Raw genomic sequence first — 56,575 nt, 5'->3', positions numbered from 1 at the left:
CAGGAAAATCCAAGCAAAAATGATCTGGCCATCCTGGATAAAGATGTTCATGCGAGCGTTTATGAAGGCTGCCTGAGCACTAACAAAAAAAGTTTCATGCATAATAACATGGAACACTTGGAAATCGCACTTAAAAACGCGCAACATAAATACCGGACGCGATTCGTGATCATTGATGGCGTTTATAGCCAGGATGGCGACATTGCCAAACTTGATGAAATCATAGACCTGACACACCGGTATGGTGCCTACCTGGTGGTCGATGATGCCCATGGTATTGGCGTGGTTGGTGATACTGGCCGGGGAGTTATTGAAATGTTCGATGCATTTGATAAAGTTGATATTATCACCGGCACCTTTAGTAAAGCCCTCGGTAATATCGGCGGTTACGTAATCGCAAGCCCTGAAATTATTAACTACCTCAAATTTCAATCGCGGCAGCACCTTTTTTCAACTACGGCAACACCGGCAGTCATGGGGATTATGAAGGCCATAGACTTGATTGATGAAGAACCTGTCTGGAGGCACAAATTATGGGAAAATATCAAATACCTTAAAAGGGGACTGGTTGAATCCGGCTTTGATGTTGGCACAACAGCTTCAGCTGTTATCCCGGTCAAAGTAGGCAACATACATAAAACGTTAGAAGCTGGGCGGCTGCTACTTAAAGCAGGTATATATACCAATCCGATCATGTATCCGGCTGTTGCCGAAAAAAATGCCAGGATAAGGATGAATGTTATGGCAACACATACCAAAGTTCATTTGGATAAGGTGTTAAAAGCATTTCATGAAGTAGACCAGGTATTAAAAATATCAAATAAACACTCCCAATAACTATTTACTAAATCTTTGATATGGTTAAGGCAACTTTAGCAGACCGGGATCTCTGTGTAGAAATATTATGTGGCTCATTTGAGAATAACCAAAGCGTTAATTTTATAGTAAAGCAGGATGATGATAAAATTAAACGGATCAAGGCACTCATGGAATATTCATTTAACATGTGCCTCGAATTTGGTGTGATATTGTTGTCTGATGACCACAAGGCATGTGCATTGTATTTATACCCACACCTGAAAAAAACCACTTTTTATGCGCTTTGGCTGGATGTAAAATTGATTTTTACGGCAATTGGTATCAGTAGAATATGTAAAGCGATAAATCGGGAGGGTCAGATTAAAAACGTCCAGCCAAAGCAACCGATGGCCTATCTTTGGTTCATCGGCGTAGATCCGCATTTTCAATACTCCGGTTTAGGCAGTACCCTTTTGCAGGAAACTATAGAACTTGCTGATATCAAGCACTTGCCTGTTTACCTGGAAACATCTACACTTAAAAATCTTCCCTGGTATGAAAGCTTCGGCTTTTCAATATATCATCAGTTAGACCTCGGTTATACCCTTTACTTTCTCAAACGAAAATCGGATAAAGACTAATCATGCTCGTCTTCGGTACGCAAATCCACATTGTAACCTTTATTTTTATTTTGCTGGAAACGGGCATGTTTATTTTCCAGTTTTTCTATTACCTTTTTCGTCCCCAAGATTTGCAGCGCAAATGGTACCTGATCCTGCTTGGGCTGATGCTTTTTTATAATATTACCGGTGGTCTTTTTCCTGATCCGAAAATTAAGATCCCGCTGGATATTCAGGAAATGGTTGCTTATGGCAGCGGTTTTTTGATGGCTTCCTATTTTCCTTATTATTTTTATAGAGCGTTCGATCTCAAAAAGCTGCGATGGCACGCGCTTTTTGGCGTCCCCTTATTTTTATTTCTCCCCTACGTGATCTTTTTTGTGCTGGACTATGCCATCAATGGGAACCTAAGCCTTGACATCCGTTACGGTATGATCGTACCGTTTATTTATGCATTCGTCCTTTTATGGGTAATGTTTAAAGCTATTCGCGAAAAACATGAAACGGAAAGGAATCACAATCAATATCTGGAAGAAATCGTCATGTATGCCGCGGTCACACCCTGGGCCTCCCTGGCATTTTTCGGTATGGTCGAAAGCAGCCAGTTGGTTGAAGTATTATGCACTAATACCGGTATCATCGGGATTACGGTACTATTTATTTGGAAATCTATTACGGGTGCCCGTGTTGAATATTCCAGATTATTGGAATTAGCCAGGCAAGGTTCAGGTACCGAGGTGTTTGAAGAAATGTGCCGGTATTACAAATTGACTAACCGGGAAATTGAAATAGTACTGTTAGTTAAACAGGGCCTAACCTACAAGGAAATTTCAGATCGATTATTTATTGCCGGCAAAACAGTCGAGAACCACATTCAACACATTTACGAGAAAACCAGCGTGCGAAACAAGGTATCGTTAATTAAAAAATTATTCCCAACATAAACTAAAAAACGGCATGTAGTGGTTTTCCCCTATAATGAGAAATGAGTATAAAGGCTCATTGTCAGTGGGATATTACCTCGTGAAATTTGCTTCACAATTAATCTATCAAAAGCAAATTATCGTCTATGACCAACGAATTGATACAACTGTTTGACCTTTGGGAAAACGTCAAATATTCCAGTGAGCAAATTATGGAAAAAAGCAATTACATAGAAGCGTGGGACCAACTTTGTTGGCGAATACAGTTTGAGTTGAATTTTGAAAAAGATAACAAAGCCTCCATCCTGAATGCTGTCGTTGTATTAAGCGACCGGATTTATGAACGTTATAAAAGGAACAGGAGGCAGACTTTTTTACGCGTTTTACTGGACAAATTGAGTGCGCTATTAGCTGATCATGTAAGACCTGAAAAGTACCGCCGAACCGTTTTGAAAATAGCCCTGATCGAATCAGCAGGTGCTGTCGCCCTCGAATTAGACAAGCTGGAGGTGGCATCGGAACTATCAAGTAGGCTTAAATCCGCATTAAAAGACATATCCGGTAATTTCGGGCCGTCGTTGATCAGTATGAAATATCTCGATTCATTAGCCAATTGGCTAAGAAGTCATACACCGAAAACGACTGAAGACCTGGTTGATCACCTGATCGCAACAGATTTCAATCACCCTGCTTTCTTAGACTATTTGTTCAACATGTATGAATTGCAAAATATAGAGGCTATGGAAGATGGGCATTTGCATCCGCTCAAAAAACGTTTAAAAGCGAAACAACTCAGATTGGAGATCATTATTTTAAGACCCGTGGAACCACTTATTAAAGGCAGTGAATCCGTAGCGAGTAAGCTCCAGGCGTTGCTCACGACAGAAATCCGATGGATAGATGCACAATTAAATCATTTACGCTGCTTGAATCTAAAACAGCTCAAATTGAGTGAGCAACAGGTTAGTAACGGATCTAAACCTGTACTCAATAAAAGATTAACCAAGTGGCCTTCGGAAAAATCAGATCTTGTTGAACTCGCTTATGGACTTTATGTTTATATGCGCTCACGGGGAAGCCTCATCACGATAGCTGCGCTGGTTAAATGGTTTGAGGACGCGTTCGGCGTTGACCTGGCCAGATATTCACACCGGTTTGCAGAGATCAAAATGCGTAAGTCCACCCGCCCATCTAAATTTTTAGATGCCATGGTCAATGAGTTTTTGGTTTATGTGGAAGAAGGTAATGCTTTTGAACCTCCTATAAATTTGAAAAAATAATATTGTGGTAGTTCAAGTTTGGAGAAATACCCAATACAAAGCCGGGAGGGTTAATTAAAAAATGGCATGATATGAAAACATTTATTTATCTGATTATAACCGCGTTCATTTCGGTAGGCGCGTTTATGGCGGCCTTTAACCAAAAGGCATCAACTATGCCTTATTTGATCGCCTTTGGTATCTGGATTTTGTTTTTCTGGCGCTGGTACAAAAGATCAAGAAAAAGCTGAAGATAGCTCATGGGCATATAAACCCTATATCCTTTGCGCGAATAATAGCCTACAAGAAAAGATAGGAGTTATTAAATAAAGCTGCTATTTCTCAGGCTTTTCGATTAGCGTATTCAATATATGCTTTTAATTTCTGCAACCGCTGAACCTGTTTGGGGCTGGTATGGCTGTTATTCAGGTTTTCCTCAATTTCCGCAAGGCAAAGGGGTTCCTGAGCCGCGGCGACTTCGCCACTGGAGGCAAAGGCATATAATGCGGTCCACTGGCCGCTATGCCAGTCGGCAGCAATAATTTTAGCTGTATTTAATTTTATCGTTTTCATGATGTCATTTTTTTTTACGTTAATAACTATGATTCGAGCGTACCATTTCGTTATGGTGTTCCTCAAGTACTTGATGAGTCATGCCGGGTTTGTTGGCCAATGCCACGAAATCTTTTACCACGCCCTCGCGTATCTGCCACGGGAAACTGTAAACAACTGCTTCCTGCTGTAAATTAACCAGGAGCGGCACGGGCAGGCGCAAGCTATGCGCATGTTGCAGGATGGCGATACGGTTACAAGTGTTGTTATACGCTTTATCATTCAGTTGCCCGTATCTTAGCAGGTGCGCCAGTTTTTCCAACTGGCAACGGCGGAGGTCGGTAATGGGCTTATGCTTCTTTCGCTTATCGGCTTTTCTCTTGATGTGCAGGTCTGCGCAAAGCATATCGGTAGTGTAATCAGGATATTTTATAAGTATCTCTTCCAAAGCGAACAGCTTGTTTTTTGCATATACCCGCCTTACAAAATTGCGGCGGGCACGCTGCTGTTGTAATTCGACTTTGCGTCTGATGCTTTGTTCGGTTAGTTCATTTTGATGATCTTCTTGCTTGCCGAAGTTTTGGTAAAGCTGGCGCAGGGCGATCAGTACCGCAGGCCGTTGCTGCGTTTTTAATTCGTCGTCAAGCAACTTACCGACCTCTGCGGCATTCAGGGCATTCCCGCTGTCAATCAGTTCCCGTAAATAAACCGTTTCCCCATCCGCCTGTAATTCGGGCGGGTCGGGCGGGAGTTCCCCCAAGTTCGCTTTCAGCGGGATTTTTGAGCGAAAGGATTTTAACCGCTTTAAGAAGTCAGTTCCTGCCCCCTCATTTTCCAAATCCAAATCTTCGGCTTCCTTTTCCTCGGCATAGATGAGCCTCTCCCAATCTTCGTACTGGTGATAACATAACCGCCAGTCGAAATGATGGTATTCAATTTCCCCTTTTGTCATCGGTCTGCTCAGGAAAGGGAATGCTGTGTGCAGTCCCATCGGCCTGCGGTTGCGGTCACGCCACAGGTCAGCATCCATAAAAACGTAGATGCGTGGCGGGTATTTGGTCTGCGGTTTGAAATAATAGTCTACCCGCCCCGAACCCTTGCGGGGCAGGGCATTTTGCCGTTCGTATTCTTCACGTTCCCTTTGGGACATTACATATCCCTCCTTTATCTTTACCATAGCGGTTAGGTTTTACTTTCGGTTAGATAGGCGGTCACGGTACATTTCCCGTCTTTCAGCTGCTTTTCTGCTTCGGCGGTCGGAGCCCCATAGAAACCATGTCCACATCAGAAATGCGAATGCTATCCCGTAGATATAATGCTGGCTGTTCAACGAAGCGAAGTAGGCACCCGTTGAAATCAAACAAGTGCAGATTAAATAAATGAAGGTTCTCATGATTGTTCAGTTTTAAGTTTCAATAGTTTTTGGTAAACATCCTCCCAATAGGCATAGCGGTCTAAGTCGCTTTCGGTGGGTATCGTCACACGGTAATGGCGGTAATCATCCGCCTGTAGCAAGGCAAGGTCGAGATTTTCCACTTTGATGATCTTGCCGTCTAAATCTATGATCTTCATATCAGGCTGCTTTTAGCGATTTGGTGTTTGAACTTTTCCGTTTCGGCAATTCAATAGTGTTATCGGCATTCGGCGTCACTTTGATCGGTGTCGCCCTGAAGTCTTTGAGGTTCAGGAAAAAGCCCCTGTTGAATAACATGCCCTCTCTGAATAACTGCCATAGCAGGGATGCCCCTAAATTTGCCAATGCGGAATTAATGAATAAATCCTGATGGGTAAGGGCTTCCGCTAAGGAACAGCTTGGCGTGTTATCGCCCTTTTCGGCACTTTCCAGTAACTCCTTAAACTCATGGGTGACTAAGGGCAACCTGCTTACCACCTCAAATTTTTTGGATGCGGGTTGCTGTATCTCGGCAATGGTAGAAAGAACGACCTGCCCTGTGTCCCTGCTGTTGCCGAAGTCCATCCAATAGAGTGGATGGTGATAGGCATGTTTCCTGCTCGCATATATTTTAGATAATAGGTCGGCAATTTCAAACCTTGCAGACACGGTATCTACGCAGGATATGGTTAGTTCCGCCATACCCAAGTCGGGTTCTTCTTTAAGGATTTTCGTGTTGTATTTTTCGGGTATGGCTTTCCAGTTTGTGCCGAAAAACAGGTTGATGCGGTTTACCAGTGCAACGGCTTTGTGCAGGCCGAGTTCTGCCGTTGAAAAAAGTTGCCTCCCTAAATTGGCTTCTTCCACTTTATCATCGTCGAACACCCGCACCATCAGTCCGGGATGGTTCAGGGCGATGAGCGCATGGTTAATTCTTGCGAGTGCAGTCAGAAACTGGCTTCCTGTCCCGCCTGCACCGATCAGGTTAACAATCAGTGGGTTATAAGGGTTCAGCAGGGACTTTTCTACGATATGTACTGCGGATTTTACCGCTTTCAGTTTTTGAGTTTTCATACGAACAGGTTTTTAAGGGTGTAGCGGGTGGGTTTCAAAAGCTGGCAGGGAAACACACGGTCGGTGGCGACCTGCTGCTGCCATAACTGCACAATGTTCTCGGTTACGGGGTTGAACTCCCCCATGAGGTGGCTGAAATAGCTGTTCCAAAAATATTTTTCCCATAGTGCCGTAAATTCTTCCAGTCGGGTTTCCTGTCCGATATTGATGCGCACCGTACCCATGCAAACCTTACCATCGGTGGCAACATTGAAAAATGGCGCATGATGAAGGACGGTATTAGCTACGGGTTTGCGATGCCCTTTCAGGGCGTACACGCATAATTCCTCCCTGCCTGCTTTCCACACCATTGCGGGAACTTTGCCCTTTCCCGATTTGATGCCTAAAGCATTCGCAAAATACAAGGGCACTTCCTGTGGCGGGGTGTACCAAACGGCGTAGCCTGCCTGTTCGGGATTGACATACAACACCTTGTTCGGCATCACTCCCCTGCACCTCAAAAAATTAGTCTTAAACTCCTGTGCAGATTGAAAAATGGCGCTCAGGCCTAACATTTCCTTAACGGTCAATGGGTGGGCGTTTATCGGGTTGCCAAGTTTACCAATGTCGTAACTCTCGACATAAACACTGGTCGTATCTTCTTCGGTATGTTTGGTATAGATCAGCAGTGTTTTTACAGGCTGATAGAGGTGGCTGAAATTATCGGTTAGGTTCTTCATTGTCGAGTTCATTTAGGATGCCTGTCAATTCGTTCAACAGGGAAAAAAGTCGGGTTTCAAAATCAAAGTCATGGCGGGGTTTATCCTGCGGAGTGTCAAACCATTGTACGGCAATCGGTTCTTCCTGATAGCCTGCTTCCTGAAACTCGTTGTTCACCATTTCATAAAGCATATTTTCAAGGCTGTCCCTGCCACTCCAGTAAAAGGAAATATAGTTCTCCCAATAGATATCGTAGTCATCTTCCCCTCTTTCATGTATTTCATAGTGCATACTATCCTTTATAGCACGGGTCGGGTAATCCTTAACCAGTTTAAAAAATTCATATACCACCTCCCGCAGGTCTTTGCCGTACTTATCGGATGCTGAAAACCCGTTAAGCTGTTTTTCCCATGATGCTAAATCAAGGGGCTTTTTAATGTCAGGCAATAACAGGTCACCTGCCTGTTTCATAAGTTCAAATTCGGCAAACTGGCGTTTTCTAAAAATTTCTTCCTCCTCATCTTCGTTGCCGTCATCGTCAATCTCATTGATCCAGTTCTCCAAACTGTCATAAGTGTTGTCCAAATAGCCCGGCTCACGGAAATAAGGCACACCTGCGATTTGATACAGGTAGGCGAAAAGCGTCTGTGTCAATTCAAAACAGGCTTGCCTGCACGGTTCATTTTTCATCCGCCAAAATGGGCGAACGGGAATATAATACAGGCAGTAATTAGTGTTGTAGGTTTTGACGGTCGCCAGTCTGGCGGGGCATCCTTTGTCCTGCAAAAGCATAACCGATGCGCCGTCAAACCGCTGCGCCGACAGTTTTTCCAATACTGCCGAAACGTTCTGCGGGAATGGCAAGGCCGAAACATCGGGGGCTTGCCATTGGTACAATTGGCAGAGGTTTTCCAATGACTGGAAAAACTCCCGTTCGCCCTGCCCGTGATGGGCAAAGGGCAGGCTGAGAAACGGGCGGAACGAATGCGTTAAAAAACCATTACGGTGCGTTCCTTTGGTGCGCTTCTTAGCGGGTTTTGCTGTACTTCCCTTGCATCGGGCAAGCGGTCTAACTTTTGAATAAACGCTCCGAATAGCTGGTGCAGTTTCCATTGTGTGTTCTCCTCTATAATTGTTACTTTTCTTTTAATTTTGTTGGTTTCCATGATGTTGCAGTTTAACCTTTTGTACCCATTGTGCTTTCAAAGCGGTACTGTATGAAATCATCCTTTATTTCAGGCCCGACAATTCGGGCGTTGGTCAGGATGGGGTAGGTACCTGTGTAAAAGTTTAGTACCATATCGGGGTTCATGGTGTCGTTGGGGTCGGTCAAACGGACTTCCTGCCCGTTGTCCTTATGGATAAATATTCTTTCGAGTTGTGTGGTCTGTAACATGATGCGGTATTTTTAAGCCTCATTAAATAATGTTAATGCCTGTGCGTACTGTACTTTTTTGCGTTCCAAATCCGTGCGCCTTTTCTCCAGTTCTTCTTTTTTCTCGGGGTAGTCGGCTACCAATGGCAGGATGTTGAGGGCATCCTCATATTTGCAGGCATCGTTCAGTTCCACCACTTTTCGGATAGCATCGGTATACGCTCGTTTCTTGTCTTCGGCAGATACTTTGGGTTCGCCCACTTCAATTTCGTTCGCTTCCTCATTGGTTTTTGCCTTTACGGGTTGGGGTTTGCTTCCCTGTCCTAATTTTTTCTTTGCAGTATCTACGCTTGCGGTCAAAGCTTTGATATTGCTGTACAGCCCTTTTAGGGCTTCCACCTGCGTTACGGTTGCGTCAAAAAAACCTTCGTCCATATCGGTAACCGTACCCCTGTGAATGAGGGGGGCAATCATTTTCGTGGCGGGTTCGTTGGATTTAAAGGGGGCGTATAAGGCAGATACGGTAAAGTTGCCGTTTTCATCATTTTGGATGCCTATTGTCCAAATGCCGGGGGCGTTCAGGTTGGCGATATTTTCAAAGAAGTTCGTTTTCATAAATTTTCGTGTTAGTGTGATCTCTTATTTTTTCTATTCTCGTACCAATTAAGCAGGGGTGTTTTGTCGGGGTTATGTACCTCAAATTGAAAGTCCCCGTAAATTCTAAGGTCTATCATTCGGATACGTGACAAGCCAACATGATCCGGTATGATCTTTCCCGCTTAAATGGCCTTGTAAACTGCCTGCGGATATACCTTTTTATGCTCGGCGTAGTCCACAATGGTGATGTGAGATTTTAACAGGTGCTTACTCATAATTTTCTTTTGAGGTCTTAATTTCCTGATGCAGTGCTTGGTTCTTTTTCTGTGGATAGCCTGTCTATCCTTGTCGCTATTTTGCCGTCTGAGGTAAACCAATACTTATTTGCGGTCAGGCTCTCGGCAATGGCTCCATCACTTGTTAATTCGTCGTACACCTTGTCAAGTAACCGCAGGTAAGCAATGCTCATAGCTTTGAGATAATCGTCCTCGATGCTGTCAAGGGCGGTGTCCAGTTCTTCCGCATTTTCTAACTCGCCATGCACATCCCTTGTCCAAGTATTAACGGTATGGTCACGGCGTTCCCAAAAAGCCACGGTCACCTGCATGGTTTCAGTTTTTTCACCATGATTAAGGCGTACTTGTGTGGCGGTGTAAATGGCATCATGGATAAATTCGGCATTGCAATAACAAGCCCTGTCAAGGTCGAAACCTGTTATTTTTAATCCCGCCTCTTCCGCATCTGCGTAAAGCCAGTCCCACCAACTGTGGCTCACATTGAAGTCCTGATGGTCGGCCAGTGCTTTTTTCTGCGCCCTCTCGCTGAGTTCGCTGAAATGGTATAAATTCAGTTGTATCGTTTTCATGTGGATGGGGATTACTTTGAAGTATTGATTTCGTTAAGCAACTCGCCCAACGCCTGATGGCTTTCGATATAGGTCTGGTAACGGTCGGTCAGGTCATCGCCTAAACGGAACTTGTCTTTTTTGTAGTCGTAGGTTTCCTCGAAAAAATGAACGGTTTTACTGGTCAGGCTGATGATATAGCGATAGGTAGCATTCGCCCGTTTTTCGTTCATGGCGCAATACGCGGTGAGCATGGCCAGTTCTTTTTCGGCATCGTTCAGGGAAAGCAAGGGCAATAACAGGTTTTCGACAATCCATCCCTGTTCGGGTGCGCTGCTGCTATCGGCAACACAGTCTAAGACCTTGCCGTTAGTAAGTTTGATATGAATATTAGAGCGTGTCATGTTAAGCGTGATTAGGTGTTGATTGAACTGGCACATCTGAAAACCATACCTGATCCATTCGGAATGGCTCGCTTGTTCCCCGGTGGTAATAGTCTGTCGAAACACCGATGTCATTGTGCTTATAAACCACTTTGAGGTTTTGGGAATAAAGGACAACGGTATCATCCTGCTTGGTTGATGCCGTTAACAGGCTTTTTATTTTGGTGAGAATTTTCATGGCGGTAGATGATTAAGATTTGATATTGATTTGGGTAGGGTCGTTGAATACGGACTGGAAGATTTCGCCAACCTGTTTTTGGCTCAGCTTGCTGACGTAGGGTTGCTGGCGGTATAATTCCACGAAGTCGATACTGCCGTCCGAGCGGAAAGCCGAGGCGATAGCCACACCGCCTACGCCCGTATCTACCCACAGGCTTAGCCAAACATTGTCTTTGTAAACGGCACCGATGATTAAGGTATCGTGACCTGTTAACCCGCCGTCCTCCCGGCATTGGTTGATGCGTTCGTCCGCAAGCCATAAACGGGCAAGGCGGTTATACTTGAAACCGACCTGTGCAGCCATTTCTTTTGCAAATAATGCTGGCGACCTTGGCCCTGAAATACTACCCTCTTTTTCTTCAAGCAGGGGCTGAATGCTGTACGTTAGTTCTTTTTCCATTTTGTTACTTTTTTGGTTTTTGCTTTTTTTTCCTTTAACTTTTTTTCAAAGGCGTCTTTGGCAGTCCTTAGCTTTTGGCCTCTGATAGAGGCAAATCACTTGCGCGTGGGGTGAGCGGGTCAAGGCTGCCGCCATACAAAAAATTTTACCCCGTCCAGGGGAAAATATTTTGACGGCATTCACATGGCCTTGCCCGCTGAAGAGGGGTAAATTTGCCTCAAGCAGAGGTCAAAAGCGGAAAACCCTAAATGGGTCCTAAACCTCAAAGGAATCAGCAACAGGAAAAAAGAGGTACCCGGGCAGAAACGTTGGCGGGGCATGCCCTGCCGGTGGTTGCTCCGGCCGAGGCTGCCCCGCCGACGTCTGCCTAAATATTCTCAGCGAAGTCATCCGTTAGCGATCGGAAGCATTATCCTGCCGTCCCCGGCAGATAGAGCGGAGAGCGCGGCCGCAGCTTCCGGCGGAACGGCAATTATTTTAAACAATGTGGAAATAGAGAATTTGACCTGGCGTTAGTCCCGTATTCAGATTGAATATTATGAGGCTCCTGAAAAACTAACTATAAATGAATTGGGAGGTAATGTGCTTATTGACAATGTGCTACAATATTGCTTAACTTTAGGTTATAGTATTCATTAACTTAAACTCAAGGCGATGGGATTACTTAATTTCTTTTAAAAGCTTTCAAGCTTAAACCCGGTTTTAACGGCACACCTGAAATGTTCTTGGCGGTGGTAATGGAGATGCAATCAAGAAATAATAAAGTGTATTCTGTATGCGAAGTGCTGCAGTGGGGAGAAGTAATGCAAAAGGTTATCAAAGTAAACCTATCACCTTACCAAGATTTTGCCGACTTGCTGCAAAACGGCAAGCCTGATTTTTCGATGGTCGATGGTACTTCGATCAATTCGCTTCAGGATATTTCGCCAAAATTTCAAACCCGCGTGCATAACTCCGCACATCTGGCTCGTGGTAAATTTCGTGGATGGTCAATAAATGATCAATGGTCTTTTCGTGCAGCATGTTTATTCACTGCATGGATCGTACCAAACATTAAACAATAAGCCTACCACCTTGTTGGTTAAGAAAAAGTAGAGATATGCCCTGGCACAACGGAGATTACCCACCCTCTTATAAAAATCAACCTAAAAAGATTAGGGACAAAGCGACTGAGATCGCCAACGAAGTATTGAAGACCACTGGTAACGAAGGCGAAGCCATTGCCACCGGGCTGAAACAGGCGCGGGCGCATTTTGCAAATCTCGAAAAAGAAAAAGCGAAAGATGAGTAGCGATAACCTGAAACTTTTTTTAGATGCCCAGCAAAGGGACTATGCTACCGCTTTATCGGAAATTAAGGCCGGGCGTGAACGCAGCCACTGGATATGGTATATTTTTCCGCAAATTGGCGGTTTGGGTTTTAGTGAGATGTCTAAGCGGTATGCGATCAGTGATTTGCCGGGAGCGGTCGCTTATTTGGAACACCCGGTTTTGGGTAAGCGCCTGAAAGAGATTGCCGGTGCCTTGCTGGAACTTAAATCGAATAATGCTAATCAGGTTATGGGCAGTCCCGATGATTTAAAGCTGCGATCATCGATGACGCTTTTTGCCCAGGTTCCCGGCTCAGATCCGGTTTTTGCAGCTGTCATTGGTAAATATTTTCAGGGAGAAACGGATAAGGCTACCTTGCAACAGTTATAAGGGTAATACTCTCAAACTATGACGATCAGCAACCAGATGGTGCATGGGACATACAAGTTTGCCCTCCGTTTCCAGCATCTCCACTCCGAAGTGCGGGCAGCGACGACCTTTACATATTTTGCCAACGTAGCTTTCATACCAGTGCTGATAAAGCGCTGCATTTTCGCCGGATTCCGGAAGTTGTAACCCGGTAGATGTACCAGTACATTTGACCGGTCTTTTAAAAATTCTGATCAATTCATAGAGCCCGCATTCTTTGACGATTACGGCCGAAGTTCGGCCATCTGCTACGCGTAATTGATGGTGCATACGTGGTTCCATTTCAAAACGGCCATCAATATGGTAATGTTCATCAGGGAATCCGAACTGGGGATCGGCATGATAATGATCAATGACCGGTATAACGTAGATGCGTCCGTCATCCCAGCGCAGTTCCGCACAGGCCACCTCGTAAACTTTTCCGATGATGAAATCCATTCCCTAAGTTAGTTAAACCTTTTTGTCAGTTGGCTTGATTTCATTTATCCCTTGGCGATAGTCTAAGTGTGGAAAGTCCGATCTTATCGCGTATTTAAATGAACACAAAACCGGTCATCGTGAACACTCTTGCTTCTCTTCTTGCACCTGACTTACTACATAATGATACGACCTTGAAGTATCTGATATCGATTGTGGTATCGTTGACCGTATTTATGCTATGCTTGCTTGGGAACTGGTTGAGGGGGAATTCTGAGGGTCGCCGGGAAACACGACACCTTAAAGCGGTATATGACCTGTTACCGCACCTGAAGCGCTGGCTTGTATTCCAACATTTCTTTGGGCAGGCCCTTGCTTTGACCTGCCTGAGAAAAAAAACATAATTGCTTCATCACTTTCCTTCAGGCTTTTTAATAATTCTTCCATTTCTTTTTCATGACCCGTGATCGTGCAGGCCACTTCTTCCGCTTCGTAAACACGCAGTTGTTCTCCATCGTAGATCCATTGATCGGCATCGTTCATCAGAATGCGGCCCATTTCTTTTTCATTAATGGGATCATAGAGCAAATAACCTCCTCCTTTATTTGGCAGGATATACAGCCATTTCCCGGTGCTGATTCTCACCGTTTTGGGCAAATCGTGGAACAACTTATTTTTCATCAAACAAATGTGAATAAAAAATTGTAAAAAAGATAAAGTTATGCTAAAAATATTAGCATAACTTTATAGTCCCAAATTTGATGAGTATGGTGCCGTTTTTTCTTGAACTCGAATTAGACAATAAGCCGCTCATCATCGCGGTAGAGCAGCTGCAAAACTTTGCGGACGTTGACGGGTATTGTCGTTATGATATCACCGCTGCTGAGCGAAGGGCCGTTGTGTATGTCAACTTGGAATATGAAGATCTGCAACTACCGGTAAGCCCGCAGGATTTGGAAACTTATTACGAGGCCATTCATTATCCCGAACAGGCGCAGGCCTTTATCACTGACGACGATGAGCTCTTCAGCACTAAAGAATTTAATGTAATCGCTGCGGCGATTCGCCAGTATAACCGGGAGGCCGGCATGAGCTTCCCGGAATTCAATTTTGATCTTTAAAATGTAAAGGATATGACAGCGACAAAAAAAGAGATCATTACTAAGCTTCGGGAGGACCTCCTCGGGTGGGAAGGCTTTCGCCCGATTGCACCGGAGGAACGGCAGGCTTTCGCATTAGGGCCGATTGAAAGCGCCTTCCCGAACCAAATGTTCCCAACCGGTGCCCTGCATGAATTTATCAGCACACGCCCGGAATTTACGGCGGCTATCGGCGGCTTTATCGCCGGTATTATGCAGACGCTGCTCGAAAAAGGCGGCGTATGTGTATGGGTGAGCTATACCCGTCGGATCTATCCGCCGGCGCTTAAACGCTTCGGGGTCAATCCCGACCGGATCATATTTGTCGACGTAGCCCGCGAAAAGGATGTGTTGTGGGTGACTGAGGAAGCGCTGAAGTGTAATGGCATCGCAGCAGTGATCTGCGAAACGCGGCTGCTCAGCTTTATGGAATCCCGGCGGCTACAACTGGCCATTGAGCAAAGCCAGGTCACCGGCTTTATCCTGCGCAAGGACGTCAAGCACCTAAACACGACCGCCTGCATAGCGCGCTGGACGGTCAGGCCACTGCGCAGCCAGCTCAGGCCCGGCATGCCAGGCGTTGGACATCCGCGCTGGCAAGTTGAACTGCTGAAAGTAAAGAATGGTAATCCAGGCAGCTGGAATGTAGAATGGAAGGACAAGCAGTTTATGCCAGTTATCGAAACACCACAAAAAGAAAAAACCAAGCGCTATGCCTAAGCGCTTGGTATCCATATGGTTCAAATATTTACTGACCGACCGGGAGGCGATCCGCCTGAAGTCGCTCCGGGAGTTGCCCATGGCTTTTACCGAGCCGGATCACGGCAGGATGCTCGTTACTGCTATAAACAAAGCTGCTGAAGCTTGCGGGATCAAATCTGGAATTACCGCCGCCGATGCCCGAGTGATCGCGCCTGGCATCCAGCTTTTTGAAACGAAACCCGGCCGGAACATTAAATTACTGAAAGGCCTGGCCGAATGGTGCCTGCGCTATACGCCGTTGGTAATGGTCGATCCGCCGGACGGTTTACTATTGGATGTAACCGGCTGTACGCACCTGAAGGGCGGGGAAGCCGAATTTTTGAAAGATATGGTCGGCCGGCTACGCGGCTTGGGTTATACCATTCGTCCGGGCATGGCCGATACTATCGGATGCGCCTGGGCGGTTGCCCGGTGCGCCGAATCAGGCCTGATCGTACCACAGGGTGGCCAGCGTAATGCGCTCATGCCGCTGCCGCCGGCTTCTTTGCGCCTTAGCCTCGAATTGCTCGTCAAACTCAATCAGCTCGGCTTTTACCAAGTGGGCGGCTTTATTCACATGCCGAAATCAGTACTGAAACGACGCTTTGGCGGCAATATGGTACTGCGGCTTTACCAGGCGCTCGGTCAGGAAGCGGAATTCCTGCTGCCGCTGAAAGAACCGGTGCCCTACAGTGACCGGATCGCTTTGCTGGAACCCATAAGCACCCGAGAAATCATAGAGACAACCGTACACGCGCTGATCGATACGTTGTGCAAACGGCTTTATGGCGAAGGCCTTGGCCTGCGCAGCGCAGTATTAACATATTGCCGCATCGACGGCAAATCAGGACAGTTAACCATTGGCACCAACCATCCGAGCCAGCGCACCGACCATATTTTTAAATTGTTTGCCTTGCAATTCGACCAGGTCGCTCCGGGCCTGGGAATCGAGCTGTTTATTTTGGACGCACCTAAAACCGAGCCGGCCAGCGATAAGCAAAGCTTACTTTGGAACGGCAAACCGGCGGCGGACAGCGAACAGGTGGCCGAGTTGCTCGACAATGTAGGCGCCCGTGTTGGCAAAGATCGTATCCACCGCTACCTCCCGCAGGAGCACCACTGGCCGGAACGTGCTGCCGGTAATACAACCGACTTGACGCAAACCCCGGAGAGTGATTGGCCCGAGGATAGAATCCGCCCCGTACAGTTGCTGGAACCACCTGAATCTATCGAAGCGATGGCACTGACACCCGATTATGCGCCCCGGCAATTTGTCTATCGCCACGAGCGGCATATCATTGTGAACGCCGACGGGCCGGAAAGGATCAGCCATGAATGGTGGATCGAGGACGGGGGGTACCGGGACTATTATGTGGCTGAGGATGAAGAGGGCATGCGCTACTGGCTGTTCGGCACCCCTAACGATCTGCCCGGACAGACCCGGCGCTGGTTTATTCACGGTTATTTCCCATGAGTTACGCGGAGCTGCAGGTCACGAGCAATTTCAGCTTCCGGCTCGGCGGCAGCCATCCGGAGGAACTCGTCGATACGGCGGCTGACCTGGGTTACACGGCTATAGCCCTCACCGACCGGAATACTTTTGCGGGTGTTGTCCGCGCCTACGTGGTGGCTAAAGACCGCGGCATCAAATTTATCCCGGCTGTACAGCTTGACCTGCTGGACGGCCCCAGCCTGCTGGCTTATCCGACCGACCAGGCGGCTTACTCACGACTTTCGGGATTACTTACTATAGGGAACCTGCGGGCTGAAAAAGAAAAATGTTTTCTCTATAAGGCCGACGTTTACAAGTACAGTGAAGGCAGCATCTTTGTGATCATTCCGCCGCAAAGCATTACCGCCGAATTCGAGCTGCCCAAAAAGTTCAAAAACGAGGCAGCCGAATACCGGCAAAATCTAAAGAACTTATACCTCGCTGCCAGCCGGACGTTTGCTGACGGCGATGCGAAACGGCTGTTCCTGCTGTCCGAGTTGGATGTCCCACTGGTCGCGACTAATAATGTGCATTATCATGATCCGTCGCGTCGTGAGCTGCAAGACGTGCTAACCTGTGTACGGGCGAAACGTACCATATTTAATGCCGGTTATCTGCTGCACCAGAACGCGGAGCGTTACCTAAAAGAAGCAAAAGAGATGGAACGCTTGTTCCATGCCTATCCTGATGCTATAGTCAACACTCAAAAGATAACGGACGCTTGCAACTTCGATTTAAAGAGTTTACAATACGAATATCCTGATGAGTTGGTGCCTGAAGGGATGACCGCCGATGATTACCTCGCCGAGGTCACTTTTAAAGGCGCACACGAATTCTTTGGCGAAACACTGGCACCTAAATTGGAAAAGCAGCTGAGGTTCGAGCTGGATTTTGTGAAGCGCCGCGGTCATGCCAAATATTTTCTAACCGTACACGATTACGTCGCCTGGGCACGTTCTCAAAAAATCCTGTGCCAGGGCCGTGGCTCGGCGGCGAATTCGGCGATGTGCTATTGCCTGGGCATCACGCCAGTAAACCCGATGAAGTACCGGCTGCTGTTCTCGCGCTTTATGTCTGATGACCGGCCAGAGCCACCGGATATCGATGTGGACTTCGAGCACGAGCGCCGGGAAGAAGTCATGCAATACGTATTCAGACGTTTTGGCCGTGACCGTGCGGCCATCCTGCCGACCGTAACCGTATTGCAAAGCAAGGGCGCGATCCAGGATGTAGGCCGTGCAATGGGATTGCAGGTAGATACGGTTAAAAAATTATCCAAAGCATTCGGGGAACTGGCGGATGAGCATATCGATGAAGAGACGATCATTAAGCTCGGACTGAACCCGAAAGAACGGCACTTACGGAAAGTAATCCAGCTGACGGGTCAGCTCATCGGTTTCCCGCGCCAGCTCGGTCAACATACCGGCGGGTTTGTCATTACACAGGGAAAATTGAGCGACCTGTGCCCGGTCTTCCATGCGCGCATGATCAACCGAACCAATATCGAGTGGAACAAGGACGATATAGATGCGCTGGGTTTCATGAAGGTGGACCTTCTTTCGCTGGGTATGCTGACCGCAATCCGAAAGGCATTTGATCTGGCGAAAAAACATCACGGGCTTGACCTGACGCTGGCCAATATCCCGCAGGATGACCCGAAAGTTTTTGAGATGGTGACCGCCGCTGATACCGCCGGAACCTTCCAGGTGGAAAGCCGCGCGCAGATGGTCATGGCACCTCAGCTAAGGCCTAAAAACTTTTACGACCTGGCTATCCAGGTAGCGCTCGTCCGCCCCGGCCCGATACAGGGCGACATGGTGCATCCCTATATTCGTAGGCGACAGGGCCTGGAGCCGGTCACCTACGAATCGGACGAGATCAAAGCGATACTGGAACGTACGCTGGGCATCCCGCTTTTTCAGGAACAGGCGATGGAACTGGCCATCGTGGCGGCGGGCTTTACCCCGACTGAAGCCGACCTGTTGCGCCGAAGCATGGCTACTTTTAAGTTTAACGGCCTGGTGACCAAGTTTGAGCACAAACTGATCGGCGGCATGATCGCCCGCGGCTATAGTCGCGAATTTGCTGAAAGGATCTTTAAGCAGCTGGAGGGTTTTGGCAGCTACGGTTTCCCGGAAAGCCATGCCATTAGTTTTGCCCACCTGGTCTATGTTTCCTGCTGGATCAAATGCTATTACCCTGATGTATTCGCCGCTGCGATCCTCAACAGCCAGCCAATGGGTTTTTATCAGCCCGCGCAGCTGGTGAGCGATGCTTACAAGCACGGCGTTTCGCTACGTAACATTGACATCAACCATTCCGAATGGGATTATACCTTGAAAGAAACCAAAGGCAAATTCTGCGCGCTACGCCTTGGCTTCCGGCAGGTTAAGGGCTTAAGGGAAGAAGACAGCCATTTTCTGACAGCGGCCCGGACGCAAGCCTTTACCCGCATGGAGCAGCTGGCGGAAGCCGGTGTGTCACAGGCAGGAATTGTCCTGCTGGCTAAAGCCGATGCTTTTCGTTCCATCGGGCTGGACCGCAGGCAGGCACTTTGGGAAGCCGAGGCTCTGAAAGACCGGCCCATCGGCTTATTTGCCGGGCAGGCATCCAACAGCGCCTATGAGCCGCAATTGCAATTGCCCTTGATGCAGTTGTCTGAGCATGTATTGCAGGACTATGCCACGACAGGACTATCAATCAAGGCGCACCCGCTCAGTTTCCTCCGGCCGCAATTACAAAAACTGCGCGCGCTGAACACTAAACAAGTGAAGCAAGCTGCTAACGGGCAGTATGTCCGGCTGGCAGGGATCATGCTTTTCTGCCAGCGCCCGGGCACGGCTAAAGGCGTATGCTTTATCACTTTGGAGGATGAGGAAGACACCTGCAACCTGGTTGTATTTAAGCAGAATTTTAAAAAATTTACAAAGGAGATCCTATATTCTGACGTCCTTTGCGTCGAAGGCCGTGTACAACAGGAAGGCGGTAGCACGCATTTGATCGTAACAAAGTGTTATGACTACTCGCGGCTGCTCGGGCAGTTAACCGATGACAAGGCTGCGGAGGCCCGCCAGCTTAAAAATTCCACCGCAGCTAAAAAGGTCGATCCTTATGCCGATGCTTATTTTGATAACGCGATAAGTGCAGAAGACCTAAAGAAGCCCTTTCCGAAAAGCCGGAATTTTAAATAATATTAATTAAAACAGTGTTAAATTTCCCGGACGTCCAGACAACACCTTTTGTTCGCTTATAACCGCTTCATCCGCCGGTGGTTCAGGTTCAAATGACGCTGCCGGCCAATGGTCGAATTCCAACTCTTCTCGATAGAGGTAAGTGGTATCCAATGCGGCGAGTTCCGAAAAATCCCGCGGTGTCGCCTCCATGGTTTTACGATAATCCGGGTCGATCGTACAATAATCCAGTAAGCGGGATGGAATCTGAGTGCGCGCGATCTGCTGCAGCCTTTCTTCATTAGGTTTTTCCATCAACCATTCCCAGGCTAGGTCCTCCGTTAAGATCGTCGGCATGCGCAGTTTAGTATTGTGAATCTGCTTCATGAGCTCATTGGCCTTAGTAATCCCAATGGCAACAGTATTTACAAACTCAGTAGTTTCCGGGTCAAGCCACTCATTGTACAAGCCCGGCATAAAAAAATACTCCTGTCCTTTTACCTGTACGTTATAAGGATATTTGATCGTTTCTTTGAGTTCCTGTCCCTTTTTGCCAATTTTGGGAACATGCCGTGATTCTACGATACCCGTTGAGAGTACTAGGCAACGACGGTTCTTAGCTGCATCGGCCCACATTGAACGTTTACCATCCTCTTTGACGAACATATTCTCCGACTTAAAGTTAAGCGTGGTGTACTTTGCCCGGAAAATATTGGCTTCCGCCCGCGTTTTTATAAAGCCAGGCACATAACCCCACTCGGCCTGCTCTATCTCGAAATCTTTACCATCCTCGGTTTGCACCAATATCGCACACGGCGCATAATTAAAACCGTTATGCACGCCAACATTTAAGAAATTATAGCGGCTCACCGCTTTTGCGAGCGACTTCAATTTGATGAATTCAGCCCTGGTAACTTTCTGCCCGTTGTAGTAACACATACGCTTAAGTTTTATTTTTCTTGTTCTTAAAATACCGTGCAATTAAAGGGCCAACCTTTTCCGCCTCTACCTGCCGGCCTTCGGGCAGCGATGTCCAAAACCGGCCTTTCGGCCCTTCAGTCACTGTTAAGATCAGTGCCTTGCCGTGCAAGGGAAGATCGACATGGAAGACCCTCTGCTCGGCGATATTATGCTCGCTGACACGAACAGCCTTGCCTTCATATTTTATTTCAAAAAATGGGACGTCTTCAACCATTCCTAAAGTTACAAACTTTGATAATAAATAGTTATCCATTATTATTCGCACTGTCTAATAACACCTTTGTGCCATCAGTCAAATATTGGCAAATTGACGTTTCAAAATATGAGGTTTAAGGGCGACAGATGAGGTGAACCGTTCAGAATATTGTTGATCGAAGCGAAGAAGTTGTTAGAGGTTGTCAATAGGTAGGATGAAAGGGCGCCGGCATTGTCGAATTAATAAAGGACGCGGCTCACTGGTCCGTCAACATAAGAAACGTTCTCTTTAATTGCGCAATAAAGGCAGCCCGGTTCAAATTACTAATACTTGTTTTAAGTTGTTTTCGCCGCTGCGAACGGTTTAACCATGGTAAGTTTTGCTTTGTTTCGTTTTTTAAACGGTGAAAAGTAGCTTTCTTATCTATAGGCTTGTTTTCAAAATGCTGTTCGATGAAACGTTCAAAAATAGCTTTGCAGCTTAAAAAGAAATATTGATTTCGTGTGCCGTTTACTGTTAACTGAGACATGGCTTGGTCCATGTTCTCGGTACTCAACAGTAAATCATAAAAGTCAGTGAAATCCTCTATGAGCGTGGAAACAAGAATTTCTTCTCTAGGCCCGATATAGCCCCAGTATGGTGCCGGTCGCTTTATATCTATCATCTCCCAGATGTTACAGCCGCAACAAGCTGCAAGGGAGATCATCAATTGATTGTGCATTTGTACATTGATCATCCGGCAGTGATCTTGAAAGTTTTTCCACGTGATTTTTTCGCCGTTTTTCATTACCAACCCCATGGGGTTGCCGTGCATTTCAAAATGGATTATTGGAAATAATTCATCATGTACCACATTGGCACAAACCTCGTCCAACGCGTTGAAAAATTCTTGACGGGTCGATGAATTATAGAAATAACTACCCTTACCCGTTAAAGAACAACGACGGGAAATAATAGAGTCAAATAAATCGCGGCCGGTTTGCGGTTCGTTATCCGGCAACGATTGGATAACTACAACACCATTATATTTTAATAAAACTGTACCCATGTGATGCTAAAAACAGATGTAAAGATATAATTATAGCTGGTTTGGATTTGGTGCCAAATTGATATTTGGAGCTATATAGGAGAAAACAGATTTATCGATCGATTGTTCCAGCACGATCAGACTAACAGTTAATTATGGGTTTGTAAGAATGTCGTATCTAAATTACCAAAATGGCTTTAGTATTCCATTGAAAGAATCGATAGAATTTTTATATTAACATTTTAGCGGTTATTTTCACTTTCAAATACTATTGGTAGACATTCTGGCATAAAATTAATTGGGCACAGTTAATGATTAATCCTTTTAAGATCAATTAAAGCATTGGTTAAAAAAGGTTTATGGATGAATATCGACTTATCTTTAATTTTTTTGACGTAGGTGCTGGAGACGCAATTTGGATTAATTTTTTAGGAGATGATGATAAAAGGCACCATATTTTCTTAGATGGTGGCTATGGATATGCCTATAAAATGGGTTTCGGCCCCCTATTAAAGGATATGATTGCTGGTGGACTTTCCGTTGACCTATGGGCTATCACCCACATAGATCTCGATCATATAGGCGCTGTTCTGAGTTTTGTACAAGATAATAAAATTCATGACAAAAGTGCACTCATGAAAAGCTATTGGTTCAATTATACAGGTGTTCCTGTTCCAAAAACTAACGGCAAAATTGGTGTACAACAAGGAATAGATCTTCGGGATTATTTGGCCGGGTTAGGGAATTTGCCAAATGAAAAAATAACTACTGCGAGCGGTGAAGTAAATTTATCAGGTCTTAAATTGACTATCCTATCGCCAACACCTGAGAAACTTTCCAATGTTGAAGGCATTTGGAGTAAAGAAGAATTAAACGGGAAAGTCGGCAGAAGCGAAAGCGACCACAATAAAAAAATAGAAGATTTTGATGGAAAAGCGTTTTCTGAGGATGGTGATCCAGTTAATGCAAGTTCAATAGCTTTCTTGCTTGAATATCAAGGATTGAAAGCTTTATTCCTTGCTGATAGCCATCCATCTGATATAGTAACTTCTTTAATGGCTTTGGGTTATTCTAAAGAAAATCCGTTAAATATCGAATTTGCAAAAATTTCTCATCACGGCAGCAAAGCCAATACCAGCCCTGAATTGCTTGAAATGATTAATACAGCTAATTTTTTGTTTACAGCAAATGGCGTAAGCAATAAGCATCCCGATAAAGAATGTTTGGCACGGATTCTTACCGGCAAAACCCGGCAAAAGCATCTTAACTTTATCTTCAGCAGCAAAACAGATGAAATAAAAAACCTTTTCGCAGTGGATGATGACCCTTATGCTAAATATAATTTCAGTTGTTTATACATTGCAAATGATTCTAATCGATATACCTTAACCTTTTTACCAATTAAGAAAGATGACAGCGAATGAATACATAAGCCAAAATGCAACTGTTAAAATAAAATGTAATGGTGTGACGGGTACTGCACTGTTGTATTTTCCATCAGACGAAGTGGAATATATGTATGTGTTCACTGCCAAACATTGTTTAGCGGGTGAAGATTTTGATAAAACATTTGTGCCGAGTGATATTAAGCTCGAAAAACTATTTAATGCAGCAACATTTGAATTCCATGAGTTTCAGCTTTCAGATACTGACGTAGTTGTTTGTTCGCCGGAAAATGAGTTAGACATTGCTTTATTGGTATTACCAAAAACTAAGATTGTCAATTTAATAGGTAAAAGTTTTTTTTACGAATGTATAGAGTCTGCCGAAAAAAGCGATCAAGGTAGTTTACGAGGTTTTGCAGATTTTAACCAGGGCGACGAAGATCGTCCGTTTGAAGCTAATTTTATTGAGAATATAAAGGACAAACCACTTCTTTTTATTGCAGATGCCGTTGATCCTCTCGATACTTATTTACAAAAGGCGTTAGATAACGTTAGTGGCTTGTCAGGTAGCGGCTATTTTTTGAATATTAATAACGTACAGCTTCTTTACGGCATAATTCACACCTATGAAGAAAAGAATCACTTTATAGGAACAAAGATAGCTGCACTTAACCGATTGATACCTCCAGGTTATATGCCTATCCCAACTGTTCAACCGGAGAAAAATGCGGATGTAATCGCATCATACCAGATTGCTGGCCAATTTAAAGAATCTCTTTACCGGAAAACTAAAGACACGGTTGCTGAAATAACTATTAAACGTGATACCAAACAAGCTTTAGAAAATCTTCAGATTCATAAAATAGCCGTCCTGCATGGATTCCCTGGCGTTGGAAAATCAGCAGCGGCCAAAGCAATAATATCGGAGCTTGAAAAAGATGGCAAAGCAACGGTCTTGGCATTTGCCGCAGACCTATTACAAAGTAACACCTTCAATGAAACGTTGCTCAAAGCGGGCTATAAATCACAGTTAAATGATCTTTTAAACAGTCAACTTGCTGGTAAAAAGGTAATAATATGGATCGAGAGTTTTGAGAAGTTGGTTGAATTGGGTGCCGATGATGCATTTATGGATCTTCTTTTTTTACAAAAGAACAATCCGCAAATACAGATCGTAGTGACAATCAGGGAATATTTATTACAAAAATTCAAGGTCACCTATCACTATGAATTACCGAGGGCTGATATTTACACCAGAGTAAATGAATTTACCGAAGATGAGTTTAATATCATTAAGGAGCGACTTCCTGAAATGACGCCCTTGTTTTCAAATCATAAATTAACCAGGTTATTAAGAACGCCCTATTACTTAGATAAAGCAGTTCGCATCTTTCCTCAACTAAACAATGTAGAAGATATTGACGAAATAACTTTTAAGAAGTTAATGTGGCAATATATTATTGAGGCCGGGGATGTGCGACGGGGACTTGTATTTCAATCAATATCGCTTAAGCGGGCTTTAGAACTAACATTATTTACAGATACATCACAACCCGCTGATCTCGTTGAGGCGCTTGTTAAGGACAATATCCTTCAAGTCGAGGCAGGAGAACTTGCAAATAGATTTGCACCCTCTCATGATATTTTGGAAGACTGGGCCTTAATCAGAGTAATAAAATTACTTCGGCAAAAGTCGGAGTCGCCAATTAAATTTATTGAGTCGCTTGGCAATAGTCCGGCCATACGTAGGGCCTTCCGGTTATGGTTAGAGGAGCTGTATAAATATGAAAGCGATGATGCAAATGAGTTTACCAATACGCTGCTGTCCGATCCTAATGCTCCTACCGCCTGGAAGGATGAACTAATTATTTCAATCCTTAGGTCAAGTTATGCTGGAGCCCTGTTTCAACAAGTCGAAACTCAATTATTGGCAAACGAAGGCGACCTGGTACAACATTATATAAATCTTCTTCAGGCCGCGTGTAAGACGTTAAATAATGCCAATTCAAATTTTGATGACAATTTTCCGGTAGGTTCGGGTTGGGATACAATGATAGTTTTTTTGGCGTCCCATGTTACAGAAATCAAAGACGATCCTGCGTTGATGATGAAGGCAGTGTTTGTTATTCAATCGTGGGGGAAACAACTCCCTGCTTTTGCCCCCAATAAACTTCCACGTTCGGCCGGGAGTGCTTCGTCATTATTGAAAGTATTTCTGGAAAAATACTACGAGTTGCTGGATCACCCAAGACGTAACCACGCAAGTGAATCTTTAGAATTTAAGATCATCCGGTTATTATTTAGTTTGACTAAGGATAATTTAGATGCGACTCGTGAAATCGTAGAAGCAGCCTTAGCGCTGCCCAAAACAGAAACTGGTTTTTGGGTAAACCAATCGTTACTGCGCGACATTCGTTACTACCTTATTGATGGCGTTGTAAGTGACCAAATCTGTCGGTTTTTTCCAGATACCGTATTAGAAATAGCCCAGGAAGAATGGCGGGAAAAGGAGAAAGTCCACCGGCCAGGCAGCCTTATGTCTATGATAAAACCTGAGAAAGGCCCCGATTATTACGGACTTGATGAAAATATAGAATATCATTACGGTATGGCCAGCGGCTATCAGACATTTTTCTACTGGATGTTTCTGCATCATCCTGATAAGGCTATTAAGTTTTTAATACCTTTTTTGAATAAAGCTTTTGCAAAAAATCAGGAAGGTAGATTTCGTACAGATGAAGATCGCCAGCTGATAACTGCTACTATCGATCAGGAAGAAAAAGTCTATTTCGGAAGTTTTCGGTACTGGTCAATGTACGCTGGAAGATATGGGGATAATAGGGTTATTCAATCTTTGTTAATGGCTCTTGAAAATGGACTGTTTGACCTTGCTGCTAAAGGAGTGAATAGCTATGTTCAGTGCAGAAAAATTATAGCTGAATTAATTTCCCAGTCTAATAATGTTGCAGTTTTAGGGGTTGTTTCAAGCATTATTCAAGCCTATCCGAATTTACTTGATGAAGCCTCGGTAAAACTATTCGGCGTTCGGGAATTTTTTGAATGGGATTCGACGCGCCACAACTCCGATCTCTTAAATCTTGATTATTACAATGATGATAAGTTTTTAGTCGAAGAAAGAAAAGTTGCTTCAAAACGGAAGCATCGTACTTCATTTTACAGGGGAATGATCCAATTTGTTGCTGATTATATGTTTTACATTCAGACCTATAACCAGCTTTTGTTTGCAGAGATTGATAAAATGTGGGAGGTGGCCAGACCAGATGATGTTATATGGCGAAAGGCACTGTATGACATGGACAGTCGGAAATATTCCTTTAAACCCGTCGCCCTTCCTGGTTATGAAAATTATGTAGCCTATACTCCGGAATACGACGAGGGTGTAAGTGAAATGGTAGAAGATTATAAGAATAGTGTGGGGCTGTTTCCAATATTTGGCGGTGTTTGGGCTTCGGAAGTTTATAATGGCCCCTTGAAAGAAACGCATACCTATGAGAATTGGAAGTTGGGATTCGACTTTTTACAATTACCTAAAAACGGCAACTCCTTTATGAGTTCGCCAGGCGTATTTGCAGCAATTGGTCTGAAAACGTTCTATGATACCCTATCACAGGAAGAAAAAGAATGGTGTTTTGTTCATGTTAAAGCCGGTGCAGAAAAGACGTTGATCAAACGTGATTTCATGGATATCGATTTAAATATATATGATCAAAACCCGGTGTTATATGCTGTCCCATTTCTTCTGAAAAAACAAATGACAAAAAAAGAGGAGATCGAGATAAAAGCTTTAATTTTTAAGTTACTTATTGCCCGATTTGATGGAACAGCGAAAGCTCATTTCCTTCTGGGAATATCAATTAATTTATGGAAGATAGCTCCATCTTTTGCATTAAGCTGTTGGTATGGTCTGCTGGAGTACATTGAATTAGAAAGGGCAAATAATTCTAAAAGAGCTTTTGGCTATCTCGATGAAGAATGGGATCTTGACAGTCACTTTATACCAGAAGTTAAACCAATTGACAATGAAAGTTGGAAAGAAGAACTTATTTTAACCGTGGCCAAACAAAAAAACAAGCATATTATCCCGGATATTTTCACACTTGAAATTAGTACGCATTGGCAATTTGATTGGTCATTGCAAATGATTTCGCCTAACAATTCTTTGCCTGAAGTGCACAAGTTTATCAGCAACACAAAGAAGATGCATCTTGATTTTATTGCCGACCTTAAATTGAGGGAGAAGGATGATTTTTCAGAGAGCAGAAGTGCGTTTAAACAATTTTATGCAAGGTTTATCCTAAGTCAACCTGATATTACTGCAAAAGCATTATTCAAGGAACTTCTAAACGAAACCCTAATTGAAGACGATACTTTAAACATTAAAGCGAAAAACAATTACGTTCGCGAATTAATTCAGCAGCACATTTCCTCTATTAACAATTGGTATAACGACGACCAACCCATAGAACGTTTTTGGATTCTATGGTCAGAAATGCGAGACTTCATTATTTCAACCCTAAAGCCGTTCTTATTACGCCTGTTTTTGCTTGATATTGACTGGACCGAAGCAAGTTCAGAATGGCACGTACTTAACGGCAAAAAAGGTTTTTACGGTGAATTTATAACGCTATATGGATTTAATGATATTAATTCCTCATTCAAATTTATATCGGGCGTAGGCATGAAAAATTTCATGCCGGATTCGATTGCGTGGACTGCCTCTATGCTAATGTCGGATAAGGCACCCATTGCAAAAACTAAATTATTGGAAAAGTTCATAGAGCGGGCCTTTTATAATTTTGGCAAGCAAATCAAATCGAGCAAAAAAAACCTTGAAGATTTCTTATTTATTCTTGACCTGCTTATCAAAAGGGAATCTACTAAAGCCTATATGATTAAAGAGGAGTTATTGCAATACAGATAATTTATAAATGGCAATGTGATGAAAAATTAAGCGATGGTTATTTTACTAACTTTATCATCCACTTAACCTTATAACAATTGAGCTTTCCATACGACGATACGATAGGACTAAAACACGTTTGCTTCAAGTGCATTGGCGATGAATTTCTAAGCGAGGAAATGTCGCGCATTGGAAAAATGAAGAAATGTGCCTATTGTAAAACTTCCCGAAAAGGATATCCGATCAGCCATGTGGCTCACCGTGTTCACGAGGCTTTTGAATTATTTTACAAACGTACTGCAGATGAAATGGACAGGTTTGAGGAAGTCCTGCACAACGATTCCGAATCGACATTTAATTGGGAGCGCCACGGCGATCCGGTGGAGTATGTGATTGCAGAAGCATTAATGTCAGAAAATGACGTTGCCTATGATATTCAACAGTATCTGGAAGATGAGCACGCCGACAGGGAAGCTGCAGAGATGCAGATGGAGAGCGGCTACCAAAGTGGTAGCTACTACCAACGGATTGATTACAATGATGATAGCTGGCAAAAAGAATGGGACGACTTCGTAGCCAGCTTAAAAACAGAAAGCCGGTATTTTAACCAAGCCGGCGCCAGGCATTTGGCCGATGTGTTTTCGGGCCTTGAAGAAATGGTTGCCTTTGATAAGCGGCCGATTGTGACAACAATCGGCCCCGGAACGGCGATACCTACTCTATTTCGCGCCCGTATATTTCAATCTAATGAAAAATTAAGAGAAGCTTTAGTAAGGCCGGAAATGCAGCTCGGTTCACCACCCTCCTTACTGGCTAATGATGGCAGAATGAATGCACGTGGTATTTCTGTTTTCTACGGTGCAGTGGACGAGGAAACTGCGCTGGCGGAAGTCCGGCCCCCGGTCGGTTCACAGGTAGCTGTCGCCAGTTTTACGTTGCTCAGGAATTTAAAAGTGCTTGACCTGACGGCGCTATTGGACGTAGCCCTTAAAGGGAGCATTTTTGATGCAGTTTACCCAAGGGAGTTATCGCGGTTCATTTTTTTAAGTAACCTTGCTGAACGGGTGACGCAACCCGTCATGCCGGATGATGAGTTATTTGAATACCTGCCGACACAAGCAATTGCGGATTTCCTTGCTACAGATCCCCGTTTTAAATTTGATGGCATTATTTTCAAATCGGCGCAGGTCGAGGGTAACCGACCTAATGTTGTGCTGTTTAATAAAGCCTCCAGGGTAGAAGAAATAAAAGTACCTGAAGGGGCTGAAACAGAAGTGGAGTTTTCCGAATACGATGGTGAAAACGAATACATTTCATTTCGAGTAACGGAAGTATTGCCGGAAGATGAGGAACCGGCAGAACCGGAAGAAGATCTTTATGATTTCCTAAATCCTGGATATGATTCACGCCCGTTTACCCTCAAAATTGATTTGGAATCCGTGACGATCCATATTGTAAAGGCCGTAAAAATCAGTACTGAACCACATAAAGTATTTCGTTTTAGTTTTATGCGCGGCCCTTTACTCGACGAATAACCGATTTAATTATTCTAAACCTATCACCTCATGCCATCCATTGCCAAAATTCACGAAAAGATCCTTGACCATTTAGTTAAGCTCCGTAAGGTAGATCCCAATTTGCTTTTCATGCCCCGTAAGATCAACAATGACGGACGGATGGATAAGGGTTACTGGTTTTTAGGTAATGAAGATTACGTTTATGTAAGCCTGTGGAGCGGAGTTGATTGGAAAGAGCGGGTAAACTGCATCGGGTTTGTGGTGCTGCCCGACAGGAGCTGCTACATTGAATTGTCTGGGCAGGGTGCCGAGGAAACTGTTCCATTTTTAGAGAAAGTAGCAAAACTTGAACCAGGTCTTGATCGCCCTGGTACTAAGTATAAATGGTTCAAAATGTTTCCCGGCAAGGACAATGACCAATACCTGGAGCATTTTGATTATTACATCAAGAAATTTAAGCCAAAGGTTGACAAGCTGATCGATAGTGAAAAACCACCGCTAATCCATAAAGTTACACTGGAAGAATTTCAGAAATATGGGATGAAGGTAATTGCCTTGCGCAATAAACAAATCGTCTTTGCCAAAACCAATAAAATTACCCGGCTTTCATGGAACACCAATAATTGGCAATATCCGTCCGGCTGGCTCGGCAAATCCGATGACCTGAATACGCATGAAGGTAAATATGGCTTTGGATATGAAGAATGGTTATTTGACCGGTCACGGCTGATCAATGGCTATCACTACGGATTCATTCGGGGTTTTCAATCCAAGACGGAGAAACATGCAGGGAAAGTTTATAATGTACACCTATATAGCCAAAATGACCTGCGGCAGTATTTTTACATCGGGTGCATCAGGAACTGCGAAGGGATAACGAAGGCGGATTCAACAGCCACTTTTAAAATTTACAAAGACAATGACTGGCTGGATGAAATGGCTACTTCCCTGGAACGGGTTGAAGCAGATGTCGCCGAATTTAACCGGAACAAACCTGATTTGTTTTTTAATGTGCGGTTTAAGCTGAGTGATATTATACAGGATAAAGAACCCGAGGAACTTTCTTACGAAGACGATAACGTAACTACCGACCGGTTTAAACTGCTGGGCTACCGGGGCGAAGTGGTACCTGCAATGAACCCGGTCGAGCCGGATGAAGAAGATGAAGGCAAATTCAAAAATACGGACAAAAGAAAAAGAACATTCAATATGGATCAGGAATACGATCCGTATCATGACCGTATGCAAAATGCCATAGTTGCCCATTTACGTACAGACGAAAAATACGACTACAAACACGTTTATATAGAAAAGAGCCGCGTAGATATCAAGGCCGTTAAGCATGACGGTACCTGGGATTACTTCGAGATCAAAACCGACAGCCCAAAGCGAAGCATCCGCAACGCCATCGGGCAGGTCATGGAATATGCTTATTACCCTGGTGTGGAGCGTGCGAAAAATATTATTGTAGTAGGTGACCGAAGGCCCGATGACGATTCGATTGTTTACCTTGATTATTTAAGGAGCCGCTTCGAGATCCCGATAACCTACCGGTATTTTGATTGGGATAACTTGATCCTTTCCAGTGATTTTTGAGAATAAGTATCATTACGTCCTGCTTCATCAATTAAAATTGCTTATCGATACCGGATGCCAAAATATCATCGATGATGGTTTGAAAATCCGAAAAGCTGAACTCATAGCTGATGAAAAGTGAAAGCATGATGATGAACGAATCTTTTACCTCAGTAAATGAAATATCATCAGTATTCGTTCCATGCGCGATGCTGTTCCTGACTTTTTCAAAATCATCTATCTGCCGCTTGATCTGTGTGTAGATATTATGTTTTTCCAATGCTGCAAACCGGTCTTTAAATACAGCTTTAAGTTTTTCTCTTAGCCGAATTTCTTCATAGGGATTGCCATATTTATCGTTTACAAAATTGTCGTAGGCTGAGAAAAGCGTGAAGGCAGCGAGTTTATAATTCCGCTGCATAAAAAGCAGATACGCTTCGGCTACCAAGGTTTTGTAAAACTGGTTTGGCGCCCTATCCAGGAATGGAACGACTTTAAGCGAAATATCTGCATACAATGTAAGGTCACCACCGAAATCGGTCAGTAAACCCATATAGCCGCCTTCATAAACGATGGCTTTTGTATTGTTTTCAATGTGGCTGATCCGCAGGCAGTATAGGTTTAATTGATCTATTTCCGGCTTCCATCCAAAATCAACCAGTTGATCACGATCACTTGCTGACACTTCCTCCAAAAATTTAACAACCTGGGCATTTTCAAAATCATCGGGCAATGCTATACCCGATTCCTCACTTATATATTTCAATACCTCGTAAGGATACAGGTTAAAGCTCCCGATTTCTGCATCAAGTACATATTGATACCGGCCCTCGAAGGATAAGCTATTTTTAAAATAGTAATCGGCGTAATCCTTCTGATATTTTAGAATATCGTAGTCCGGCTCCAGGTCTACATCGAAAAAGATAGTTTTCCATTCCAATATGCCCAGTTTCGCTAAAAGCTTGTCAACCAGTTTATCGTTATTTTTAAAGTCTGTGTAATTCATATTATTATAGGCTGTGGGGTTCAGGCATTTTTTTCAAAGATATTAATAAGGATTGCCGAAATTTGAGCTTTCAAAATGTCACATGATTTTATTTAGCCAAATAATTACCAATATTATCATCATCGATTTTTTACCTGAACTGAACCTGGCCAGCGAACTGGAGGAATATTGTAAAAGCCAGGCCCCCACAACGCTTATTTCACCGGAAGACGAGCAGGATTTTCTTAATATTTTAAAGATAATAGCCAAAGGCGCACCGGAAGAAGGCGTACTTATCCATTTGCTGGCGCACGGCAATATAGACAGATCATATTTTGGAAAAAACAGCGATTTTAAGTTTCCCTGGAGTATTTTTGGCGAGCCTTTAACCGCGATCAACCAAAAATGCGGGGGAAGGCTTATCATTAATGCCAGCCTCACCTGTTACAGCGAACCTTTAATGTTTCTGAAATATGCCCACCGTGATATCTATCACGCGGCCATCTTTTCGACAACGGAACGCAGCCCCCAGGCGATTATGCAAAATATCAATATCTATAATAAGTGTATTAATTCCGATAGTGTTGTTTCGGCTATTACCCAGGAAAATGACGCCATATCCGATGGGTCGGAACCACCGATCAGGCCGTTCGCATATATTGGCTGTTGAAAAACACACTTATATCCTGGCGATGTTACGACATCGCCATTATTTTGTAATCACCTGGTATTTCACCCTATAATCTATAATTTTTTTGAACTGCAACCGCATCAATGGCAGCGCGGCATCGGCATAATCCCTGATTTGCTCCTGGAAAAGGCCATTATCGGGATTTGCATACTTATCGCCTTCATCCAGTTCATGTGCGATCTTATTTCGCATCGGCCGGAGTTTATCCGCGAGTAACCTCCCCAAGTTCCATCCAATCGTTTCAGGCCATACGGATTTATTGATCTCGTTATCTTCTATTTTTACTTCCGTTTCGGTTTTATATTGCTTGAGATCCAATCCCATTTTTTTGACCTCATCGTGGGTCACCGACTTGAATTGATTGACAAGGGTAAGGCATTTATGGATGCATAATAACCGGTAGGGCCCGCTGGTGGAATTGACCATTTCCCGATGAAAGGAAAATAGCGCTGCGATATGCTCAGTATAACGTTCTACAGGCTCCTGCGTCAGTGAAAAGAGCTTTTCTGGTATGGACTGGATAAATTTCGCGTATTGATAGGTAGTTTCGGTATCCGTACCATTGACGTTTGATAAAACTAAGGGTACGTGATACCGCCAGGACATCAGGCTGAGGTAAGGATCAATCATGTCATGAAAAACCTGCAACGCCTCCTGCCAGCTTTTCGCGGCGATGGTACAGGATACGGACGAGAGTTGTTTAAATTGGTTCAGATGAACGGTGAATTTTCTTGCGCCGGTTACTTCCATATCATACGATTGATATTCCGTTTCACTGGCTTTTAATAGTGTGGTGCCACCTTCCAGTTTACCCGCAACGATCTGTGAGTTCCAAATCGGCGGAATGCTGTATAATGTTCCCATCACCTTGAAGTTTCGCAAATGCGTATAGACTTTCAGTTCACCTTCCGGGTTATCTTGTACCACGGGTACAATTGTGATCGTTTCCATCAATCCTTCTTTCTCGGGCCTCAACGGAAAATCCATTTTTATATCTTCTGCCATCGTAAATGATAATCGGGCGATAATTCGCGGTTAAATAGTAAAATTATCCATTAATATTTAATAAACCTCTTTTGGCTGCCATGGCGGTAAGTTGTCCGTATAGCTTTTAAATACCTCCTCTTGTTTTTTTCAATTTTTACTGCTACATTCGATTAAGGAATCGAGCGCCTCAGTTGTGAGTGACTGAAACGCGAGGCTAATTCAATTTTTTGACAAGCCTGATAAACAGCAAATTTTCGTTAACCCGCTGGCATAGGTTGTCTTTAAACACTCTCGGCACCGGCAAGTCCAGCCTTTAACAGGAAATTGCTATGCAACTTGACATCACAAAACGTTGCGCGGACTCATTGCGCACATTCACTCAAAACAATTACGGTATCCAGCTAAAGTCGTCCCATGCGCATGAATTGGTGGCGGCCTATATGGGGTATTCGTCCCGCGCGGCTTTGCTGGCCGACAACAAATGCCCGATTACTAATTTAAGAGAGGCCAACCTGCTAATTCTCACGCCAACGGCACCCATTAAAGAACGGCGCACAAAACTTGAAGGGCTCCCTGAAAATTTACCTGATGACATCGCGGAGGGCGTTTACCTGCCCCTTTATGATGAGAAATGGATTTTACACAAGATATGGCCGACTTTGGAATACCTGGGGAAAGCATTGGCGGATCAGCATATCCAGTCAAAGCCTTTATTTTACAGGGATCAGGCCGTTCAGCGAGAAGGCGTGAAATTAGAATTTCATAATGGCGAGGTGGCCATAGCCGTTTTTCGCGAATACGTTTCGCCAAGTCTCACGCTATCCTCAATGAGGAATGTTACGCGCGGCGTTGTTGACGTATTCCAGCTTAGGCGGGTGGCGTGCCATATCGGCTATGTGTTGGCGGATCATCATTCGGCTGAGGCCGAAACCTTAGATGCAGCCATCGTGAAAATGAGGGATATTTATCACGGCATCATTAGCAGTGCACCATTTTTTAATGATGTTCCACCACCTGCAGCGCCTGAACCAACCTTCGGAGAATGGTTAGCAAAGCAGAAAAACAGGGATTCACCTCTTGGCGATTTAGCGCAAAAACGTGGCTTTAAGGATCGGACGGATAACTGGCCCAACTATGATGGCGAAGAAGCTTACGACGAATATTTAAAGCTTAGTAACGCACCTATGGGCGCGCGGGCGACGTTGGAAAAGGCCTGGAAAACTTACAAAGCCTTTCTAAAAAGAAAACAATCGCCGAAGCCCAGTAAAGGTAGCCTAAAACCGGTATCGAAAAAGCACGACCCACGAGCCATCGTATTTGTGAAAAACACCAAGCCGCTACATCACAGCAAACGAACCATCGAACAATTTGTCGCCGGCGACAAGGCATGGATTTCCTGGGAGGGAAGAAAAGCTATTCCGGTTACAGTGCTTGAAACAGACGAATTTTCTTATACGTTTAAAATAGAGCGTCCTTTAAAAAGTGCTGGTGATCAACACAACGTTAAGCTGGATGAAGTACGAAGTACGCCAGAGTTAGCATGTATAAATCACATTACATTTTAGTCAAGAGTCAACGCCCGGATGTTGAATGAGTTTTGAAATCGGATCAATGTTAAAGCCACTTACCAAATTGTAAGTGGCTTTTAATTATTAAGTATAGAACATCCCATGACTGAACAATTGATTCAGAGAGGGGGATAATTTATTGGGATTCCGATAAGCGGCATACACATAATATGAAAATCCGTAAGTCAACCAGTCCGATAGTTTAATTAGTACCGCCTTATTCTTGCTATCAATAAATGATAAATGAACATTATCATTTTTATTGGAAGCTTAATGAAACATTGATTCACTTGAGGAAATCAAACATTTATTTAAAACGATTAGTGGTTTCAACAATGTTTTTGCGCCTACAATACTCTCTAATCACTATGTAAATTGGACATTTGCCGCTTCCCTTTTAATTGTTAAAATGAATATTAGGCTTAGGGATGATATCGTATCGCCAATTTTACTTCGAGCATTCCATCTACTAACAATTAAAATGGTATATCAAGGACGCATTTATAATTATAGATCAAGAGGTGATTGGCTATTTATTACCGGTTGCTACAAAATTATCCTATTTTGCATTGTTTGTTACGACATAATGTCGTATAATTGTCGCCATAAACTGAATTGAATATGGATTTTTATGATAACGCAGGATATTTTCGCTATCAAATAGATGAGTTAGGACTTACGCCAGTTGAATTGGCGAGCCGTATGCGTGCCTGGGGTGATCATCGAAATAATGACGCAATTATTCGCAGCATACAACGTATGACTGCAGGAGATACTGCAATTTCTGGTGAGATGCTGGTGGTTGTTAATATGCTGACTTATCTACAGCATTTGGAAGATGAGAGAAACTCGAAAATTGATTGGATCAATCTGTCACCGGGGACTTATAATGCTAAAGCTGGAGACTTTACCATTACGCTCTCTGCTCAGACCAAAGGGCGCTGGCATATCAGTATCGTTCATCGAACGACAGGTTATAGTCATCCGTGGCCATCATGGCAAAATGATCTTGAGGCAGCAAAGCGAAAAGCCATATTTAGCCTTTCGGACGCTAGAAGACATATTTTTGAATGGCAGCGCAGGGAGGCCTCGTTATTAAAGTAATATATAGCTTTTAAGAAATGAAAACGGAGCAAAAGAGAGTTGGTATTTGGATAAGAGTTTCGACGGATTATCAAGTAAAGGATGAAAGTCCTGAACATCATGAACAACGGGCAAGGTATTATGTCAAATCAAAAGATTGGCATGTTGCAGAAGTATACAGACTTGACGCCATATCTGGCAAAACGGTAATGGAGCATCCAGAAACACTGCGAATGCTTAAAGACATCAGAAGGGGACACATATCAGGTTTGGTATTTTCCAAACTGGCACGATTGGCGCGCAACACGAAGGAATTATTAGAGTTTGCTGAAATTTTCAGGCTTGAAGGAGCTGATTTGATCTCGTTGGCTGAACAAATAGATACGAGTACCCCAGCGGGTAGATTATTTTTTACCATAATCTCAGCAATGGCCCAATGGGAACGGGAGGAAATTTCTAGTAGAGTTGCTGCATCTGTACCTATCAGGGCAGAAATGGGGAAACCTCTTGGTGGGCAAGCAAGCTTCGGATACAAATGGGATAATAAACAATTGATAGTAGATGATAAAGAAGCACCGATACGTAAACTTATGTATGAAATTTTTATCGAGTGTCAAAGGAAAAAGACGACTGCCGAGAAATTAAACTCTTTAGGGTATCGAACCCGTAACGGGGCGTACTTTTCCGACACTACTGTGGATCGTCTTCTTCGAGATACAACAGCGAAGGGTGTGCGCCTCGCTAATTATACTAAAAGCACAGGTGATGGAAAACAATGGAAAGTAAAACCTGAAGATGAATGGATTCAGGTTCCATGCCCCGCTATAATTAACCAACAATTATGGCAGGAATGTAATGCTATTCTTGACGAACAAAGGCAGAAGCGAACCAAAATTGGTAGGACTTCTGAATATCTTCTTGCTGGTATAGTCAAATGTCATTGTGGTAAACCAATGTATATTTTTAGCACAGCAAAGAAGTTTACCTGTAAGGTCTGTAAAAACAGCATTGATGAGGCGGTAATGAACGAGATTTACCAACATCACTTAAAACAATATCTCGGTGGAATAACCCCTCAGTTGTTTCTAGAGGAAATTGAAGCTGAAATAAGTAAACAAGAAGATCTACTTTCGTCAGCGGTTAAGAAACGGGCGCAACTTCGCAAGAAAATGGACGACTTGGTGAATCTTAGACTGAACGAAGATTTAAATAAAGATCACTTTGCCAATTTATATAAGCCTTATGAAATACAGGTTACTCAACTTGATGAATCAATACCAGTATTAGAGGCTGAAATAGACTTTAGGCGTATACAGTTGAAGTCAAGTGATTTTGTGCTAAATGAAGCTAAATCTTTATATACAGAGTGGACAGATATGGCATTTTCTCAAAAAAGAGCGATTGCAGAAACAGTAACTGAGCATATTACTATAGGAGAGGATTCAATTAATATTGCACTTGCATACCTTCCTGGGTCTGCGCAAACAAGTCAACGCAACTTCAGGGGTTCATACTGGCCACCAGCATAAAGCTGGATGGATAGTCTACCGTAAACTTGGCGCGCGAAATGGATATGCGGCGCTCTTCCAGCGGCTGGCGCATTACTTCCAGTACGCTGCGTTTAAACTCGGGTAACTCATCTAAAAACAATACACCGTTATGGGCCAGCGAAATTTCGCCCGGCTGCGGATTGGTACCGCCGCCTACCAGGGCAACGTCTGATATGGTATGATGGGGCGAGCGGAATGGCCGTACCGTTACCAATGCATCGGCAACAGAAAGCTTACCGGCTACAGAATGGATCTTGGTGGTTTCTAAAGCTTCGAGCAAACTCAGCGGTGGCAATATAGAAGGCAGCCTCCGCGCCAGCATAGTTTTACCTGCCCCCGGCGGGCCGATCAATATCACATTGTGTCGCCTGCTGCGGCAATTTCTAAGGCGCGTTTAATATTTTCCTGGCCTTTTACTTCGCTAAAATCGCTATCGTAATTACTGAGGCTGTTATAAAATTCGTCGCGGGTGTTTACTATTTCGGGTTCCAGTTTAAGGTCGCCGTTAAAAAAGTCGACTAGTTGTTTGATGCTTTCTACACCGTAAACGGTAAGGTCATTTACAATGGCCGCCTCGCGGGCATTTTGTTTAGGGAGGATGAATCCTTTAAAGCCCTCCTTGCGGGCCTGTATGGCAATGGGCAGTGCACCTTTTATAGGTTGTAGCGTGCCATCCAGCGATAGCTCACCCATAATAATGTACTTATCGAGTTCTTCAACCTCTACCTGGCCCGATGCGGCCATCACTGCCGTGGCAATGGTGAGATCATAAGCCGAACCTTCTTTACGGATATCTGCCGGGGCCATGTTAACCACCACCTGCTGGCGCGGCATGCGGTAATTGCAGTTTTTAAGGGCCGATTCTATCCGGTAATAACTTTCCTTAATGGCATTATCGGGCAAGCCGACTATGAAAAATTTGGTACCGGCAGCAATGTTAACTTCAACGGTAATGGTGGTGGCTTCGATACCGTAAACAGCGCTGCCAAAGGTTTTAACTAACAAGGTGATATAAGATTTAAGGAAGCCAATATACCTGAAAAAAAGTATAAACTTAAAAGCATTTAGTTAGCTTAGCCTGTAATTTTTTAACAAATATCGTACTGCTACTATAACCTCTATACCTAAGCCAATATGAAAAAAATCCTGTATATTATTTGCTTATTAATTTTGCCATTCGGCTTCACTTCAGTTGCGCAGATTAAACTTCGGGGAACAGTAATAGATGCTAAAAACGACAAGCCAATACCTTTTGCCACCATTGGCGTTAAGAACAAAAGTTTTGGCACCGTGGCAGACGAAAGCGGGCACTTTAACTTTCAAATACCAACAGACAGTATTAACCAGAACGACCAGATCCTGGTATCTTCTGTGGGTTACCAGGTAGCTAACCTTGCATATAGCGGGCTAAATAATGAGCCTCAAATAATTAAATTAAGCCAGGTTTCTTTTTTGCTGAATGAAATAACAGTTAAGCCCCTCAAATTTAAAACAAAAACTTTCGGCCGTACCGGCAGCTCGGCTTTTATGAGCACCCGGATGATCTCAGAAAGAAACCATACCAGCGATGAACTTGGAAAAGAAATTGGGACGGTGATGGAAATGGATAAAAACTGTGAGCTGCAGACTTTCAATATGCATGTGGTATTTAATCATTTCAAAAATGTGAAGTTCCGGCTAAATATCTACAGCGTTAAGGACAATCTGCCGGACACCCTGATTATTAAAGACGATATATTGTTTGATGTAGAACAGATGAGGCAGCAATGGGTAAATGTGGACCTGAGCAAATACCAGATCTATTTAAAAGGATTAGACCAGGTGGCCATAACCATTCAATGGCTAAAAAGTGAACCGGGCGACGACCCTGCAAAGAAGTCGTTTAATATCTCGGCGGTACCGTCATCCTCGAAATCAATTTTGTTTCGGGATAAAAGCCAATCGGGTTGGTTGAAAATAGGGGGTTATTTAAGTTTAAATGTAACTGCTGATTGTTTTAAAGAATAGTACGATAATGTGTAAGCCACAGTTCTCGTAAGTTAAGCGTGCTACAGCAAGGTCAGGCCCCCGATATCGCAGTTTAGCGTAGCGTACTTGTGATATGTACTTGTTAAGCTTCCTTACGTAAGGTGAAATGTTGACACATAATTCGTCACAAGTTGAAAACTTGCGATAGCAATAAGGGGATCAAATAACAAAAAAAGCGGCTCATCGCCGCTTTTAATATCTTGTTTCCTGGTTCTTGTATCTTACTTCTGAAGCCTATGCTGTAAAAGCTTCCAAAGCCAATCCAATCCTTTTCACCGTTTCATCTTGCCCCAGCAGCGTAGCAATATCATACACATGGGGGCCAAATTTACCACCCACCAGCATAATACGGAGAGGCAGCATCACATCGCCAATCTTCAGTGCTTTTTCTTCGGCCAATGCTTTAAAGGTGGCTTCCAGTTCGGCGGGTTGCCAAATGGGGGCGGCTTTATAAGTTTCTGCTAATGCGTTAAAGAAATCGGTTTTAGCGTCGGTCCATTTTGGTTTTACGGAGTTGATGTCGTACTCGGCAGGTACGGCAAAAAAGTAGGCCGACTGCTGGTAAAAATCGGGCAGTAAAACAACGCGATCTTTAATGGTGTCAATTACGGTTAATAAGTAAGCATCATCGGTTACGATAATGCCTTTATCTTCCAATACCGTTTTAACTTTGGGTGCTAAACTTTCGGCAGAGCTGCGCTTTATCCACTCGGCATTGAACCATTTCGCTTTTTCGAAATCGAATTTTGCACCGGCTTTGCTTACGCGGTCTATCGAGAATTTTTCGATCAGTTCGTCTATCGTAAACAACTCCTGGTCGGTACCATCATTCCAGCCCAGGGTTCCCAGGAGGTTAATAAATGCTTCGGGCAAAAAGCCTAATTCGCGGAAACCCGGGGTTAATTCGTCCGATTTTGCATCGTACCAGTTCATAGCATAAACCGGGAAACCTAAGCGTGCGCCATCGCGTTTGCTCAGTTTGCCGTGGCCATCGGGTTTTAATATTAAAGGCAAGTGTGCCCATTGGGGCATTTGCGCTTGCCAGCCCAGGTATTTCCAAAGCAGTAAGTGTACGGGTGCGCTTGGCAACCATTCCTCGCCGCGGAAAGCATGGGTAATCTTCATCAGAAAATCGTCGACCACCACGGCTAAGTGATAAGTCGGCATACCATCGGCTTTTAGTAATACTTTATCATCAACCAAGTTGGTATCAAAGCTTACCGCACCGCGGATCATATCATTAAAGCTGATTTGCTCGTCTTCGGGTATTTTAATGCGGATCACATGCGGGGCATGGGCATCCAACAGGGCATCAACCTCGTGCTCGCTTAAAGAAACAGAGTTGCGCATTTCGTTACGATGCGCCAGTCCGTATTGAAAGTTAGGGATCTCTTTACGTTTTTGTTCCAGCTCGGCCGGGGTATCAAAGGCATAGTAAGCATGACCTTGTGCTACCAGGCGTTCGGCATATTCGCGGTAAAGCGCTTTGCGTTCGCTTTGGCGATACGGGGCAAATGGGCCGCCGGTAACAGGGCTTTCATCGGGGTGCAAGCCGCACCATTTAAGGCAATCTAAAATATATTGCTCGGCACCCTCAACGTAGCGGGTTTGGTCGGTATCCTCAATCCGTAAAACAAAAGTACCGTTGTGCTGCTTTGCAAACAGGTAGTTAAACAGCACGGTGCGTACACCGCCAAGGTGTAAACCACCGGTTGGGCTTGGTGCAAAACGCACCCTTACTTTCTGGTCACTCATATCGGGCGCAAAGATAGGAAATGAGTCGGGAAGTCCGTAAGTCGGGAAGTCCATAAGATTTTTTGACAAGAAGTAGGCAAAAAGAATAAAATCTACGTTAAAGATACTTTCGGACTTGCGGTCTAACTCACTTTCGGACTACAAAATATTTTTACGTAATTTGAAATATAGATATGGTGAACCCCTACGAACAAAGAAAACGCTGGAAATACTTATTGCTTGCATTTGCTGTGGTTATTGCCAGCGGATCATTGTTGTACACCAATTATTTGGTTAGGAACCTGGTAAAATCAGAACGTACGCGTGCCCAGGTATGGGCGCAGAGTATGAAACAGGTTTTTTCTTCGGATGATAACGATTTTCTGAACTACGTATTTTCGGTTAGGGATAGCCTATCTGTACCGGCCATTATTGTAGATGAGAAAGGTGATTTTAAATTATCGAAAGGGCTTGATACCACCAAGACCTTTATCCAGGAGGTATCCTCGGCCGGATTTATTAAGGATAAAAAGCTTCCCAAGTACGATCCCAAGTATTTTAAAGACGAGCTGGCAGCCATGAAAGCCCAGCATGCGCCTATTAAAATTGTTATTTTTCATAACAATTACTGGCTGGTTTACTATAAAGATTCGTTGCTGCTTACCCAGTTGCGCATATTTCCTTATATACAACTTACAGTAATTGCCATATTTTTATTGATAGCTTATACGGCATTTAACTCATCGCGCAAGTCTGAGCAAAACCAGGTTTGGGTTGGTTTGGCTAAAGAGACAGCCCACCAGTTGGGTACGCCCATCTCCTCATTAATGGCCTGGATTGAGCTGATGAAGGATAAGTTTAATGCCGAAGACGACCCGCTGATTGCCGAAATGGAGAACGACGTGAAGCGATTGGAAATTGTGGCCGATCGTTTCTCTAAAATTGGCTCGAAACCGGTACTGGAAATCCACTCGGTTTATGAGGTTGTTAAAGACTTTGTAGATTATTTCAGGGTACGGGTGAGTAATAAGATCACCTTTGAAATGGCCGGTAATCAAAATCTAATGGCCGGGCTCAACGTGCCGCTGTTTGACTGGGTAATTGAAAACCTGCTTAAAAATGCCGTTAATGCCATAGAAGGCACCGGGAGCATTAAGGTAGAGATATCGGAGAGTAAAGCCAAAACACAGGTTTATATTGATGTAACCGATACAGGCAAAGGCATCCCCAGAACCAAGTTCGAAACCGTATTTAAACCCGGCTACACCACCCGTAAACGCGGATGGGGCTTAGGCCTCTCGCTTACCAAGCGGATGGTGGTTAACTACCATAACGGCCAAATCTTTGTGCGCGACTCTGAACTAGGTAAAGGCACCACCTTCCGCATTGTGTTGAAGAGCATGACCAAGGAAGTAGAAGAGCCGGTAATAGCGTAATTTACTCTATTCCCGTCATGCTGAACTTGTTTCAGCATCTCACGGGACAGGTAGCAGACTTATTATGGTTCATACTTAGCATGTGGGATGCTGAAACAAGTTCAGCATGACGGGAGTAGAGTATAAAATCAAAGAGGGCGACATTTGATAATGCCGCCCTCTTTGATTTTATAATACGATTAGATCTATTTCACTAACCCTCTACTAACCAGCATCGGCTTAATGTCCGGGTTGTGGCCGCGGAAGGCTTTGAACATATCACCATAGTTTTCGGTGTTGCCTTTAGACAGGATCATATCGCGGAAACGCTGACCGTTGGCTCGCGTTAAACCACCGTTTTCCTGGAACCAGGAGAAGGCATCGTCATCCAACATTTCGGTCCATGCGTAGGCGTAGTAACCTGCAGCATAACCGTTAGACCAGATGTGTAGAAAATAGCTAGACCGGTAACGCGGCGGAACTTCTGATAAATTAAGCCCGGCTTTTTGCAGCGAGGTAGCTTCAAATTTATCTACATCTTGTTTGGCGTTATCTGCGCCCAATGTGTTCCAGGCCATATCGATGGCATCGCCGCCCAGGGCTTCGGTTAAAGCATATCCCTGGTTAAAGGTGCCTGCTTTTTTAATTTTGTCAACCAATGCTTGCGGCATAGGTGCGCCGGTTTGGTAATGCACGGCAAAGTGTGCAAATACTTTAGGGTCCATCATCCAGTGTTCGTTAAACTGCGATGGAAATTCCACATAATCGCGCGCGGTATTAGGGCTGGCCAAGGTTGGGTACTGCTGATTGGCAAATAAGCCATGCAAGCCATGCCCAAACTCGTGGAACATAGTTTTAGCGTCATCTGCGCTAATTAATGCCGGTTTGCCTGCGGCTGGCTTGGTAAAGTTGCAAACGTTATAAATTACCGGTTTTTGGTTCAGTAATTTCGATTGGCCTACAATGTTGCTCATCCATGCGCCACCGTTCTTGTTATCGCGTTTAAAATAATCGCAATAGAAAATACCCAGCTGGCTGCCGTCTTTGTCGAAAACATCAAATACGCGTACATCGGGCTGGTAAACGGGCAGATCCTTGCGCTCTTTAAAGGTTAAGCCGTAAAGCCGGTTAGCAGCATAAAACACACCATCTTTTAAAACCTTATCCAGCTCGAAGTATGGTTTAATCTGGTCTTCGTCCAAATCGTATTTGGCTTTGCGTACTTGCTCGGCATAGTAGTTCCAGTCCCACGGGGCTAGTTTAAAGCCGCCCTTTTGTTGGTCTATCACCGCCTGTATATCGGCTGCTTCAACTTTTGCTTTGGCCGTAGCAGCCGGAATCAATTTGCCTAAGAATTGTTCAACCGCTTCGGGGCTTTGGGCCATCTGATCGCGCAGCTTCCAGTCGGCATAGCTTTTAAAGCCTAATAATTTGGCAGCCAAAGCATGTAGCTCGGCAATGCGGGCAATGGTTTTGCGGGTATCATTGGCGTCGCCTTTTTCGGCACGGTTATATGAGGCCTCAAATAGTTTCTGGCGGGTAGCACGGTTGCTTAACGATTGTAATAACGGCTGCTGCGTAGTGTTTTGTAAGGATAACAACCATTTGCCATCTTGCTTGGCAGCCTTGGCATTATCAGCCGCTGCCTGTATCTCGGCGTCAGACAGCCCGGCAAGTTCTGCTTTGTCGGTTATTAACAGGGCACCTGCTTTATTTGCAGCCAGTACCATGTTGGTAAATTTGGCGCTCAGGCCAGCTTCTTCCTGGTTGTATTTCTTTAGCGTGTCCTTTGCGCCGTCAGAAAGGTTGGCTCCGGCCAGTTCAAATTTCTGTTCGTAATATTCAACCAAGCGTTTCGATTCCGGGTCTAGTTTTAGCTCATCACGTTTTTGGTAAATGGCCTGTACCCGTTTAAACAGTTTGGTGTTTAAAAATATCGCATCGTTATTGGCTGCCATTTTGGGCGCTTCTTCTTCCTGTACCTTTTGCAGGCTCGGGTTGGTGTTGGCGCTGGTTACCAGGTTAAAAACGCCATTTACACGATTTAAGAGCTGGCCGCTTTTTTCCATGGCTACCAGGGTGTTTTCAAAAGTAGGGGCTTCGGTGTTATCGGCAATTTTGCTTATTTCGGCTTGTTGCTGTTTCATGCCTTCTTCTAAAGCCGGCTGGTAATCGCTATCTTTTATCCTGGTAAAATCTGGTGCTTGCAGGGATAGTTTACTCGCCTCAAAAAAGGGATTGGTTGCTTCGCCGTTATCTGCACCTGCAGTACTTAAGTGTTTGCAGGATACTCCTGTTACTGCAAGCAATGCGAGTGCAGGCAGGCAGGAAAGTTTTTTCAGGTTCATATTTTGTATTAAGTTGTTAACTGGTAAATTAAGAGACGCGCTTATTTATTCAATATTGCATAGAAAGCATCGCGCCGATAAAATTATAATTTATATTTGATGGTATAAAGCAATTGTCACAATCACTATATGAATGCACCCTTACCATGAATACGCGCCCATGCAGGCAGAGTATGTACAAGCAGCCAGCAACCGCGGCGATATTGTGAAACTGCTGGATAAGCTAAAAGACAGCACATACGAGTTTTTGATCCAGATACCGCGCGGTAAGGCAAGCTTTGCTTATGCCGAAGGTAAGTGGACCGTTAAGCAGGTATTGGGCCACATGATTGATAGTGAACGCATCTTTGCTTACCGGCTGCTTTGCTTCTCCCGCCAGGAACAGAAAGAGCTGCCCAGCTTTAACCAGGAAGAGTATGTAGCGGCATTTGATTATGAAAGCCGGAGCCTTAAAAGCCTGGCCGATGAGTTTAAAGCCACCCGCGAAGCCAATATGTATCTTTTTAATAGCCTTACCCCCGAGCAATTTACACTAACAGGCAGTGCCAATGGTTATTTTATGACCGTAAACGGATTGCTGTACATTATAGCCGGGCACGAACTGCACCACCTGGGTATTTTACGCGACCGGTATTTATAGCAGCAGAGTGGAGAGTAGCCGGCTGAAGTTTGGCTGCAACAAATTAAGCTATCTTTGAAAGATCAATAATACTTTCAAAGATGAATGCTCCAGAACCAAATGAATATGCTACCATGCAGGCCGGTTATGTAAAACTGGCCAGTAATTATGGTGATGTTATTGAACTGCTGAACAAGCTAAAAGATAGCACGTATCAATTTTTTATGCAGCTACCGGCCGAAAAGGGAGACTACGCCTATGCCGAAGGCAAGTGGACTGTTAAGCAGGCATTAAACCACATGATTGATACCGAGCGGATTTTCGCCTATCGTTTGTTATGTTTCGCCCGTGGCGAAACACAAAAGATGCCTGGTTTTGACCAAAATGCCTACGAAGAAACTTCACACTCTAATAGCAGAACCCTGGAGAGCCTGGCCGATGAATTTAAAACCGTACGTGCCGGTAACTTATACCTCATTAATAATTTAACTCCCGAAGAAATTGCTGTGAGGGGTAATGCCACCGGTTATACCATTACTATACGGGCATTATTGTACACCATGGCCGGGCATGAGCTGCATCATTTAAATGTGTTGCGGGAAAGGTATTTGTAAAAAATAAAAACATTAACCAGTCGCTCGGCTCTGGCCGAGTGACAGATATTTTACGGCCTCTGGCCGAAGTTAGCAGTTGTAGTTCCCCTTTTGCTGCCGCAAGCGTCCCGCTTGTGGAGTCGTATAATAATTATGTTAACTACTTAGCAGGTGTGCCACAAGCGGGACGCTTGCGGCAGCGAACGAGCCGAGCGACTGCAATTAAATAAATCACTTACTCACCAATCAACCCAAACTCAGATCTTTAACCTGATCCCAATCTTATTCAGCAACCCGGCAAGCCAGATCATCAGGAAGGAGAATACCAGGCATTTGATCAGCCCGCCTATACCTTCGCTAAGGTATTCGGGGTAGCCCAGGTTGGTCATCTGGTAAATGGGATAAAATATAAACGGCACCAGGTAACAGGTAAAGGTTTGCTTGCCTGCGGGCTCTATAATTTTTACCCAATTGTACTGGTGCTTAAAATCTACCACAAAGGCAAAAAAGGCATATACTACCAGGCTGATGCCCGTGCAGATGAGCACCCACGATGGTGTATCGTGCGCTTTAGAGATGCCTCCGCTAAAGAAACGTACAATAAAACCGAGGTTAAAAAGAATAACAGCCAGCAAAATGATGCCTGCCCAAAGCAGCTTAATATCCTCACTTTGCTTAAGGCGGATATACATCACAGAAACAAAGATGCCGGCCATGGTAAAGGCCTGCATAGCACCGTTGCCGGCTAACCAGGCATATTTTTGCACGCCGCTTAAAAAGTTGAGCATACCGAAATGGAAGTCGAGGTTAAAGAACAGGAAGAAGATCCATGCCGCAGCCTGGATCCAGAGCGCCCCGCCCGAATAGTAGTAGATAAGACTGCACAGCAGGTACGACCAGCCAATTAACCCCAATATACCCCACCAGGTTAAATGCAGCCAGGTTTGGCCCGGGTCTGTAGTTTTGTACAGCAGCGACATTACAATAAGCAGCACAATACCGAAGCCCTGGTATAAGTAGCGCCTAAAGGGCGTGATTTCACTATAATCAAGAAAAATAAAGAAAAAACTAATGGTAAGCAGGCTTTCCCAAACAGGCTGGGGCAGCAGGGCAGTGGCTTCATTATAGGTTTCCATATTGGCATGGTAAAAGCCAATAAGTATCAGGGCAAATGAGCGGGTAATTATGCGCAGCGGAATTTTTGTATCGCCCTGTTTCATCCGCTTTTCGAAAGCGAAAGGGATTGATAAGCCTACTATAAATAAAAAGGCTGGGAAAATAGTATCGGCAAGGCCAAGTGCATCAACGTTATCGCCGGCGTGTTTTAGCCAGCTGGGCACCTTGGGTATTCCGTCCAGATCATTAACAAAGATCATCAGGAACATCGTTACTGCGCGGAACGCATCTATTGACCTTACCCGGTTGTAAACATTATTCATTAGGTAGATAGATGTTAACGGGTATGTTTGTTTTAATGTAAACGCAGTTTTACATTAAAACTGTATGTTGTAAGTTAAAAAACAATCGGGGCAGTTAATCCCGGTCGCGGCTTAGCTTAGTAAACTTCAATGGATTTTCGTTAAGCTCGGCTGTTTCCTGCCTGTGTTTAACAATATGGATGGCTGTAAATAAAGCTTCGCGGAAAGATATTTCTGATGCCATATTTTTACCTGCAATATCATAAGCGGTGCCATGATCGGGCGAGGTACGTACAAATTTTAATCCGGCGGTATAGTTAACGCCCGATTCGAAAGCGATGGTTTTAAACGGAATTAAGCCCTGGTCGTGGTACATGGCCAGTACGGCATCAAACTGCATATAGGTTCCGTTGGCAAAAAAGCCGTCGGCAGGGTAGGGGCCAAAAGCCAGGATATCATTGGCGCGGGCTTCTTCAATAGCCGGTATAATAACGGTTTGCTCTTCGGTACCAATCAGCCCGTTATCGCCTGCGTGCGGGTTTAAGCCCAGCACGGCAATTTTAGGTTTACGAATCCAGAAATCTGTTTGCAGCGAAGCATTCATCAGCTTCAGTTTGGCCAGTATTTTTTCAACTGTAATGCTTTCGGCAATTTTACTTACTGGTATGTGCCCGGTAACCACGCCAACGCGCAGGGTATCGCTCACCAAAAACATTAATGATTCGGCCGCATTATCGCGCTCCTGTAAATATTCGGTATGGCCCGGAAATTTAAAGTTATCGTTCTGGATGTTCTCTTTATTAATAGGCGCAGTAACCAGCGCGTCAATCTCGCCATTCACTAAATCGTCGGTTGCTTTTTGCAATGATAAAAAAGCGTATTTGCCACCAGTTTCGTTGTTAACGCCAACTTCTATCTTCACATCCTCTTCCCAGCAGTTAATCATGTTTGCCTTTTTGGGTACAGCTTGTGATGCACTGCTGATGACGTTAAAATTCATATCGTGCACATTGCTAAGGCGGCGGTGAAATGAAGCCACTTTAGTATGCCCGTAAACAATAGGTGTACAATAATCAAAAACGCGTGCATCGGCCAAAGTTTTAATAATTACCTCGAGCCCTATGCCGTTTACATCACCAATACTGATACCTATTTTTATTTTTTCGCTCATTACTTACAGAATTACACCGATAGTTTTGTAGTTACGCCGTTAAAGAGTTACCACTTTATCAACTACAAATAAAAGATTTTAACGGCAATATTAACTACAAAAGCTTAAATATGCCGTACTTTGCCTCAAATAACCACTCGAGTATGTCATTGGTCAGAGCCAAAAAGCACCTGGGTCAGCACTTTCTGACTGATAAAAACATTGCAACCCGTATCGTAAACGGATTAAATCCAACGCGTGGTTACACACAGGTACTGGAAGTAGGCCCGGGTATGGGTATCCTGTCTGATGTATTACTGCAACAAACAGCATACGAAACCTATCTTATTGATATCGATACCGAGTCGTACGATTTTCTGCTGAAACAATACCCAACAGCGGCATCGCGCATTATTAATGCCGATTTCCTGGAGATGGATTTCGGCACGATATTTAAAAATGATTTTGCCATAATTGGTAATTTCCCTTACAATATATCGTCGCAAATACTGTTTAAGGTGCTGGATAACCGCCACCAGGTTGTTGAGGTAGTGGGCATGTTTCAAAAAGAAGTAGCCGAACGCTGTGCCTCTAAACCGGGTAGTAAAGAGTATGGCATACTAAGCGTGTTTTTGCAGGCTTATTATAAGGTAGAATATTTGTTTACGGTAAAAGCCGGGGCATTTAACCCGCCGCCTAAAGTTTTATCGGGCGTAATCAGGCTAACCCGTAACGAGGTTGCCACGCTTAATTGTGATGAGAAACTATTTTGGCAGGTGGTAAAGGCAGGCTTTAACCAACGGAGGAAAACATTGCGCAACGCATTATCATCATTGATCAACAAAGAAAAAATGACCGAAGAGCCATTGCTGGATCTGCGTGCCGAACGGTTAACTGTTACCAATTTTGTAGACTTAACCAATATGATTACCGCCAACAGATGAAAAACCGCTTGTTATTAATTACGTTTTGCCTGGCCTCCATTTTTTGCCGGGCACAGAGTGGTAAGCCAAATAACAAGATCATCACAGGTACCAAAATTGTTTATCTGAATTATAAGGACCAAAAGGATAGTTTGCACGTCCCGGTAGTATCAGAGCAATACCCCGCCCTTAAAGAGGCGCTATCAGACAAAAACATATTTAATGGCGATAAAATAGAAGAGCTTGCTGCCAAATATAATGGCTGCGGATGCGGCATTATCAGTTTATATTACGACATTGCTCTTGCCAATGATAACGTCATATCTATTATGCTTTATTACGATACCATGGGCGACCACCCGGATAGCTACCAGGAATGGTTTACTCTGGATGTGCATACCGGTAAACCTTACCCATTGACCAACGAGCTTACCGATGCCGGGGCAGACCACTTTGCCGTATTGTATAAGAAAAAACTAAAGCAAAATATAGAAGCAGACAAGGAACTTAAACCCGAAGACGAGATTGAAACAGAGGTGTACGACGATTTGATGAATACACTAAACGCCTTAACCACCAAGATGATAATGAGCAACTACGTTTTTACCACCAAAGGCGTGCTCTTTAAATCTGACGATGTTTTGCCCCGCGATACGCACGACCACGAACCGCAGCGCACCCTACTGGTACCCTATAGCCAGCTGAAGCCTTATATAAAGGCAGGCGCGGTTGTGTTGAAGAAGTAAATTAATCGGCTAAAATTCAGTTTGTTATTTCATTAATATACATAAAAACAACGCCTTGTTTTTATGTATATTTGGATATGGACCTACAAGCCGAAAAATTAGAGTTGATAAAGCAGCTGTTGGAGGTAAATGATCCCGACGTATTGTGTGAGATAAAAGCGGTATTAAAGCGCAACAGCGCCGACTTTTATCATTACCTGCCCGATGCTGTAAAAAACAGTATCGAAGCGGGTTTAAGGGATATCGAAAACGGAAACTCTCATTCACGCGGTCATGCATCGCATGATCTTAAAACCCGGTATGGCGTTAAAATTAATCATTAACCCCATACGTGTTTACCAGATTGGCTAGCCCCGAAAAAGGTGGCTAAGCCTGGCTGTGCCTTGTAGGGCAATCTCATTAAGTTGGGCAACTTAATAGATATATTAAACTAAAGAACCGAATCTCCGATTCTTTAGTTTAATAAGTTAAATATTTAATGGGTTAGTTTTAACGGGCCACACCTACCATATCCCAGCACATCAAGAAAGAGTATTTTAAGTATTCGCCTTTTTTATCAGGGTGGTATATTAAAAAATCTATTGTGCTATATAATACAGTACTGAATATTTTGATGAGAAATTCAACGGGGATATCTTTTATTTGCCCGCTTTTAATGGCCGCTTTCCACCAATCTAATAAAGACGTCCATGTATCATCCTGTGACATGATTTCTTTACTGTAATACGGAGAATTAATAAATTGTTGCATGTACCTGAATTGATCCTGATGATTTAATGACCATTCAATTAGGTTATTCCACATAGACTGCAAGTCTTCCTTTACATTGTTTTCATTTTGGCAACTAGTTGTTTGAGCAATAAAACTACGTTTAACCGTTTTATAGGCCGTAATAATAATATCGTCTTTACTGTTAAAATGATGGAACATCGTACCTGTAGCAACTCCGGCGATTTTTGATATACCTGCGGTCGAGACCTTGTTGAACCCTTTAGCTACAACAAGCTCAATAGCAGCGGAAATTACTTTTTCCTTTTTCGTTATTTCCGCAGTATTCATCAAGGTGTAAAGTTAATTAAACTTAATTATAATGTAATTAAGACAAAGTACGATCTGCCTTAGTATATTCCAGTATCCAACCCGGATATTCAGCAGGTAACTTGCTGATCTCGTCCAGCTGTTTTAATTCGTCATCGCTCAACTTTACATTTGCTGCATTTAAGTTATCACTCAGCTGCTCCGGCTTTTTCGCACCTACAATGATACTGGTTACCACAGGCTGGTGTAATAACCAGGCTAAAGAAAGCTGAGCTACAGTAACACCCTTCAATTCTGCCATTGGATGTAGCACATCCAGTATATCGAAAGCCCGGTCGCGGTTTATCGGAGGGAAATTAACCGTATTTCTTCTACCAGAATCCGACTCTCCGGAGCGGGAATATTTACCACTTAAAAAACCACCGGCAAGCGGACTCCAAACCATTAAGCCAACTTTTTGAACTTCTAACAATGGTATCAGCTCCCTTTCCAGATCCCGTCCTGCAATGGTATAATAGGCTTGCAATGAAATGAATTTTTCAATATGATTATACTTTGAATAAGATAAAGCTTGGGAAAGCAGCCATGCAGGCACATTGCTTGCACCGATGTAACGCACTTTTCCACTCCTCACCAGGTCGTCCATTACACGCAATGTTTCTTCAATGGGTGTAAGTGCATCATAGGAATGTATCTGGTAAAGATCAATATAATCTGTACCCAGGCGCTTTAGACTGGCATCTACCTGCTGCATGAGATGCTTACGTGACAGGCCTTTGTCATTAGGGCCGGGGCCCATACCTGACCTCGCTTTGGTAGCAAGTACCAACGAATCCCGCTGTATACCTAAATCTTTAATCGCTTGTCCGGTAATTTCTTCTGAGCGCCCTGCGGCGTAAACGTTTGCTGTATCAATAAAGTTAATCCCCGCATCGACAGCCTGTTTCACTAATGTGTTAGCTTGTTCCTGATTTAAACCGCCGAGGTCTTTGAAAATGGGGTGATCTCCAAATGTCATAGTTCCGAGACAAAATTGCGATACCAGTAAGCCGGTATCTCCTAGCATTTTATATTTCATATCTAAGATAATATTTACAGACCGACTAATCTGTCGGTCTGTAAATATATTATCTTAATTTGTCGAAAAGAAAAATATATAGCTTTATTAAGGGATAAAATTTATATAACTTAAAATATGTGGATACGCGGCGGTATTCAGCGTGGCAGCATACTCTGTCAATAAATTCGCATCTTTTTTGTGCTATGCACTAATTATCAAGGTTTCCACTATTTTTGCCCCTCTGTAAAATAACACGCCTTGAATAATAGAACCATCCTCGTTGTTGATGATTTGCACCCCGCTTTTATGGAGGGTGCCCAAGCACTGGGTTTCAGCTGTAATTATCAACCCCATATTACCGTACCCGAAGCATTGGCCGTTTTGCCCGAATATGAAGGGCTGGCCATCCGTTCAAAATTTCAGGTGAGTAAGGAGATCATCGACAGCGCCCCTAATCTTAAATTTATAGCCCGTGCCGGTGCCGGTATGGATAATATTGACGAGCCATACGCCCGCGAAAAAGGCATCACCCTGCTTAATGCGCCCGAGGGTAACCGCGATGCCGTTGGCGAACAGGCCATTGGGATGCTGCTATCACTAATGAATAACTTTAGCCGTGCCGATGCCGAGGTGCGTGCCGGCCAATGGCGCCGCGAAGCAAACCGGGGTTACGAGTTGAAGGGCAAAACGGTAGGTATTATTGGTTATGGTTTTATGGGCAGCAGCTTTGCCCGCAGGCTATCGGGCTTTGGGGTTGATGTAATTGCGTTTGATAAATATAAAACCGGTTTTAGCGATAGTTTTGCCCGCGAGGTAAGCATGGAGCAAATTGTAAAGCACAGCGATGTGCTGAGCATCCACGTGCCGCTAACATCGGAGACTAAGGGTTTGGTTGATGATGAATACCTTTTCCATTTCCGCAAGCCGATATTCTTTTTAAATACCGCCCGCGGCCCCATTGTAAAAACCCAGGCCGTACTAAATGCCATAAAGCAAGGTAAAATTTTAGGCGCCGGGCTAGACGTACTGGAGGTGGAGAAATTCCCCGCCCTGGGCGAGCAGCCCTGGTACCAAGAGTTGCGTACATCGGGCAAGGTATTGCTAACCCCGCACATAGCCGGGTGGACATTTGACTCGTACCGCAAAATTAGCGAGGTACTGGTAGAAAAATTAAAAACATATGCCAACCAATAACTGTTTGATTAAAACAGTGTAACAGCGTGCGATTTAAAAAATTTGGATATTAATATTTAAATCGCTTATCTTCGTTTTACACCAAACAAGACTATGCCGGTTAATATGCCGTTATAGTCTTGTTTGCTTTTAAAGCCCTTGCGTAACTGTAAAAGCCGGAAGGGCGGTTTTATTTAATGACATTAAGAAGTAGTTTTAAAATAAATAGTGAGTTATGGCAGATGTTGCATACTACACCAAAGAAGGTTTAGAAAATTTAAAGGAAGAATTACAGTACTTAAAAACTAAGGGCAGAACCATGATATCTGCAGCCATAGCAGAGGCGCGTGATAAAGGTGACCTTTCTGAAAATGCGGAGTACGATGCAGCCAAAGAAGCCCAGGGATTGCACGAAGCAAAGATCTCTAAATTAGGAGAGCTGCTGGCCAATGCCCGTTTGCTCGATGAATCTAAACTGGATACTTCGAAAGTGCTTGCGCTTTCGGTAGTTAAAATTAAGAATGTTAAAAACGGTGCTACCATGAGCTACCAGTTGGTTTCTGAAAACGAAGCCGATATTAAAACAGGGAAGATTTCTGTAGCGTCGCCAATTGCCAAAGGTTTACTGGGCAAAAAAGTAGGTGAGTGCATAGAAATTACCGTACCTGCCGGTAAAATGGAATTCGAGATACTGGAAATAAGCAGGTAGATTTTTAGTTATTGAGTGTATTAATTGAGTGGTTGTTAAAACAAATAAGGCCAGGCTTTCTTAATACACTCATTAACGTAATAACAAATAATTCAACAACCACATGCCCACCATTTTTTCTAAAATAATAGCCGGCGAGATACCCGCCCATAAAGTTGCCGAGAGCGAAGAGTTTTTGGCATTTCTGGATATTAGTCCGCTGGCAGAGGGCCATGTATTGGTGATACCCAAAGTAGAGGTCGACAATATTTTTGACCTGGATGATGAGTCTTATACCGGCTTGCAAATGTTTGCCAAAATTGTGGCACTTGGTGTTAAAAGAGCCATCCCTTGTATCAAAGTTGGGGTAGCTGTAATTGGCCTCGAAGTGCCGCATGCGCACATCCATTTAATCCCTGTAAACAAGGTGAGCGATATGGATTTTTCCCGCCCGAAGTTGTCATTCAGCAATGAGGAATTAGCTGCAACAGCTGCTAAGATCAAAGCCGCCATACATAACGAAATACAGGAAGAAGACGGGGTATAGCTGGTAGGTAAGTGCCATGTAAGTCACTATTTAGTATTACTTAAATAAGTAACTAAATACCCATTCACTTTACAGCTATTTCTTAAATTTAATAGGCGCATTTACCCGCGCCTTATTCTCTTTAGCAAACGATTCCCAGCCCGAGTAGCTGATCTTGCTGCCCCGGCCGGTAGTAATTTTCTGGAAACTGTGGCATACCGCAACCGCCAAACCATCGGTGGCATCTAAAAATTCGGGCGTTTCTTTAAACTGCAACAGCTGCTGCAACATGGCGGCAACCTGCTCTTTGGTGGCGTTGCCATTACCCGTAATAGCCTGCTTAATTTTACGCGGCGCGTACTCATTAACCGGGATATTGCGCGACAGTGCTGCGGCAATACAAATGCCCTGTGCACGGCCCAGCTTTAACATTACCTGTATATTTTTGCCATAAAAAGGAGCTTCGATAGCCAGGGTATCGGGGTGATACATATCGATCAGCGCTACCGTTTTTTCAAAGATGCGCTGCAGCTTAATCATGTGGTCATCGCCCGCCGGGATCTTAACGATGCCCATACTTACCATCTCTGTTTTGGTACCTATCTCTTTTACTACGCCATAGCCCATTACTAGTGTACCGGGGTCGATCCCCAAAATAATCCGCTCTTTATTAACAGGCAATATCATGGGCGTAAAGATAAGATTCTGTTGCCGGTTGTCTGTTATCGGTTGCCTGGTTTAAAATATGCTGTGTGC

Annotated in this window: 57 protein-coding genes and 1 pseudogene (1 of these 58 only partly in view); 31 read left to right on the top strand and 27 right to left on the bottom strand. The window is 44.0% G+C overall.

The genetic code is table 11. The features are described 5' to 3' along the window. The 5 genes from RG47T_RS20415 to RG47T_RS26185 form a co-directional block, all read left to right on the top strand. Positions 1-837 carry the 3' portion of an aminotransferase class I/II-fold pyridoxal phosphate-dependent enzyme gene (locus RG47T_RS20415; RefSeq protein ID WP_074491278.1) on the top strand. It extends 453 nt beyond the left edge of the window, so only the last 837 of its 1,290 coding nucleotides appear in the window; the start codon falls outside the window, past its left edge; it ends in the stop codon at positions 835-837. A gap of 20 nt (positions 838-857) precedes the next feature. Beyond that, positions 858-1,439: a GNAT family N-acetyltransferase gene (locus RG47T_RS20410; RefSeq protein ID WP_074491277.1), complete on the top strand. Its 582-nt coding sequence runs from the start codon at positions 858-860 to the stop codon at positions 1,437-1,439. A gap of 2 nt (positions 1,440-1,441) precedes the next feature. Next, positions 1,442-2,362, top strand: a complete 921-nt coding sequence (locus tag RG47T_RS20405; protein WP_074491276.1) for a response regulator transcription factor — start codon at positions 1,442-1,444, stop codon at positions 2,360-2,362. Between the two features lie 125 nt (positions 2,363-2,487). Next, entirely contained in the window at positions 2,488-3,621 is a 1,134-nt protein-coding gene (locus RG47T_RS20400; protein WP_074491275.1) for an RteC domain-containing protein, read from the top strand. A 71-nt stretch (positions 3,622-3,692) separates the two neighbouring features. Further along, positions 3,693-3,851 (top strand): hypothetical protein, encoded by a 159-nt coding sequence (locus RG47T_RS26185; RefSeq protein WP_171972572.1) that lies wholly within the window; start codon positions 3,693-3,695, stop codon positions 3,849-3,851. A gap of 91 nt (positions 3,852-3,942) precedes the next feature. Here the strand turns inward: RG47T_RS26185 and RG47T_RS20395 are convergent, their stop codons facing one another. The 12 genes from RG47T_RS20395 to RG47T_RS20340 all read right to left on the bottom strand — a co-directional run bounded on the left by RG47T_RS20395 (position 3,943) and on the right by RG47T_RS20340 (position 11,100). Continuing rightward, the gene (locus RG47T_RS20395) at positions 3,943-4,173 is read right to left on the bottom strand and encodes a hypothetical protein (RefSeq protein ID WP_074491274.1); all 231 of its coding nucleotides are present in this window, start codon (positions 4,171-4,173) and stop codon (positions 3,943-3,945) included. A 19-nt stretch (positions 4,174-4,192) separates the two neighbouring features. Further along, positions 4,193-5,329, bottom strand: coding sequence for a hypothetical protein (locus RG47T_RS20390; protein WP_074491273.1), 1,137 nt, complete (start codon positions 5,327-5,329; stop codon positions 4,193-4,195). 212 nt (positions 5,330-5,541) lie between these two features. Next, positions 5,542-5,724 carry a hypothetical protein gene (locus tag RG47T_RS20385; protein WP_074491272.1) on the bottom strand — a complete coding sequence of 61 codons (183 nt, stop codon included), beginning with the start codon at positions 5,722-5,724 and terminating at the stop codon, positions 5,542-5,544. 1 nt (position 5,725) lies between these two features. Next, on the bottom strand, positions 5,726-6,619 hold the full coding sequence (locus RG47T_RS20380; RefSeq protein WP_074491271.1) for a PRTRC system ThiF family protein: 894 nt from the start codon (positions 6,617-6,619) through the stop codon (positions 5,726-5,728). Further along, positions 6,616-7,338: a hypothetical protein gene (locus tag RG47T_RS20375; protein ID WP_074491270.1), complete on the bottom strand. Its 723-nt coding sequence runs from the start codon at positions 7,336-7,338 to the stop codon at positions 6,616-6,618. Before RG47T_RS20375 ends, RG47T_RS20380 begins: the two co-directional genes overlap by 4 nt. Beyond that, the gene (locus RG47T_RS20370) at positions 7,319-8,431 is read right to left on the bottom strand and encodes a hypothetical protein (protein ID WP_074491269.1); all 1,113 of its coding nucleotides are present in this window, start codon (positions 8,429-8,431) and stop codon (positions 7,319-7,321) included. The genes RG47T_RS20375 and RG47T_RS20370 overlap by 20 nt, the downstream gene beginning before the upstream one ends. Positions 8,432-8,495: 64 nt before the next feature. Then, complete coding sequence (locus RG47T_RS20365) at positions 8,496-8,714, bottom strand: PRTRC system protein C (RefSeq protein WP_074491268.1); 219 nt, start codon at positions 8,712-8,714, stop codon at positions 8,496-8,498. 12 nt (positions 8,715-8,726) lie between these two features. Continuing rightward, entirely contained in the window at positions 8,727-9,308 is a 582-nt protein-coding gene (locus RG47T_RS20360; protein WP_074491267.1) for a hypothetical protein, read from the bottom strand. Positions 9,309-9,582: 274 nt separating this feature from the next. Further along, a complete protein-coding gene (locus RG47T_RS20355) occupies positions 9,583-10,155 on the bottom strand; it encodes a hypothetical protein (RefSeq protein WP_074491266.1) in 573 nt (190 codons plus the stop codon). An 11-nt stretch (positions 10,156-10,166) separates the two neighbouring features. Next, positions 10,167-10,538, bottom strand: a complete 372-nt coding sequence (locus RG47T_RS20350) for a penicillin-binding protein (protein ID WP_074491265.1) — start codon at positions 10,536-10,538, stop codon at positions 10,167-10,169. Between the two features lies 1 nt (position 10,539). Beyond that, positions 10,540-10,755 (bottom strand): hypothetical protein, encoded by a 216-nt coding sequence (locus RG47T_RS20345; protein ID WP_074491264.1) that lies wholly within the window; start codon positions 10,753-10,755, stop codon positions 10,540-10,542. A 12-nt stretch (positions 10,756-10,767) separates the two neighbouring features. Then, complete coding sequence (locus RG47T_RS20340) at positions 10,768-11,100, bottom strand: hypothetical protein (RefSeq protein ID WP_139235711.1); 333 nt, start codon at positions 11,098-11,100, stop codon at positions 10,768-10,770. A 344-nt stretch (positions 11,101-11,444) separates the two neighbouring features. Here RG47T_RS20340 and RG47T_RS27000 point away from each other — a divergent pair, with 344 nt between their 5' ends. The 4 genes from RG47T_RS27000 (at position 11,445) to RG47T_RS20325 (ending at position 12,896) form a co-directional block, all read left to right on the top strand. Continuing rightward, entirely contained in the window at positions 11,445-11,567 is a 123-nt protein-coding gene (locus RG47T_RS27000; protein ID WP_262493261.1) for a hypothetical protein, read from the top strand. A 348-nt stretch (positions 11,568-11,915) separates the two neighbouring features. Next, positions 11,916-12,260, top strand: a complete 345-nt coding sequence (locus tag RG47T_RS20335; protein ID WP_074491262.1) for a hypothetical protein — start codon at positions 11,916-11,918, stop codon at positions 12,258-12,260. 35 nt (positions 12,261-12,295) lie between these two features. After that, a complete protein-coding gene (locus RG47T_RS20330; protein WP_074491261.1) occupies positions 12,296-12,487 on the top strand; it encodes a DUF2188 domain-containing protein in 192 nt (63 codons plus the stop codon). Continuing rightward, entirely contained in the window at positions 12,480-12,896 is a 417-nt protein-coding gene (locus RG47T_RS20325; RefSeq protein WP_074491260.1) for a DUF1810 domain-containing protein, read from the top strand. The genes RG47T_RS20330 and RG47T_RS20325 overlap by 8 nt, the downstream gene beginning before the upstream one ends. Here the strand turns inward: RG47T_RS20325 and RG47T_RS20320 are convergent. Together RG47T_RS20320 and RG47T_RS20315 are read right to left on the bottom strand one after the other, a co-directional pair. Further along, on the bottom strand, positions 12,891-13,373 hold the full coding sequence (locus RG47T_RS20320) for a hypothetical protein (protein ID WP_074491259.1): 483 nt from the start codon (positions 13,371-13,373) through the stop codon (positions 12,891-12,893). The two genes, RG47T_RS20325 and RG47T_RS20320, sit on opposite strands and share 6 nt — an antisense overlap. Positions 13,374-13,652: 279 nt before the next feature. Further along, the gene (locus RG47T_RS20315; protein ID WP_074491258.1) at positions 13,653-14,033 is read right to left on the bottom strand and encodes a hypothetical protein; all 381 of its coding nucleotides are present in this window, start codon (positions 14,031-14,033) and stop codon (positions 13,653-13,655) included. An 80-nt stretch (positions 14,034-14,113) separates the two neighbouring features. Here RG47T_RS20315 and RG47T_RS20310 point away from each other — a divergent pair, with 80 nt between their 5' ends. The 4 genes from RG47T_RS20310 to RG47T_RS20295 are packed head-to-tail and all read left to right on the top strand — an operon-like array spanning position 14,114 to position 19,915. Then, complete coding sequence (locus RG47T_RS20310) at positions 14,114-14,473, top strand: hypothetical protein (RefSeq protein ID WP_074491257.1); 360 nt, start codon at positions 14,114-14,116, stop codon at positions 14,471-14,473. A gap of 12 nt (positions 14,474-14,485) precedes the next feature. Continuing rightward, on the top strand, positions 14,486-15,211 hold the full coding sequence (locus RG47T_RS20305; protein ID WP_074491256.1) for an ImuA family protein: 726 nt from the start codon (positions 14,486-14,488) through the stop codon (positions 15,209-15,211). Further along, positions 15,204-16,706 (top strand): Y-family DNA polymerase, encoded by a 1,503-nt coding sequence (locus tag RG47T_RS20300; RefSeq protein WP_074491255.1) that lies wholly within the window; start codon positions 15,204-15,206, stop codon positions 16,704-16,706. Before RG47T_RS20305 ends, RG47T_RS20300 begins: the two co-directional genes overlap by 8 nt. After that, on the top strand, positions 16,703-19,915 hold the full coding sequence (locus RG47T_RS20295) for an error-prone DNA polymerase (RefSeq protein WP_074491254.1): 3,213 nt from the start codon (positions 16,703-16,705) through the stop codon (positions 19,913-19,915). Before RG47T_RS20300 ends, RG47T_RS20295 begins: the two co-directional genes overlap by 4 nt. Positions 19,916-19,921: 6 nt before the next feature. Here the strand turns inward: RG47T_RS20295 and RG47T_RS20290 are convergent, their stop codons facing one another. The 3 genes from RG47T_RS20290 to RG47T_RS20280 all read right to left on the bottom strand — a co-directional run bounded on the left by RG47T_RS20290 (position 19,922) and on the right by RG47T_RS20280 (position 22,119). After that, complete coding sequence (locus RG47T_RS20290) at positions 19,922-20,833, bottom strand: SOS response-associated peptidase (RefSeq protein WP_074491253.1); 912 nt, start codon at positions 20,831-20,833, stop codon at positions 19,922-19,924. Between the two features lie 4 nt (positions 20,834-20,837). After that, entirely contained in the window at positions 20,838-21,128 is a 291-nt protein-coding gene (locus tag RG47T_RS20285) for a hypothetical protein (protein WP_139235710.1), read from the bottom strand. A gap of 199 nt (positions 21,129-21,327) precedes the next feature. Then, a complete protein-coding gene (locus tag RG47T_RS20280; RefSeq protein WP_074491251.1) occupies positions 21,328-22,119 on the bottom strand; it encodes a hypothetical protein in 792 nt (263 codons plus the stop codon). A 338-nt stretch (positions 22,120-22,457) separates the two neighbouring features. On the opposite strand from RG47T_RS20280, the gene RG47T_RS20275 reads away from it, so the two are divergent. The 4 genes from RG47T_RS20275 (at position 22,458) to RG47T_RS20260 (ending at position 31,517) form a co-directional block, all read left to right on the top strand. Beyond that, positions 22,458-23,522, top strand: a complete 1,065-nt coding sequence (locus RG47T_RS20275) for a ComEC/Rec2 family competence protein (protein WP_074491250.1) — start codon at positions 22,458-22,460, stop codon at positions 23,520-23,522. Then, on the top strand, positions 23,509-28,425 hold the full coding sequence (locus RG47T_RS20270; RefSeq protein ID WP_074491249.1) for a DEAD/DEAH box helicase family protein: 4,917 nt from the start codon (positions 23,509-23,511) through the stop codon (positions 28,423-28,425). Before RG47T_RS20275 ends, RG47T_RS20270 begins: the two co-directional genes overlap by 14 nt. Before the next feature lie 77 nt (positions 28,426-28,502). Continuing rightward, on the top strand, positions 28,503-29,939 hold the full coding sequence (locus RG47T_RS20265; RefSeq protein WP_074491248.1) for an RES family NAD+ phosphorylase: 1,437 nt from the start codon (positions 28,503-28,505) through the stop codon (positions 29,937-29,939). A 30-nt stretch (positions 29,940-29,969) separates the two neighbouring features. Continuing rightward, entirely contained in the window at positions 29,970-31,517 is a 1,548-nt protein-coding gene (locus RG47T_RS20260) for a hypothetical protein (protein ID WP_074491247.1), read from the top strand. A gap of 31 nt (positions 31,518-31,548) precedes the next feature. Here RG47T_RS20260 and RG47T_RS20255 read toward each other — a convergent pair whose 3' ends face one another. After that, positions 31,549-32,502, bottom strand: coding sequence for a HEPN domain-containing protein (locus RG47T_RS20255; protein WP_074491246.1), 954 nt, complete (start codon positions 32,500-32,502; stop codon positions 31,549-31,551). Between the two features lie 82 nt (positions 32,503-32,584). Here RG47T_RS20255 and RG47T_RS20250 point away from each other — a divergent pair, with 82 nt between their 5' ends. Beyond that, positions 32,585-33,151, top strand: coding sequence for a hypothetical protein (locus RG47T_RS20250; RefSeq protein ID WP_074491245.1), 567 nt, complete (start codon positions 32,585-32,587; stop codon positions 33,149-33,151). A gap of 39 nt (positions 33,152-33,190) precedes the next feature. On the opposite strand, the gene RG47T_RS20245 is transcribed toward RG47T_RS20250, so the two are convergent. Next, a complete protein-coding gene (locus RG47T_RS20245) occupies positions 33,191-34,177 on the bottom strand; it encodes a hypothetical protein (RefSeq protein WP_074491244.1) in 987 nt (328 codons plus the stop codon). Between the two features lie 311 nt (positions 34,178-34,488). On the opposite strand from RG47T_RS20245, the gene RG47T_RS20240 reads away from it, so the two are divergent. The 3 genes from RG47T_RS20240 to RG47T_RS20230 all read left to right on the top strand — a co-directional run bounded on the left by RG47T_RS20240 (position 34,489) and on the right by RG47T_RS20230 (position 38,339). Further along, the gene (locus RG47T_RS20240; protein WP_074491243.1) at positions 34,489-35,724 is read left to right on the top strand and encodes a hypothetical protein; all 1,236 of its coding nucleotides are present in this window, start codon (positions 34,489-34,491) and stop codon (positions 35,722-35,724) included. A gap of 624 nt (positions 35,725-36,348) precedes the next feature. Further along, positions 36,349-36,831: a hypothetical protein gene (locus tag RG47T_RS20235; protein ID WP_074491242.1), complete on the top strand. Its 483-nt coding sequence runs from the start codon at positions 36,349-36,351 to the stop codon at positions 36,829-36,831. A 17-nt stretch (positions 36,832-36,848) separates the two neighbouring features. After that, positions 36,849-38,339 (top strand): recombinase family protein, encoded by a 1,491-nt coding sequence (locus tag RG47T_RS20230; protein WP_074491241.1) that lies wholly within the window; start codon positions 36,849-36,851, stop codon positions 38,337-38,339. Here RG47T_RS20230 and RG47T_RS20225 read toward each other — a convergent pair. Further along, positions 38,314-39,365 (bottom strand): annotated as a pseudogene (locus RG47T_RS20225) (YifB family Mg chelatase-like AAA ATPase); the annotation flags it as partial. The gene RG47T_RS20230 and the pseudogene RG47T_RS20225 overlap by 26 nt on opposite strands. Positions 39,366-39,494: 129 nt before the next feature. On the opposite strand from RG47T_RS20225, the gene RG47T_RS20220 reads away from it, so the two are divergent. Continuing rightward, positions 39,495-40,367 (top strand): carboxypeptidase-like regulatory domain-containing protein, encoded by an 873-nt coding sequence (locus tag RG47T_RS20220; RefSeq protein WP_074491240.1) that lies wholly within the window; start codon positions 39,495-39,497, stop codon positions 40,365-40,367. Positions 40,368-40,622: 255 nt separating this feature from the next. Here the strand turns inward: RG47T_RS20220 and gltX are convergent, their stop codons facing one another. After that, the gene (gltX, locus tag RG47T_RS20215; protein ID WP_074491239.1) at positions 40,623-42,143 is read right to left on the bottom strand and encodes a glutamate--tRNA ligase; all 1,521 of its coding nucleotides are present in this window, start codon (positions 42,141-42,143) and stop codon (positions 40,623-40,625) included. 176 nt (positions 42,144-42,319) lie between these two features. On the opposite strand from gltX, the gene RG47T_RS20210 reads away from it, so the two are divergent. Beyond that, the gene (locus RG47T_RS20210; RefSeq protein ID WP_074493614.1) at positions 42,320-43,558 is read left to right on the top strand and encodes a sensor histidine kinase; all 1,239 of its coding nucleotides are present in this window, start codon (positions 42,320-42,322) and stop codon (positions 43,556-43,558) included. Positions 43,559-43,743: 185 nt separating this feature from the next. Here RG47T_RS20210 and dcp read toward each other — a convergent pair whose 3' ends face one another. Then, complete coding sequence (dcp, locus tag RG47T_RS20205; RefSeq protein WP_083627473.1) at positions 43,744-45,885, bottom strand: peptidyl-dipeptidase Dcp; 2,142 nt, start codon at positions 45,883-45,885, stop codon at positions 43,744-43,746. A 133-nt stretch (positions 45,886-46,018) separates the two neighbouring features. Between dcp and RG47T_RS20200 the strand changes: the two genes are divergently transcribed. Both RG47T_RS20200 and RG47T_RS20195 read left to right on the top strand, forming a co-directional pair. Next, entirely contained in the window at positions 46,019-46,525 is a 507-nt protein-coding gene (locus RG47T_RS20200; RefSeq protein WP_074491237.1) for a DinB family protein, read from the top strand. An 80-nt stretch (positions 46,526-46,605) separates the two neighbouring features. Next, complete coding sequence (locus RG47T_RS20195) at positions 46,606-47,118, top strand: DinB family protein (protein WP_074491236.1); 513 nt, start codon at positions 46,606-46,608, stop codon at positions 47,116-47,118. Between the two features lie 236 nt (positions 47,119-47,354). Here the strand turns inward: RG47T_RS20195 and RG47T_RS20190 are convergent, their stop codons facing one another. Then, complete coding sequence (locus tag RG47T_RS20190) at positions 47,355-48,536, bottom strand: DUF5009 domain-containing protein (protein ID WP_074491235.1); 1,182 nt, start codon at positions 48,534-48,536, stop codon at positions 47,355-47,357. A gap of 94 nt (positions 48,537-48,630) precedes the next feature. Beyond that, positions 48,631-49,686 (bottom strand): 4-hydroxythreonine-4-phosphate dehydrogenase PdxA, encoded by a 1,056-nt coding sequence (gene pdxA / locus RG47T_RS20185; RefSeq protein ID WP_074491234.1) that lies wholly within the window; start codon positions 49,684-49,686, stop codon positions 48,631-48,633. 143 nt (positions 49,687-49,829) lie between these two features. Here pdxA and rsmA point away from each other — a divergent pair, with 143 nt between their 5' ends. From rsmA to RG47T_RS20170, 3 genes are all read left to right on the top strand, one after another. Next, positions 49,830-50,609 carry a 16S rRNA (adenine(1518)-N(6)/adenine(1519)-N(6))-dimethyltransferase RsmA gene (gene rsmA / locus RG47T_RS20180; RefSeq protein WP_074491233.1) on the top strand — a complete coding sequence of 260 codons (780 nt, stop codon included), beginning with the start codon at positions 49,830-49,832 and terminating at the stop codon, positions 50,607-50,609. Then, on the top strand, positions 50,606-51,334 hold the full coding sequence (locus RG47T_RS20175) for a hypothetical protein (protein WP_074491232.1): 729 nt from the start codon (positions 50,606-50,608) through the stop codon (positions 51,332-51,334). The genes rsmA and RG47T_RS20175 overlap by 4 nt, the downstream gene beginning before the upstream one ends. Before the next feature lie 77 nt (positions 51,335-51,411). Further along, complete coding sequence (locus RG47T_RS20170) at positions 51,412-51,657, top strand: hypothetical protein (protein WP_074491231.1); 246 nt, start codon at positions 51,412-51,414, stop codon at positions 51,655-51,657. Positions 51,658-51,823: 166 nt separating this feature from the next. On the opposite strand, the gene RG47T_RS20165 is transcribed toward RG47T_RS20170, so the two are convergent. Together RG47T_RS20165 and RG47T_RS20160 are read right to left on the bottom strand one after the other, a co-directional pair. Continuing rightward, positions 51,824-52,393 (bottom strand): TetR/AcrR family transcriptional regulator, encoded by a 570-nt coding sequence (locus RG47T_RS20165; protein ID WP_074491230.1) that lies wholly within the window; start codon positions 52,391-52,393, stop codon positions 51,824-51,826. A 37-nt stretch (positions 52,394-52,430) separates the two neighbouring features. Then, positions 52,431-53,450 (bottom strand): aldo/keto reductase, encoded by a 1,020-nt coding sequence (locus tag RG47T_RS20160; protein ID WP_074491229.1) that lies wholly within the window; start codon positions 53,448-53,450, stop codon positions 52,431-52,433. A 240-nt stretch (positions 53,451-53,690) separates the two neighbouring features. On the opposite strand from RG47T_RS20160, the gene RG47T_RS20155 reads away from it, so the two are divergent. The 3 genes from RG47T_RS20155 to RG47T_RS20145 all read left to right on the top strand — a co-directional run bounded on the left by RG47T_RS20155 (position 53,691) and on the right by RG47T_RS20145 (position 55,840). After that, positions 53,691-54,626, top strand: a complete 936-nt coding sequence (locus tag RG47T_RS20155) for a 2-hydroxyacid dehydrogenase (protein WP_074491228.1) — start codon at positions 53,691-53,693, stop codon at positions 54,624-54,626. Positions 54,627-54,840: 214 nt separating this feature from the next. Continuing rightward, the gene (greA, locus tag RG47T_RS20150; RefSeq protein ID WP_074491227.1) at positions 54,841-55,314 is read left to right on the top strand and encodes a transcription elongation factor GreA; all 474 of its coding nucleotides are present in this window, start codon (positions 54,841-54,843) and stop codon (positions 55,312-55,314) included. A gap of 103 nt (positions 55,315-55,417) precedes the next feature. After that, positions 55,418-55,840 carry an HIT family protein gene (locus RG47T_RS20145; protein ID WP_074491226.1) on the top strand — a complete coding sequence of 141 codons (423 nt, stop codon included), beginning with the start codon at positions 55,418-55,420 and terminating at the stop codon, positions 55,838-55,840. 75 nt (positions 55,841-55,915) lie between these two features. On the opposite strand, the gene ruvC is transcribed toward RG47T_RS20145, so the two are convergent. Beyond that, positions 55,916-56,506 carry a crossover junction endodeoxyribonuclease RuvC gene (ruvC, locus tag RG47T_RS20140; protein WP_074491225.1) on the bottom strand — a complete coding sequence of 197 codons (591 nt, stop codon included), beginning with the start codon at positions 56,504-56,506 and terminating at the stop codon, positions 55,916-55,918. Positions 56,507-56,575 lie beyond the last annotated feature (69 nt).

It is taken from the genome of Mucilaginibacter polytrichastri, assembly GCF_001911425.1.
In the GTDB taxonomy this organism is placed as follows: Bacteria; Bacteroidota; Bacteroidia; order Sphingobacteriales; family Sphingobacteriaceae; genus Mucilaginibacter; species Mucilaginibacter polytrichastri.
This window is presented reverse-complemented; position numbering and strand designations above follow the sequence as displayed.

Excerpts from the sequence above, each read along its gene's own strand:
- RG47T_RS20410 (WP_074491277.1), top strand. The coding sequence starts at position 858 with ATGGTTAAGGCAACTTTAGCAGACCGGGATCTCTGTGTAGAAATATTA.
- RG47T_RS20405 (WP_074491276.1), top strand. The coding sequence starts at position 1,442 with ATGCTCGTCTTCGGTACGCAAATCCACATTGTAACCTTTATTTTTATT.
- RG47T_RS20400 (WP_074491275.1), top strand. The coding sequence starts at position 2,488 with ATGACCAACGAATTGATACAACTGTTTGACCTTTGGGAAAACGTCAAA.
- RG47T_RS26185 (WP_171972572.1), top strand. The coding sequence starts at position 3,693 with ATGAAAACATTTATTTATCTGATTATAACCGCGTTCATTTCGGTAGGC.
- RG47T_RS20395 (WP_074491274.1), bottom strand. The coding sequence starts at position 4,173 with ATGAAAACGATAAAATTAAATACAGCTAAAATTATTGCTGCCGACTGG.
- RG47T_RS20390 (WP_074491273.1), bottom strand. The coding sequence starts at position 5,329 with ATGGTAAAGATAAAGGAGGGATATGTAATGTCCCAAAGGGAACGTGAA.
- RG47T_RS20385 (WP_074491272.1), bottom strand. The coding sequence starts at position 5,724 with ATGAAGATCATAGATTTAGACGGCAAGATCATCAAAGTGGAAAATCTC.
- RG47T_RS20380 (WP_074491271.1), bottom strand. The coding sequence starts at position 6,619 with ATGAAAACTCAAAAACTGAAAGCGGTAAAATCCGCAGTACATATCGTA.
- RG47T_RS20375 (WP_074491270.1), bottom strand. The coding sequence starts at position 7,338 with ATGAAGAACCTAACCGATAATTTCAGCCACCTCTATCAGCCTGTAAAA.
- RG47T_RS20370 (WP_074491269.1), bottom strand. The coding sequence starts at position 8,431 with ATGGAAACTGCACCAGCTATTCGGAGCGTTTATTCAAAAGTTAGACCG.
- RG47T_RS20365 (WP_074491268.1), bottom strand. The coding sequence starts at position 8,714 with ATGTTACAGACCACACAACTCGAAAGAATATTTATCCATAAGGACAAC.
- RG47T_RS20360 (WP_074491267.1), bottom strand. The coding sequence starts at position 9,308 with ATGAAAACGAACTTCTTTGAAAATATCGCCAACCTGAACGCCCCCGGC.
- RG47T_RS20355 (WP_074491266.1), bottom strand. The coding sequence starts at position 10,155 with ATGAAAACGATACAACTGAATTTATACCATTTCAGCGAACTCAGCGAG.
- RG47T_RS20350 (WP_074491265.1), bottom strand. The coding sequence starts at position 10,538 with ATGACACGCTCTAATATTCATATCAAACTTACTAACGGCAAGGTCTTA.
- RG47T_RS20345 (WP_074491264.1), bottom strand. The coding sequence starts at position 10,755 with ATGAAAATTCTCACCAAAATAAAAAGCCTGTTAACGGCATCAACCAAG.
- RG47T_RS20340 (WP_139235711.1), bottom strand. The coding sequence starts at position 11,100 with ATGGCTGCACAGGTCGGTTTCAAGTATAACCGCCTTGCCCGTTTATGG.
- RG47T_RS27000 (WP_262493261.1), top strand. The coding sequence starts at position 11,445 with ATGGGTCCTAAACCTCAAAGGAATCAGCAACAGGAAAAAAGAGGTACC.
- RG47T_RS20335 (WP_074491262.1), top strand. The coding sequence starts at position 11,916 with ATGTTCTTGGCGGTGGTAATGGAGATGCAATCAAGAAATAATAAAGTG.
- RG47T_RS20330 (WP_074491261.1), top strand. The coding sequence starts at position 12,296 with ATGCCCTGGCACAACGGAGATTACCCACCCTCTTATAAAAATCAACCT.
- RG47T_RS20325 (WP_074491260.1), top strand. The coding sequence starts at position 12,480 with ATGAGTAGCGATAACCTGAAACTTTTTTTAGATGCCCAGCAAAGGGAC.
- RG47T_RS20320 (WP_074491259.1), bottom strand. The coding sequence starts at position 13,373 with ATGGATTTCATCATCGGAAAAGTTTACGAGGTGGCCTGTGCGGAACTG.
- RG47T_RS20315 (WP_074491258.1), bottom strand. The coding sequence starts at position 14,033 with ATGAAAAATAAGTTGTTCCACGATTTGCCCAAAACGGTGAGAATCAGC.
- RG47T_RS20310 (WP_074491257.1), top strand. The coding sequence starts at position 14,114 with ATGAGTATGGTGCCGTTTTTTCTTGAACTCGAATTAGACAATAAGCCG.
- RG47T_RS20305 (WP_074491256.1), top strand. The coding sequence starts at position 14,486 with ATGACAGCGACAAAAAAAGAGATCATTACTAAGCTTCGGGAGGACCTC.
- RG47T_RS20300 (WP_074491255.1), top strand. The coding sequence starts at position 15,204 with ATGCCTAAGCGCTTGGTATCCATATGGTTCAAATATTTACTGACCGAC.
- RG47T_RS20295 (WP_074491254.1), top strand. The coding sequence starts at position 16,703 with ATGAGTTACGCGGAGCTGCAGGTCACGAGCAATTTCAGCTTCCGGCTC.
- RG47T_RS20290 (WP_074491253.1), bottom strand. The coding sequence starts at position 20,833 with ATGTGTTACTACAACGGGCAGAAAGTTACCAGGGCTGAATTCATCAAA.
- RG47T_RS20285 (WP_139235710.1), bottom strand. The coding sequence starts at position 21,128 with ATGGATAACTATTTATTATCAAAGTTTGTAACTTTAGGAATGGTTGAA.
- RG47T_RS20280 (WP_074491251.1), bottom strand. The coding sequence starts at position 22,119 with ATGGGTACAGTTTTATTAAAATATAATGGTGTTGTAGTTATCCAATCG.
- RG47T_RS20275 (WP_074491250.1), top strand. The coding sequence starts at position 22,458 with ATGGATGAATATCGACTTATCTTTAATTTTTTTGACGTAGGTGCTGGA.
- RG47T_RS20270 (WP_074491249.1), top strand. The coding sequence starts at position 23,509 with ATGACAGCGAATGAATACATAAGCCAAAATGCAACTGTTAAAATAAAA.
- RG47T_RS20260 (WP_074491247.1), top strand. The coding sequence starts at position 29,970 with ATGCCATCCATTGCCAAAATTCACGAAAAGATCCTTGACCATTTAGTT.
- RG47T_RS20255 (WP_074491246.1), bottom strand. The coding sequence starts at position 32,502 with ATGAATTACACAGACTTTAAAAATAACGATAAACTGGTTGACAAGCTT.
- RG47T_RS20250 (WP_074491245.1), top strand. The coding sequence starts at position 32,585 with ATGATTTTATTTAGCCAAATAATTACCAATATTATCATCATCGATTTT.
- RG47T_RS20245 (WP_074491244.1), bottom strand. The coding sequence starts at position 34,177 with ATGGCAGAAGATATAAAAATGGATTTTCCGTTGAGGCCCGAGAAAGAA.
- RG47T_RS20240 (WP_074491243.1), top strand. The coding sequence starts at position 34,489 with ATGCAACTTGACATCACAAAACGTTGCGCGGACTCATTGCGCACATTC.
- RG47T_RS20235 (WP_074491242.1), top strand. The coding sequence starts at position 36,349 with ATGGATTTTTATGATAACGCAGGATATTTTCGCTATCAAATAGATGAG.
- RG47T_RS20230 (WP_074491241.1), top strand. The coding sequence starts at position 36,849 with ATGAAAACGGAGCAAAAGAGAGTTGGTATTTGGATAAGAGTTTCGACG.
- RG47T_RS20220 (WP_074491240.1), top strand. The coding sequence starts at position 39,495 with ATGAAAAAAATCCTGTATATTATTTGCTTATTAATTTTGCCATTCGGC.
- gltX (WP_074491239.1), bottom strand. The coding sequence starts at position 42,143 with ATGAGTGACCAGAAAGTAAGGGTGCGTTTTGCACCAAGCCCAACCGGT.
- dcp (WP_083627473.1), bottom strand. The coding sequence starts at position 45,885 with ATGAACCTGAAAAAACTTTCCTGCCTGCCTGCACTCGCATTGCTTGCA.
- RG47T_RS20200 (WP_074491237.1), top strand. The coding sequence starts at position 46,019 with ATGCACCCTTACCATGAATACGCGCCCATGCAGGCAGAGTATGTACAA.
- RG47T_RS20195 (WP_074491236.1), top strand. The coding sequence starts at position 46,606 with ATGAATGCTCCAGAACCAAATGAATATGCTACCATGCAGGCCGGTTAT.
- RG47T_RS20190 (WP_074491235.1), bottom strand. The coding sequence starts at position 48,536 with ATGAATAATGTTTACAACCGGGTAAGGTCAATAGATGCGTTCCGCGCA.
- pdxA (WP_074491234.1), bottom strand. The coding sequence starts at position 49,686 with ATGAGCGAAAAAATAAAAATAGGTATCAGTATTGGTGATGTAAACGGC.
- rsmA (WP_074491233.1), top strand. The coding sequence starts at position 49,830 with ATGTCATTGGTCAGAGCCAAAAAGCACCTGGGTCAGCACTTTCTGACT.
- RG47T_RS20175 (WP_074491232.1), top strand. The coding sequence starts at position 50,606 with ATGAAAAACCGCTTGTTATTAATTACGTTTTGCCTGGCCTCCATTTTT.
- RG47T_RS20170 (WP_074491231.1), top strand. The coding sequence starts at position 51,412 with ATGGACCTACAAGCCGAAAAATTAGAGTTGATAAAGCAGCTGTTGGAG.
- RG47T_RS20165 (WP_074491230.1), bottom strand. The coding sequence starts at position 52,393 with ATGAATACTGCGGAAATAACGAAAAAGGAAAAAGTAATTTCCGCTGCT.
- RG47T_RS20160 (WP_074491229.1), bottom strand. The coding sequence starts at position 53,450 with ATGAAATATAAAATGCTAGGAGATACCGGCTTACTGGTATCGCAATTT.
- greA (WP_074491227.1), top strand. The coding sequence starts at position 54,841 with ATGGCAGATGTTGCATACTACACCAAAGAAGGTTTAGAAAATTTAAAG.
- RG47T_RS20145 (WP_074491226.1), top strand. The coding sequence starts at position 55,418 with ATGCCCACCATTTTTTCTAAAATAATAGCCGGCGAGATACCCGCCCAT.
- ruvC (WP_074491225.1), bottom strand. The coding sequence starts at position 56,506 with ATGATATTGCCTGTTAATAAAGAGCGGATTATTTTGGGGATCGACCCC.